The sequence below is a fragment of the Streptococcus sp. 1F3 genome, assembly GCF_054968985.1.
The window spans coordinates 1-50,781 of the sequence record NZ_JBUEQR010000060.1; the positions used below are offsets into that span (position 1 = coordinate 1).

Annotated in this window: 48 protein-coding genes and 2 pseudogenes; 39 read left to right on the top strand and 11 right to left on the bottom strand. The window is 42.1% G+C overall.

Annotated features, from left to right (window positions below; genetic code table 11):
• The first annotated feature begins 181 nt into the window (after positions 1-181).
• From ACVPON_RS05400 to ACVPON_RS05435, 8 genes are all read left to right on the top strand, one after another.
• The gene (locus ACVPON_RS05400) at positions 182-1,642 is read left to right on the top strand and encodes an NCS2 family permease (RefSeq protein ID WP_462876920.1); all 1,461 of its coding nucleotides are present in this window, start codon (positions 182-184) and stop codon (positions 1,640-1,642) included.
• A gap of 252 nt (positions 1,643-1,894) precedes the next feature.
• Positions 1,895-2,359, top strand: a complete 465-nt coding sequence (tsaE, locus tag ACVPON_RS05405; RefSeq protein WP_462876922.1) for a tRNA (adenosine(37)-N6)-threonylcarbamoyltransferase complex ATPase subunit type 1 TsaE — start codon at positions 1,895-1,897, stop codon at positions 2,357-2,359.
• Positions 2,337-2,861, top strand: a complete 525-nt coding sequence (locus tag ACVPON_RS05410; protein ID WP_462877014.1) for an N-acetyltransferase family protein — start codon at positions 2,337-2,339, stop codon at positions 2,859-2,861. Before tsaE ends, ACVPON_RS05410 begins: the two co-directional genes overlap by 23 nt.
• A complete protein-coding gene (gene lytR, locus ACVPON_RS05415) occupies positions 2,858-3,970 on the top strand; it encodes a glycopolymer--peptidoglycan transferase LytR (RefSeq protein ID WP_462876924.1) in 1,113 nt (370 codons plus the stop codon). Before ACVPON_RS05410 ends, lytR begins: the two co-directional genes overlap by 4 nt.
• A gap of 193 nt (positions 3,971-4,163) precedes the next feature.
• Entirely contained in the window at positions 4,164-5,021 is an 858-nt protein-coding gene (locus ACVPON_RS05420; RefSeq protein ID WP_462876926.1) for a helix-turn-helix domain-containing protein, read from the top strand.
• A gap of 250 nt (positions 5,022-5,271) precedes the next feature.
• Positions 5,272-5,340 carry a KxxxW-cyclized peptide pheromone gene (locus tag ACVPON_RS05425; protein ID WP_462877016.1) on the top strand — a complete coding sequence of 23 codons (69 nt, stop codon included), beginning with the start codon at positions 5,272-5,274 and terminating at the stop codon, positions 5,338-5,340.
• A 68-nt stretch (positions 5,341-5,408) separates the two neighbouring features.
• Positions 5,409-6,728 carry a KxxxW cyclic peptide radical SAM maturase gene (gene kwcM, locus ACVPON_RS05430; RefSeq protein ID WP_462876928.1) on the top strand — a complete coding sequence of 440 codons (1,320 nt, stop codon included), beginning with the start codon at positions 5,409-5,411 and terminating at the stop codon, positions 6,726-6,728.
• Complete coding sequence (locus tag ACVPON_RS05435; RefSeq protein ID WP_462876930.1) at positions 6,725-7,822, top strand: MFS transporter; 1,098 nt, start codon at positions 6,725-6,727, stop codon at positions 7,820-7,822. The genes kwcM and ACVPON_RS05435 overlap by 4 nt, the downstream gene beginning before the upstream one ends.
• Positions 7,823-7,919: 97 nt before the next feature.
• On the opposite strand, the gene ACVPON_RS05440 is transcribed toward ACVPON_RS05435, so the two are convergent.
• Positions 7,920-8,198: a chemotaxis protein gene (locus tag ACVPON_RS05440; protein WP_462876932.1), complete on the bottom strand. Its 279-nt coding sequence runs from the start codon at positions 8,196-8,198 to the stop codon at positions 7,920-7,922.
• A complete protein-coding gene (locus ACVPON_RS05445) occupies positions 8,195-8,611 on the bottom strand; it encodes an HIT family protein (RefSeq protein ID WP_462876934.1) in 417 nt (138 codons plus the stop codon). Before ACVPON_RS05445 ends, ACVPON_RS05440 begins: the two co-directional genes overlap by 4 nt.
• Before the next feature lie 62 nt (positions 8,612-8,673).
• On the opposite strand from ACVPON_RS05445, the gene ACVPON_RS05450 reads away from it, so the two are divergent.
• From ACVPON_RS05450 to ACVPON_RS05505, 12 genes and pseudogenes are all read left to right on the top strand, one after another.
• Positions 8,674-9,408 carry an ABC transporter ATP-binding protein gene (locus ACVPON_RS05450; RefSeq protein ID WP_462876936.1) on the top strand — a complete coding sequence of 245 codons (735 nt, stop codon included), beginning with the start codon at positions 8,674-8,676 and terminating at the stop codon, positions 9,406-9,408.
• On the top strand, positions 9,405-10,451 hold the full coding sequence (locus ACVPON_RS05455; protein WP_462876939.1) for an ABC transporter permease: 1,047 nt from the start codon (positions 9,405-9,407) through the stop codon (positions 10,449-10,451). Before ACVPON_RS05450 ends, ACVPON_RS05455 begins: the two co-directional genes overlap by 4 nt.
• Before the next feature lie 49 nt (positions 10,452-10,500).
• The gene (ccrZ, locus tag ACVPON_RS05460) at positions 10,501-11,295 is read left to right on the top strand and encodes a cell cycle regulator CcrZ (RefSeq protein WP_462876940.1); all 795 of its coding nucleotides are present in this window, start codon (positions 10,501-10,503) and stop codon (positions 11,293-11,295) included.
• Entirely contained in the window at positions 11,292-11,927 is a 636-nt protein-coding gene (gene trmB / locus ACVPON_RS05465) for a tRNA (guanosine(46)-N7)-methyltransferase TrmB (protein WP_462876942.1), read from the top strand. The genes ccrZ and trmB overlap by 4 nt, the downstream gene beginning before the upstream one ends.
• Positions 11,928-12,203: 276 nt before the next feature.
• Positions 12,204-12,674: a ribosome maturation factor RimP gene (rimP, locus tag ACVPON_RS05470; RefSeq protein WP_462876944.1), complete on the top strand. Its 471-nt coding sequence runs from the start codon at positions 12,204-12,206 to the stop codon at positions 12,672-12,674.
• A gap of 33 nt (positions 12,675-12,707) precedes the next feature.
• A complete protein-coding gene (gene nusA, locus ACVPON_RS05475) occupies positions 12,708-13,856 on the top strand; it encodes a transcription termination factor NusA (protein WP_462876946.1) in 1,149 nt (382 codons plus the stop codon).
• A gap of 18 nt (positions 13,857-13,874) precedes the next feature.
• Positions 13,875-14,171 carry an RNase P modulator RnpM gene (rnpM, locus tag ACVPON_RS05480; RefSeq protein ID WP_462876948.1) on the top strand — a complete coding sequence of 99 codons (297 nt, stop codon included), beginning with the start codon at positions 13,875-13,877 and terminating at the stop codon, positions 14,169-14,171.
• A complete protein-coding gene (locus tag ACVPON_RS05485; RefSeq protein ID WP_462876950.1) occupies positions 14,128-14,466 on the top strand; it encodes a YlxQ-related RNA-binding protein in 339 nt (112 codons plus the stop codon). The genes rnpM and ACVPON_RS05485 overlap by 44 nt, the downstream gene beginning before the upstream one ends.
• A 17-nt stretch (positions 14,467-14,483) precedes the next feature.
• Positions 14,484-14,841, top strand: a pseudogene (locus tag ACVPON_RS05490) (translation initiation factor IF-2 N-terminal domain-containing protein); the annotation flags it as partial.
• Positions 14,842-15,017: 176 nt separating this feature from the next.
• Positions 15,018-17,195, top strand: a pseudogene (gene infB, locus ACVPON_RS05495) (translation initiation factor IF-2); the annotation flags it as partial.
• A 195-nt stretch (positions 17,196-17,390) separates the two neighbouring features.
• The gene (rbfA, locus tag ACVPON_RS05500; RefSeq protein WP_462876952.1) at positions 17,391-17,744 is read left to right on the top strand and encodes a 30S ribosome-binding factor RbfA; all 354 of its coding nucleotides are present in this window, start codon (positions 17,391-17,393) and stop codon (positions 17,742-17,744) included.
• Between the two features lie 401 nt (positions 17,745-18,145).
• Positions 18,146-18,487, top strand: a complete 342-nt coding sequence (locus ACVPON_RS05505) for a metal-sulfur cluster assembly factor (RefSeq protein ID WP_462876954.1) — start codon at positions 18,146-18,148, stop codon at positions 18,485-18,487.
• Positions 18,488-18,671: 184 nt separating this feature from the next.
• Here the strand turns inward: ACVPON_RS05505 and ACVPON_RS05510 are convergent, their stop codons facing one another.
• From ACVPON_RS05510 to ACVPON_RS05535, 6 genes are all read right to left on the bottom strand, one after another.
• Entirely contained in the window at positions 18,672-19,367 is a 696-nt protein-coding gene (locus ACVPON_RS05510) for a CatB-related O-acetyltransferase (RefSeq protein ID WP_462876956.1), read from the bottom strand.
• Positions 19,360-19,731: a DUF6176 family protein gene (locus ACVPON_RS05515; RefSeq protein ID WP_462876958.1), complete on the bottom strand. Its 372-nt coding sequence runs from the start codon at positions 19,729-19,731 to the stop codon at positions 19,360-19,362. The genes ACVPON_RS05510 and ACVPON_RS05515 overlap by 8 nt, the downstream gene beginning before the upstream one ends.
• Before the next feature lie 193 nt (positions 19,732-19,924).
• Positions 19,925-21,637 carry a dihydroxy-acid dehydratase gene (gene ilvD, locus ACVPON_RS05520; protein ID WP_462876960.1) on the bottom strand — a complete coding sequence of 571 codons (1,713 nt, stop codon included), beginning with the start codon at positions 21,635-21,637 and terminating at the stop codon, positions 19,925-19,927.
• A gap of 167 nt (positions 21,638-21,804) precedes the next feature.
• A complete protein-coding gene (locus tag ACVPON_RS05525) occupies positions 21,805-22,200 on the bottom strand; it encodes a hypothetical protein (RefSeq protein ID WP_462876962.1) in 396 nt (131 codons plus the stop codon).
• Positions 22,181-23,086, bottom strand: coding sequence for a phosphodiester glycosidase family protein (locus ACVPON_RS05530; protein WP_462876964.1), 906 nt, complete (start codon positions 23,084-23,086; stop codon positions 22,181-22,183). The genes ACVPON_RS05525 and ACVPON_RS05530 overlap by 20 nt, the downstream gene beginning before the upstream one ends.
• Positions 23,073-24,125 carry a glycosyltransferase gene (locus ACVPON_RS05535; protein ID WP_462876966.1) on the bottom strand — a complete coding sequence of 351 codons (1,053 nt, stop codon included), beginning with the start codon at positions 24,123-24,125 and terminating at the stop codon, positions 23,073-23,075. Before ACVPON_RS05535 ends, ACVPON_RS05530 begins: the two co-directional genes overlap by 14 nt.
• 358 nt (positions 24,126-24,483) lie before the next feature.
• On the opposite strand from ACVPON_RS05535, the gene ACVPON_RS05540 reads away from it, so the two are divergent.
• From ACVPON_RS05540 to ACVPON_RS05565, 6 genes are all read left to right on the top strand, one after another.
• A complete protein-coding gene (locus ACVPON_RS05540) occupies positions 24,484-26,187 on the top strand; it encodes an acetolactate synthase large subunit (RefSeq protein ID WP_462876968.1) in 1,704 nt (567 codons plus the stop codon).
• Positions 26,180-26,656 (top strand): acetolactate synthase small subunit, encoded by a 477-nt coding sequence (ilvN, locus tag ACVPON_RS05545; RefSeq protein ID WP_462876970.1) that lies wholly within the window; start codon positions 26,180-26,182, stop codon positions 26,654-26,656. Before ACVPON_RS05540 ends, ilvN begins: the two co-directional genes overlap by 8 nt.
• A gap of 150 nt (positions 26,657-26,806) precedes the next feature.
• Positions 26,807-27,829 (top strand): ketol-acid reductoisomerase, encoded by a 1,023-nt coding sequence (ilvC, locus tag ACVPON_RS05550; protein WP_462876972.1) that lies wholly within the window; start codon positions 26,807-26,809, stop codon positions 27,827-27,829.
• A gap of 149 nt (positions 27,830-27,978) precedes the next feature.
• A complete protein-coding gene (gene ilvA, locus ACVPON_RS05555) occupies positions 27,979-29,229 on the top strand; it encodes a threonine ammonia-lyase IlvA (protein ID WP_462876974.1) in 1,251 nt (416 codons plus the stop codon).
• 92 nt (positions 29,230-29,321) lie between these two features.
• Positions 29,322-30,218 (top strand): SPFH domain-containing protein, encoded by an 897-nt coding sequence (locus ACVPON_RS05560; protein ID WP_462876976.1) that lies wholly within the window; start codon positions 29,322-29,324, stop codon positions 30,216-30,218.
• 96 nt (positions 30,219-30,314) lie between these two features.
• Complete coding sequence (locus ACVPON_RS05565; protein WP_075098784.1) at positions 30,315-30,524, top strand: capsule biosynthesis transcriptional regulator; 210 nt, start codon at positions 30,315-30,317, stop codon at positions 30,522-30,524.
• 251 nt (positions 30,525-30,775) lie between these two features.
• On the opposite strand, the gene ACVPON_RS05570 is transcribed toward ACVPON_RS05565, so the two are convergent.
• Both ACVPON_RS05570 and ACVPON_RS05575 read right to left on the bottom strand, forming a co-directional pair.
• A complete protein-coding gene (locus ACVPON_RS05570; protein ID WP_462876978.1) occupies positions 30,776-31,531 on the bottom strand; it encodes an amino acid ABC transporter ATP-binding protein in 756 nt (251 codons plus the stop codon).
• The gene (locus ACVPON_RS05575; protein ID WP_462876980.1) at positions 31,524-33,089 is read right to left on the bottom strand and encodes an ABC transporter substrate-binding protein/permease; all 1,566 of its coding nucleotides are present in this window, start codon (positions 33,087-33,089) and stop codon (positions 31,524-31,526) included. The genes ACVPON_RS05570 and ACVPON_RS05575 overlap by 8 nt, the downstream gene beginning before the upstream one ends.
• Positions 33,090-33,458: 369 nt before the next feature.
• Between ACVPON_RS05575 and ACVPON_RS05580 the strand changes: the two genes are divergently transcribed.
• The 8 genes from ACVPON_RS05580 (at position 33,459) to sufB (ending at position 43,001) form a co-directional block, all read left to right on the top strand.
• Entirely contained in the window at positions 33,459-34,298 is an 840-nt protein-coding gene (locus ACVPON_RS05580; protein ID WP_462876982.1) for an undecaprenyl-diphosphate phosphatase, read from the top strand.
• A gap of 1,504 nt (positions 34,299-35,802) precedes the next feature.
• The gene (gene mecA / locus ACVPON_RS05585) at positions 35,803-36,537 is read left to right on the top strand and encodes an adaptor protein MecA (RefSeq protein ID WP_462876984.1); all 735 of its coding nucleotides are present in this window, start codon (positions 35,803-35,805) and stop codon (positions 36,535-36,537) included.
• Complete coding sequence (locus ACVPON_RS05590; protein ID WP_462876986.1) at positions 36,534-37,712, top strand: glycosyltransferase family 4 protein; 1,179 nt, start codon at positions 36,534-36,536, stop codon at positions 37,710-37,712. Before mecA ends, ACVPON_RS05590 begins: the two co-directional genes overlap by 4 nt.
• 112 nt (positions 37,713-37,824) lie before the next feature.
• Entirely contained in the window at positions 37,825-38,595 is a 771-nt protein-coding gene (gene sufC / locus ACVPON_RS05595) for a Fe-S cluster assembly ATPase SufC (protein ID WP_462876988.1), read from the top strand.
• A gap of 29 nt (positions 38,596-38,624) precedes the next feature.
• Entirely contained in the window at positions 38,625-39,887 is a 1,263-nt protein-coding gene (sufD, locus tag ACVPON_RS05600; protein ID WP_462876990.1) for a Fe-S cluster assembly protein SufD, read from the top strand.
• 6 nt (positions 39,888-39,893) lie between these two features.
• Positions 39,894-41,123 (top strand): aminotransferase class V-fold PLP-dependent enzyme, encoded by a 1,230-nt coding sequence (locus ACVPON_RS05605; RefSeq protein WP_462876992.1) that lies wholly within the window; start codon positions 39,894-39,896, stop codon positions 41,121-41,123.
• The gene (sufU, locus tag ACVPON_RS05610; RefSeq protein ID WP_462876995.1) at positions 41,110-41,544 is read left to right on the top strand and encodes a Fe-S cluster assembly sulfur transfer protein SufU; all 435 of its coding nucleotides are present in this window, start codon (positions 41,110-41,112) and stop codon (positions 41,542-41,544) included. Before ACVPON_RS05605 ends, sufU begins: the two co-directional genes overlap by 14 nt.
• 44 nt (positions 41,545-41,588) lie before the next feature.
• Entirely contained in the window at positions 41,589-43,001 is a 1,413-nt protein-coding gene (gene sufB / locus ACVPON_RS05615; RefSeq protein ID WP_462876999.1) for a Fe-S cluster assembly protein SufB, read from the top strand.
• A 110-nt stretch (positions 43,002-43,111) separates the two neighbouring features.
• Here sufB and ACVPON_RS05620 read toward each other — a convergent pair whose 3' ends face one another.
• Positions 43,112-44,344, bottom strand: a complete 1,233-nt coding sequence (locus tag ACVPON_RS05620; RefSeq protein ID WP_462877001.1) for a serine hydrolase — start codon at positions 44,342-44,344, stop codon at positions 43,112-43,114.
• Between the two features lie 214 nt (positions 44,345-44,558).
• On the opposite strand from ACVPON_RS05620, the gene ACVPON_RS05625 reads away from it, so the two are divergent.
• From ACVPON_RS05625 to ACVPON_RS05645, 5 genes are all read left to right on the top strand, one after another.
• Positions 44,559-46,352 (top strand): oligopeptide ABC transporter substrate-binding protein, encoded by a 1,794-nt coding sequence (locus tag ACVPON_RS05625; RefSeq protein ID WP_462877004.1) that lies wholly within the window; start codon positions 44,559-44,561, stop codon positions 46,350-46,352.
• Positions 46,353-46,604: 252 nt separating this feature from the next.
• Positions 46,605-47,606 carry an ABC transporter ATP-binding protein gene (locus ACVPON_RS05630; protein WP_462877006.1) on the top strand — a complete coding sequence of 334 codons (1,002 nt, stop codon included), beginning with the start codon at positions 46,605-46,607 and terminating at the stop codon, positions 47,604-47,606.
• Positions 47,606-48,550, top strand: coding sequence for an ATP-binding cassette domain-containing protein (locus tag ACVPON_RS05635; RefSeq protein ID WP_462877008.1), 945 nt, complete (start codon positions 47,606-47,608; stop codon positions 48,548-48,550). Before ACVPON_RS05630 ends, ACVPON_RS05635 begins: the two co-directional genes overlap by 1 nt.
• A 2-nt stretch (positions 48,551-48,552) precedes the next feature.
• Positions 48,553-49,509 carry an oligopeptide ABC transporter permease gene (gene opp4B, locus ACVPON_RS05640; protein ID WP_462877010.1) on the top strand — a complete coding sequence of 319 codons (957 nt, stop codon included), beginning with the start codon at positions 48,553-48,555 and terminating at the stop codon, positions 49,507-49,509.
• A 12-nt stretch (positions 49,510-49,521) separates the two neighbouring features.
• On the top strand, positions 49,522-50,424 hold the full coding sequence (locus ACVPON_RS05645; protein ID WP_462877012.1) for an ABC transporter permease: 903 nt from the start codon (positions 49,522-49,524) through the stop codon (positions 50,422-50,424).
• Positions 50,425-50,781 lie beyond the last annotated feature (357 nt).

The window sequence follows — 50,781 nt, forward strand, 5'->3', positions numbered from 1 at the left end:
CCTCCTAGAAGCTGACGCTTCTTCGTCGTATTTCCTATTTTCACTTTGTGCTTTTAACGCTCTCACATCTTATTTGTATCTTAATTTAAAAGAAACCATTTTCATAGACATTAGGGTTGAAAAGTGAATGTTTTTGGTTTATAATGTGTATATCGTTCGTAAATAAAGGAGATTTTTGAAAATGGACAAGTTTTTTGGTCTAAAAGAACATGGAACGACTGTTTCAACGGAGATTATGGCAGGTTTGACAACCTTCTTTGCCATGTCTTATATTTTATTTGTTAACCCAAGCATATTGAGCGTTGCAGGTATGCCTTCGCAAGCGGTATTCTTGGCAACTATTATTGCAAGTACCGTCTCTACTCTCATCATGGGCTTGTTTGCCAATGTTCCTTATGCCTTGGCACCAGGAATGGGCTTAAATGCTTTCTTTACTTATACAGTAGTTATCGGGCTTGGCTTTAGTTGGCAGGAGGCATTAGCCATGGTTTTCCTCTGTGGCTTGTTTAATATTTTTATTACAGTGACCAAGGTTCGTAAGAGCATTATCAAGGCAATTCCGGTTAGTTTACAACATGCTATCGGAGGTGGTATCGGGGTCTTTGTTGCCTACCTTGGCTTCAAAAACGCGAATCTGATTACTTTTTTGACATCAGGTTCTGATATTATTACTGTTAATGGAGTGGCACCTGCAGAAGCAACAGCAGATACGTTCTCAAATGGTGTTTTTTCTGTCCTAGCAGGCGGAGGGGTCGTTCCAGCTATTTCAACTTTTACAGATCCAAGTGTTCTTTTGACGGTCTTTGGCTTAATTTTGACAGCTATCCTCGTCATTAAAAATGTCCGTGGTGGTATCTTGATTGGGATTTTGGTCACAACCCTTGCCGGTATTCCAGCAGGTGTAGTTGATCTGTCTTCTATTAATCTTGCAGAAAATCATATTGGAAGTGCCTTTGCAGAATTGGGGACAACCTTCCTTGCAGCCTTCGGGGGAATGGCATCACTCTTTAGTGATACGGAACGTTTGCCTTTGGTATTGATGACTATTTTTGCCTTCAGTTTATCGGATACCTTTGATACGCTCGGAACCTTTATTGGAACAGGGCGTAAGACAGGTATCTTCTCAGCAGAAGATGAAGCTGCGCTTGAAAATGGGAAAGGTTTCAACTCAAAGATGGACAAGGCTCTCTTTGCAGATGCTATTGGTACTTCGATCGGTGCGATTTTTGGGACATCAAATACAACGACTTATGTTGAATCTGCTGCTGGTATTTCAGCAGGCGGAAGAACTGGTTTGACTGCGGTGACGACGGCTGTTCTGTTCTTGCTCTCAATCCTTATCTTGCCATTTGTTGGTATTGTACCTGCAGCGGCAACTGCTCCAGCCCTCATCATTGTTGGGGTGATGATGGTATCTTCATTCCTTGATGTGGATTGGAGTAACTTTGAAGATGCGCTACCAGCTTTCTTTGCAGCCTTCTTCATGGCACTTTGCTTTTCTATCTCATACGGAATTGCAGCAGCCTTTATCTTCTATTGCTTGGTCAAGGTCTCAACGGGTAAGGCAAAAGACATTCACCCTATCCTCTGGGGGGCAACAGCCTTGTTCATTCTGAACTTTATTATCTTGGCTATTCTTTAATGAAGTCTTTCATTTATAGGCGGGTTGGGTCAAATAAGATCTACCCGTCTTTTTTCTGGAGATTGCTCTAAATATGAGGTGAGTCATAAAGAATGATAGGGAAAGGAAAGCTAATACTCTTTAACAATCAAAAGGATACTTGGTCAACTTGCCTTGGTGAAGGCTCGTTCTACTTCGGCTTCGTTTCCTAGTCTTTTATTGAGTATAAATTATAAAATGACAAAGTATAGCGACTGTGGTATAATAAGGGGCATGTATAGTCATAATGAGGAAGAATTGATAGCACTTGGGCAGGTGATTGGTCGTTCGTTACAGGCAGGCGATGTACTGGTTTTGACCGGAGACTTGGGTGCTGGGAAGACGACCTTGACGAAAGGAATTGCTCAAGGTCTTGAGATTAAGCAGATGATTAAAAGTCCGACCTATACCATTGTTCGCGAGTATGAGGGACGCTTGCCCCTCTACCACTTAGATGTTTATCGGATTGGAGATGACCCTGATTCGATTGATTTGGATGATTTTCTCTATGGAGATGGTGTGACTGTGATTGAATGGGGCGAGCTTTTGGATGCTTCGCTTTTAGATGATTTTTTGAGGATTATCATTGAAAAAGTGGGTGATGCCCGTAGGCTATCCCTTCTTCCTCAAGGACAACGAAGTCAGACCTTGGTAAGGGAGATTGAGCATGGTAGAGATGAAAAAAGAGATTTTCTTTGAGGAAGCGGAAAGGCGCCATGCAGGAGCCTTCATTGCTTTCATGAATCAAGTGGCAGGAGAAACAGACTTTCTCGTTATGGGTGAGACTGGTTTTCAGTTGACATCAGATGAGTTAGCGCCTATTTTTGAAAATAGCCTTGGTAGTCCAAGTCAGCTCCACCTTCTTGCCTTTTGTGGAGATGAGGTCATTGGGGCAATCACTGTTCGTGCTTCTAGTCAATACCGAATCAGCCACATTGGGAATGTCTTTATTGCTGTACGAAAAGATTATTGGGGTCATGGAATTGGGCGCATTCTTTTAGAAGAAGTTGTCGAATGGGCAAAAAGCTATGGCATTATTAAGCGGCTCGAATTGACCGTTCAAGTGCGAAATAATCGTGCGGTCTCCCTCTATCAAAAGATGGGGTTTGAAATAGAAGGTACTCAAAAATGGGGTGCAAGAACAGATGAAGGAGAATGGCTTGACCTGTATTACATGGGCAAGTTGATAGATGATAGATGAGTATTGGTAAGAAAATTTTTCTCATGTTCCTAGCGATTATTGCTCTAACAGTAGGAGCTGGAGCACTTTATGCAACGACGGTATTGAACTATTCGACAGATAGTTTTTCCAAGACCTTCAAATCGGTTGAGGGACAAGAGGAAGACCATGTTATTGAAGCGACAGAACCGCTCACAGTCCTTTTGATGGGGGTGGATATGGATAAGGCTAGTCGTGGTGGTAATTGGGAAGAAGGGCGGAGCGATTCCATGATCTTGGTGACGGTCAATCCCAAAACCCAAAAAACAACCATGGTTAGCTTAACGCGCGATATAATGGTAGAAATTGCCAATGCTGATGGTAGTTCAAATGGAACGGTTGAAAAACTCAACCATTCCTACAGTTATGGTCAAGCCCCGATGGCGATTGCAACGGTTGAGAAGATGCTAGATATAGACATCAACCGCTATGTTGAGATTAATATGGATGGTCTAATTGAGTTGGTAGATGCCATAGGTGGAATTACGGTGAATAATACCCTGGGCTTTCCGATTTCAATCAGCGAGTACGAACCAGCCTATACAGCAGTAGTTGAGCCTGGAGAGCAACATGTCAATGGGAATCAAGCCCTTGTCTACTCTCGGATGCGTTACGATGATCCAGAAGGGGATATTGGACGTCAAAAACGCCAACGTGAAGTGATTCAATCGATTGTGAAAAAACTGCTCAATCTGGACGGGATTACCCAATACAAGCCAATCTTAGATGCCATTTCAAACAATATGCGGACAAATGTGTCGATTACACCGACTTCTTTTCCTGCCCTTCTAGGGTATAAAGATTCCCTAAAGACGATTGAAACCTATCAGCTGGTCGGAGAGAGCCAGATGATTGACGGTCTTTCTTATCAAATTCCAACCAGTGAAGAACTCCTTGAGATTCAAAATATCATTAAGACTTCGCTTGATTTGCCAACCTCTACTGAATTAAAAACCAACGTTAGAGTGTCAGCGACGGCTACCCCGATTTCAGTGCTGAACGCCTATACCAATCTGTCAGGCGTCACCACCCCTGTCGGGGAGGGAGTGACTTCAACAGAAGCTAGTGGATTGGACGCTTCTCAACAATAAAAAACCAAGCTAAAACAGCTTGGTTTTTTAACCAACTCCGATAACAATAATCCCTTCTAATATGATAAGAAGAAATGCTAAAAGGTTTTGTTTTTTCATACGGAAATCCTCACTTTACTTTAATTTTTCTTTAGTATATGCTATTATGTAGGTGGATATAAAATATTCCCATATATGCGTAAAGGAGGAGAATATGAAAAATTTTGGAGAAATTTTCAAGAAGTTTCGTGAGTCAAGAGGTTTACGCTTGAAAGATGTTGCAAAGGCTGGGATCTCAATATCTCAGCTCTCGCGATTTGAGAAAGGAGAGACAGATTTGACGATTACCAAGTTTATGTCTATTTTAGATGAAATAAATATGCCGATTGATGAATTTATGTATGCAGTTCATGATTTTCACCGTGATGAGCTAAATGAGATATTGTTTAAGATGAGATACCTGATATCTATTCACGATGTAGAAGGAATGAAACAACTTCTTTATTCCCAAATAGAGTTAAAGAATGGTCGGGGAAAATTTCAACAAATTAATATTATTTTGTTAAAAATTCGACTACAAGATTTATCAGGAGAAAGATATTATACAAAAAATGATTTATCTTATTTGTCCGAATATCTTTTCAGTGTTGAGTATTGGGGTTGTTATGAACTATTGATATTTATGAATACTTTGGATGTATTAAAGCATGAGACTTTTATGGTGTTAGCAAAGGAAATGTCTAGACGTTCAGATTTTTACAAGGAAATACCAACCAATAGACGCCTTGTTTCAACGATGTTGCTAAATGCTTTTATAACATGTATTGAAAGGGGGAAATTGATCGATGCTTTATATTTTGAAACAAAGTTAAATCAATGTTTTTTCATTGAGACTGAAATGTATGAACGGTTGATTTTCCAATATGCTCAAAATCTTTACAAGTATAAAAAAGACGGTGATACTAAGGCTATTATTGAGATGAAAAAGTGTATTGCAGCTATGAAATTAGTAGGAAGCAGGCATGTGGCACAGACTTATGAAGCACATTTGAAAAAAACACTAGTTGAGTAGTATACTCATTTAGTTTACACCTAAGGGTAGTTGTAGAGTGAACAAAGTTCGAAAGGGCTAGGCTTTCCACTAAAGGGATTCTCAGCTGTAACTCGCTAAAGTGAGAGCGGCTAGCTACCTATCTTTACTTGTGGGAGGTTGGAAACAAAAGCAAACTAAACGTCTATAATATGCAGATAGGGGAATTTTTAATTGTATTTTTAGGAGTATAGTACGATTATATTATCAAAATTAGAAAGGAGTAGTAGGTATGTCTAAAGAACTTGAGAAAGTCCTTGAGTCCAGTGCTATGGCTAAAGGCGATGGTTGGAATACTTAAATGTTTCATTTGTTTAACGTATCAGGGCAGAGGGACAAACCTCTGCCTTTTGAGGAAGGTATCACTTTATGAAAACTATTTCAGATAATGTTCTATTCAGATTAGAAAAATTTGGTGGAATATTGATAGATAAAACAAATTTTAACCGTTTAGAATTAAATGAGTTAGAAGCCAGTTTTCTATATTTAGTAAGACATCAAGGATTTGATAGTGCAAAATCATTTTTCGAAAATGATATAAAAAAAGGACAACTAGAACAAGTAATGTCTCTAGATATTTACGCAGAAATTGCGGATATGACAATCTTAGAGGGTCCCAGAGAGACTTTCCAAAGAGCAAGAGAACAAATACTATCTTTGAAAAAACACAATCTGTTGAGTTTTCCATTAGAGTTGGTTATATACCCAAGCATGTATTGTGATTTGAAGTGTGGTTTCTGTTTTTTGGCGAGTCAAGAAGATAAAAATGCTAGACCAGCTGAAGATTGGGAACGAATTTTATTGCAAGCAAAGGCTAATGGGGTACTCAGTATTTCTATATTGGGAGGAGAACCGACTCGATACTTTGATATAGATAACTTATTATTGATATGTGATAAACTTAAGTTAAAAACAACAATAACAACCAATGCACAACTAATAAAAAAAAGCACCTTGGAAATTATTGTGAAGTCAGAATATATAGTGCCAGTACTTTCCCTACAGACACTAGATTCTAAATTAAATTTTGAATTAATGGGAGTAAGACCAGATAGACAAATAAAATTAGTAAAATACTTAAAGTTAGTGAATAAGAAATGTAGAATAAATACAGTTTATACAAAGCAAAGTGATCAACAAATGATAGAATTAGTTGATTTTTGTATAGAAAACAATATAGACAGATTTTCTGTTGCTAATTATTCAGAAGTTACTGGATATACTAAAATAAAGAAAAAATTTAGTTTAGCTGATTTAAGAAGATTAAATGAATATATTACAGAATATATAGCAAATAAGAATTCTAAGCTAAATTTTGCAACGGAAGGTTGTCATCTTTTTACTGCTTATCCTGAATTGATTAACAATTCTATTGAATTTACTGATTTTGATGAAATGTATTATGGTTGTCGTGCAAAATATACTAAGATGGAAATATTATCTAATGGTGATATAGTACCTTGTATAGCTTTTTTGGGAGTAAATCAAGTTAGACAGAATGCTTTTGAAAAAGATTTAGTAGATGTTTGGTATCATGATTCGCTTTATGAGGGAATTCGGAAATTTAGAACCAAAAATAGAGACTGTCTATCTTGTGGTTTGGTAAAAATTTGTGAAGGTGGCTGCTACGTGAATTTGATTAGGGAGAGGGATCCGGAACTTTTTAGGGATCCGGTTTGTGAACTATGAAAAAAAGTAACGATTACTTGTTTTGGATGAATATATTTCTTTCCAGTTTACCTTACTATTTTGTAGGGATTCTTTTATTGAAGCAGGTGGGATTTACTTTTACGGAGATTGCCACTTTATCAGTTATTACGGAGTTATTCGGCTCGGTTTTTGACATTCCTTTGAGCTATGTTTCAAATAAGATTGGTTACAAAAATGTTTTGATTCTTTCCATGATATTTTTAATCATAGCGTTAAGCTGTTTATTGTTTGGAAACTCAAAAATGGTGTATCTAGCTGCAGTATTTTTTGGATTATCGGAATCACTGTCCTCGGGAGTACTTAATTCGTATAACTTTGAGGTTATTGATAGTGATTCAGAGTATAAAAAGTTTCTAGGGAATCTTAATACCATGAAGTACATTTTTGTTGCGATGATTACCATAGTATCTCCCTACCTACTGCGTATACATTATACCTATCCGATCGTTATTTCTATTACATTGGTGTTTTGTAGTCTGTTAAGTTTAATGAGGTTGCCAGAAATAAGAAAAGAATGTAGTAGCGAGCATAATGTTTTTTCCTATAGGTATATCAAATCCATTTCATGGCACCTTGTTTTACTAGGTGTCGCCTTTTCAACTCTAATCATGATTAGTAATTCTTATGCGGCTGTGTTATTAAATGAACATGGAGTTCCGTTGGATATTATAGGGATCATATTATTTCTGTTCAATTTAGCAATGGCTCTTGGGAGTTACTTGAACATTCGGTTTGAGATAAGTTTATTACTTCCCTTTTTGGCTATTTTTATGTTTTTCCAAGTGAACGCGATAGTTCAAGTTGTTATTTTTCTGATGATGAGAGTTCTCAATTCCAGTTATAATAATCATTTTTATTCTAAATTTAATACTACGGTGGAAAACAATAGGGTCATATCATGGTCAATATATAATTTGTTTATTTCAATTAGCTTCATGTTATCGGATTTTTTGGCTGGAATTTTTGCAGATTATTTTGGGATAAAAAGTAATTATTTAATTTTTGGTACAGCAAGTGTCCTTTTTTTGGTCTACTACCTTATTTTAGATAGAAAACGAATTGTTTCTGAATAAATGGAGAATAAAAACAAGCTACTCGTATGATAATGTGAGTAGCTTGTTGTTTTTAAAATGACGCAGAGGCTTGAATTCGTCTTTCTGCTTGGTCTTACTATTTCGCTTGTATTTTTTGAATCTCATGCAAATTGCCAGCAATTGATTGTTGGTAGACGCGCAGCTTGTATTGGAGGTCGTCAGCCAGTTCTTGAAGTGGCTGTTGATAGCCTTGGATAAGGGTGAGCTGGTCTTGGATATTCTGATAGCTATCCTGCATACGATGGATGATATCCATGGTTTCTGTCGTTTCGCGTGCGATTTTCTCTCGATTTTTAATCGCTAGATAGGTGATGGTAGCAGCGGTTCCTGCTGCGATTAGGTGTGCTAGTTTCATTTTGCCTCCATGCGTAGTTGATCTGCTAATTGTGCTAGGGCTGAAAAGTCAGGCTCCTTGGTATCAAAGGAGATGTGTAATCCATCTTGGTCGTCAAAGCGAGGTAAGAGATGGATATGGGTGTGGAAAACGGTCTGTCCTGCAGCTGCTTCCATATTGCTCAGTAGATTGATACCAGCTGCTCCGAGCTTTTCTTGTAGGTGTTGTGCGATGGTCGGGATTTTAGCAAACAATGTTGCACTTGCTTCTTCCCCCATGTCTAATAGGTTGCGAAAGTGTTCTTTGGGAATGACTAAGGTATGGCCTTTTGTAACCTGGGTGATGTCTAAAAAAGCAAGAATATGCTCATCTTCGTATACAGTAGATGAGGGAATATCCCCAGCAACGATGCTACAAAAAATACAGTCTGACATAAAGCAAACTCCTTTTCCAAAATTCTGTTATAATAAGTATATCAAATTATAGGAAAAAATGTATGTTAGAAGTAAAAAATGTGACAGGTGGCTATGTGAATATTCCTGTTTTAAAGGACGTTTCTTTTCAAGTATCTGACGGAGAATTGGTCGGCTTAATCGGTCTAAATGGTGCAGGGAAATCAACGACGATTAAGGAGATTATCGGTCTTTTATCGCCCTATCAAGGGCAGATTCTGATTGATGGGGACAGCCTTCAGTCAAATCCCCAAGACTATCGGAAAAAAATTGGTTTTATTCCAGAAACGCCGAGCCTCTATGAAGAACTAACCCTAAAAGAGCATTTGGAAGTAGTGGCAATGGCATATGGCCTAGACTGGGAACAAGCCTTTATACAGGCGCAAGGACTGCTCAAACTCTTCCGTTTAGATGAAAAATTGGACTGGTTTCCAGTGCACTTTTCAAAAGGGATGAAGCAGAAAGTCATGATTATTTGTGCCTTTATGGTTAACCCAAGCCTGCTGATTGTTGATGAGCCGTTTTTAGGACTAGACCCTGTAGCGATTGATGATTTAATTCATTTACTAGAAGAAGAAAAAGCCAAAGGGACCTCTATTTTGATGTCGACCCATGTTTTGGATTCGGCTGAAAAAATGTGTGATCGGTTTGTCATTTTGCATCAAGGTGAGGTGCGGGCGCAGGGAAATTTGGCAGAACTACAAGCAGCATTTGGTCGGGAGCATGCCAGTTTAAATGACCTCTATCTTGCCCTTACCAAAGAAGGAGCAGGGGTATGAAAGAACTGTTTCATGAGCGCAGGTTAGCCTTTACCCAGCGCTGTCTCAAGTATCTTCGCTATGTTTTAAACGACCATTTTGTCTTGGTCTTAATGGTCTTACTTGGCTTTTTAGCCCTTCAATATCGCTCGCTTTTGGAATATTTTCCGGCAAATCCTTGGCCTGTCTATCTCCTAGTCGTCATGATGAGCCTATTGCTCTTTTTTACAGGGCGGGTAGCGACTTATCTAGAGTCAGCTGATCGGATATTTCTCTTGCCCAAGGAAGGAGAGGTTTTCCAGATGATTCAGTCCGCACGCCTGCGTGCTAGTCTGATCTGGGGAGTGGTGCAGGTTTTAGGGCAGGTTTTGCTCTTGCCCATCTATTTGAGATTGGGTTGGTCTTTGCCTTTCTTCTTGCTCTATCTCTTGATTCTAACTGCAGGAAAATACGCCTGGGTCGTCTTTCAGACAGGCTTTCTAGCTCAGTCGGGACACTTGGATTGGGATAGGGCAGTCCAGTATGAAATTAGGCGCAAACAGGGAATCTTACAGTTTTACTCTCTCTTTACACATGTCAAGGGGATCAGTAGTGATGTCAAAAGGCGCAAGTATCTAGACCCTCTGTTAGCTATTGTCCAGAAAAGGCAGGATAGGACTTGGGTTTACCTATTTGTTCGGAGTTTTTTACGGTCGGGGGACTTCTTTTGGCTCAGTCTTCGCCTAGGAACCTTGAGTATAGCTAGTCTTTTTCTCATTCAGGAATCTTGGCTAGCAACGGGCTTAGCGCTCCTATTTGACTATCTCTTGCTCTTTCAGTTGTTACCCCTTTACCATGCCTATGATTATCAGTACCTAATCCGCCTTTATCCTGTTAGTCAGCAGGAGAAAGTTTCGAGTTTTAAGGGGACGGTTCGATTCATCATGTATCTAGTTTTCATTCTACAGTTGCTTATGGGAATGCTAGTGTTAGCAGATAAAGTATATCTCTTTATACTAGCAGGAGTAGGACTGATTCTTACGCATCTATATCTGGGGGTTAAATCAAAGAAATTGATTGACTAATGAGATGAAAACTAGTAAAATAGTAAGGAATTTTTAAAGGAGGACTGGCATGCAATTTGATACAAGCGGACTTCGTCTGCAATCAATCGCCGGAAATAGTGGCAAAGCATTTAAGGGCATGCGAACAGATGGGACGCCCGTTTTTGTCAAGTATGAAATGCCGCCGATTGTTTCTGCTTTGGCGCATGAACAGATTACCCCTCCCGTTCTGTCAGCTAATCGGGAGCTAGGGGTAGGACAACGTGTTGAGCAGGAATGGTTGAATGGTCATATCCTCACTCGATCTGAAATGGGGGGCAAGCAGGTTCAGCAAATTTTGGTACGTATGCATTACTCTAAGATGCTACTCAATCAAGCCTTGCAACTCAATTACACCTATCAAGAGCCACAGGATTTGGTTCGTAAGTGGCAGCAAGAAGCACCAGCCAGATTATCAAAAAATACCTACCTACAGTCGGTTTGCAGTGATTTGTTACATCATTTACCAACCTTTCGTAGGGAAGTGGCAACCTTTGTCCATGGGGATTTACACCATACCAACTGGGTTGAGACAACGAGTGGCTTGATTTATCTGACAGACTGGGAGACAGCTTGTGTAACTGATCGAATGCTGGATGTTGCCTATGTCTTGACCCATTATATTCCAAGGCAATCGTGGGAAGAATGGCTGAGAGGCTATGGTTACAAGTACAATCAAACTGTTTTGAATAAGATTTACTGGTATGGTCAGCTAGGCTATCTCAATCAGATTGCAAAACATGTCGAAAGCTACGACATGGAAGCAGCAAATAAAGAAATTTACGCCTTGCGGTATTTCCGTAAGAGCTACTATAAGGAAGTATGAGAGTAAGAAATCGTAAAGGAGCTAGTGAGATGCTCCTAGCCTATCCTCAGTATGTCATCTTGACGCCTGAGGAGTGTAAAGGGAAATGGGCTAGTATTTTTGGCAATAGCAATCCTATTCACATTGAAGTTGGTTCTGGAAAGGGGCGTTTCATTACAGGAATGGCAGCGCAGAATCCAGACATTAACTATATCGGGATTGACATTCAGATGACGGTCTTAAGCTATGCTTTGGATCGTGTGGTGGAGGCAGGCTTGCCCAATATCAAGTTGTTACAGGTAGATGGCTCTAGCTTGACCAACTACTTTGCTGCAGCAGAGATTGCCCGCCTTTATCTAAATTTCTCAGATCCATGGCCGAAAAAGCGCCATGAAAAGCGTCGGTTGACTTATAAGAGTTTTTTAGATACCTATAAAGAAATTTTACCAGAAAAAGGTGAGATTCATTTTAAGACAGACAATCGTGGGCTTTTTGAATACAGCCTAGTCAGCTTTTCCCAATATGGCATGACCTTAAAAGGTGTTTGGCTCGATTTACATGCCAGTGATATTGAGGGCAATGTGATGACCGAGTATGAAGAAAAGTTCTCAAATAAGGGTCAAGTCATCTACCGGGTAGAAGCAGCATTTTAAAAATATGGTGAGCAACTAAGGGGTTAGGTTGGAGAAAAGATTTCTTTTGCTTGCTGTTCTTCGCCTTTTTTCTTTTCTCTTCTGATAAAAATGTTTGGAAAGAACCACAATTCAATTTGGTTAGGAGTTAAGCCAAGAAAGAATGGGGGCAGAAGAAACCAAGCACCTTATCGCTTTACAAGGTTTTGAAATTATGCTATACTACTAGAAAATAGAGAAGAGGAGGGTTGGTCTTGTACCAGCCCTTTCGATGTGTCTCTGAAAGGAGGTTTTTAAATGGCAAAGATTGTAGACATTGTGACACAGGCGATTACTCCTCACATCAAGGCACCCTTTGAGCTAGTGGATGTGGAGTATGGCAAAATGGGTGGTGAGGATGTCCTATCTATTTTTGTAGACAAGGAGGGGGGAATTTCCCTCAACGATACAGCTGAGTTATCAGAAGTGATTAGCCCGCTGTTGGATCAGATTCAGCCAGATCCGTTTCCCGAACAGTATATGCTGGAAGTGACGAGCCCTGGTCTTGAGCGGCCATTAAAAAATGCTGAGGCAGTGGAGAAAGCTGTTGGTCAGTACATTCATGTAAAACTCTACCAAGCAGTTGATAAACAGAAGGTCTTTGAAGGAACGCTTCTCTCCTTTGACCGTCAGGAATTAGTGATTGAGTACATGGATAAAACAAGGAAAAAACAAGTGACCATTCCCTATCAGACAGTTGCAAAAGCACGTCTGGCTGTAAAAATTTAACAGAAAGGACCTTTTGAGAAAAAGGAAAATAAGATGAGTAAAGAAATGCTAGAAGCCTTCCGTATTTTAGAGGAAGACAAGGGGATAAAAAAAGAAGACATCATTGAGGCGGTGATGGAGTCTCTCCGTTCCGCCTACAAGCGCCGCTATGGCCAATCAGAATCAGCTGCGATTGAGTTTGATGAGAAAAAAGGAGATTTTCGGGTCTACACCGTCCGTGAGGTCGTCGATGAGGTCTTTGATAGTCGTCTTGAGATTAGCTTGAAAGATGCCTTGGCTATTTCTTCAGCCTATGAATTAGGGGATAAGATTAAATTTGAAGAATCACCTGCGGAATTTGGTCGTGTTGCTGCCCAATCTGCCAAGCAAACGATTATGGAAAAAATGCGTAAGCAGACCCGTGCGATTACTTACAATACCTATAAGGCACATGAAAAAGAAATCATGTCTGGGACAGTGGAGCGATTTGACAATCGATTTATCTATGTCAATTTAGGAAACATTGAAGCACAATTATCCAAACAAGACCAGATTCCAGGGGAGGTCTTCCAATCGCATGATCGTATTGAAGTCTATGTATACAAGGTAGAAGACAATACGCGTGGGGTCAATGTATTTGTTAGCCGTAGCCATCCAGAAATGATCAAGCGCCTAATGGAACAAGAAATTCCAGAAGTCTATGATGGAACGGTGGAAATCATGAGTGTTGCTCGTGAAGCAGGTGATCGAACCAAGGTTGCGGTGCGGAGCCACAATCCCAATGTAGATGCTATCGGAACGATTGTTGGTCGCGGTGGTTCAAACATTAAGAAAATTACGAGTAAGTTCCATCCAGCGCGTTACGATGCCAAAAACGACCGCATGATTCCAATTGAAGAAAATATTGATGTTATTGAATGGGTGCCTGATGAAGCAGAGTTTATCTACAATGCTCTTGCTCCAGCAGAAGTGGATCAGGTCATCTTTGATACAGAAGATGGCAAGCACGCCACTGTTGTCGTGCCAGATGATAAACTGTCTCTTGCCATTGGCCGTCGGGGACAAAACGTACGTTTGGCAGCCCATTTGACTGGTTTCCGTATTGACATCAAGTCTGCTTCAGAGTACGAAGCAATGGAAGCAACGCTTGATGATGAGGCAGAGGTCGCAGAAACAGTCGCAACAGAAGAAGCAGAAAAATAAGCTCGTCGGGAGGTACTTATGGCAAAGGCTAGAAAAATCCCCTTACGAAAATCGGTTGTTTCGGGAGAAATTATTGATAAGCGTGATTTACTGCGCATTGTGAAAAATAAAGAAGGCCAGGTTTTTATTGACCCGACCGGAAAGGCAAATGGCCGTGGTGCCTATATCAAGTTGGATAATGCAGAGGCAGCTCAAGCCAAGAGGAAACGGGTATTCGACCGTGCCTTTAGCATGGAGATCGCTGTAGAGTTTTATGACGAGTTGATTGCTTATGTTGACCACAAGGTCAAAAGGAGAGAATTGGGTCTTGAATAATCAGCAGAGAATATTGCATTTACTCGGATTGGCGCAGCGGGCTAGTCGCCTGATTTCAGGTGAAGAATTAGTCGTTGAAAGCATTCAAAAACAGAAGGCAAAGCTAGTCTTTCTAGCCTACGATGCAGGATCTAATCTAAGTAAGAAAATTACAGATAAAAGTCATACCTATCAGGTAGAAGTCATTACCGCGTTTTCAACGCTGGAATTAAGCTCGGCAGTCGGTAAGCCACGTAAGGTGTTGGCTGTGACAGATGCTGGATTTACTAAGAAAATGAGGTCTATTATGGAATAGAACAGGAGGACAAGATATTGTCTAAGAAGAGATTGTACGAGATTGCCAAGGAATTGGGCAAAGAAAGCAAGGAAGTTGTCGCAAAAGCAAAAGAATTGGGGATTGAGGTGAAGAGTCACTCCTCAAGCGTAGAAGCGGAAGTTGCACAACGGATTGTCGCAGGATTTTCTGAAGTGAAACAAAGACTTGAGAAGGTGGTTGAAAAGGTCGAACAAGCGCCTAGCAAGAAAGAAGGGGAAATGTCTAAACCTTCCGAAACAAAGGTTGCGACTCCATCGTCTCAAGTTGCAGCGAATCGTCCAAAAAGTCGTAATTTTAAGGCAGAACGTGAAGCACGTGCAAAAGAGCAAGCGGCTAAACGCAATCAAAGAAAGGCTCAAGGACGTCCGCAAGAAAATCGGTCAAATGGACATCAAAAACCACGGCGCAACTCCAATGAACAGGAGCGTAAAGGTGGTAAAAACCAAGGGATTGATAAGCGTTCGTCTCAAGCTAACCAGAACTCAAACCGTACTCCAAAAACTCCAAGAGTAGAAGAGACACGTGCGAAAATTGATTTCAAGGCTCGGGCAGCGGCTCTGAAAGCAGAGCAATTACAGGAATATGCACGGACAAGTGAAGAACGTTTCCGCCAAGCACAAGAGGCAAAGAAGCAGCCACAAAAGCCAAAGGAAATCAAATTTGAAGAACCTGTAGTAGAAGCAACACCGAAAAAGGTTGCACCAACACCTGCAGCGGTTGAAGCTAGCTCTACTACGGATAAGCGTCGGAAAAAACAGGCTCGACCAGATAAACGCCGTGATGATTTTGATCACGAAGAAGATGGTCCAAGAAAACAACAAAAGAATCGAAATAGTCAAAATCAAGTGAGAAATCAAAGAAATAGTAACTGGAATCCAAACAAGAAAGCCAAAAAAGGCAAACAGCACCAAGCAGCCAAACCTATCACTGAACGGAAGTTCCACGAATTGCCAACTGAGTTTGAATACACAGCTGGTATGACCGTTGCAGAAATTGCAAAACGGATTAAGCGTGAACCAGCTGAAATTGTGAAGAAGCTCTTTATGATGGGAGTTATGGCGACCCAAAACCAATCCCTAGATGGAGATACCATTGAATTGTTAATGGTGGATTACGGAATCGAAGCCAAAGAAAAAGTAGAGGTCGATAGTGCAGATATCGAGCGCTTCTTTGTAGAAGAAGGCTATCTTAATCCAGAGGAAATGGCAGAACGCCCACCAGTTGTGACCATTATGGGACACGTCGACCACGGGAAGACCACTCTTTTAGATACCCTTCGAAATTCACGTGTTGCAACGGGAGAAGCAGGAGGGATTACGCAGCATATTGGTGCCTACCAAATCGAAGAAAATGGCAAGAAAATCACCTTCCTTGATACACCGGGGCACGCTGCCTTTACTAGCATGCGCGCGCGCGGGGCGTCTGTCACAGACTTGACTATCTTGGTCGTTGCAGCAGATGATGGTGTGATGCCCCAGACCATCGAAGCAATCAACCATTCAAAAGCTGCCAATGTTCCTATTATCGTTGCAATCAATAAGATTGATAAACCAGGAGCAAATCCTGAACGTGTCATCGGGGAGTTGGCAGAGCATGGGGTTATCTCAACCGCTTGGGGTGGAGACTGTGAATTTGTTGAAATTTCAGCCAAATTCAATCAAAATATTGATGAATTGCTAGAGACAGTTCTCTTAGTTGCTGAAATCCAAGAGTTGAAGGCAGACCCAACAGTTCGTGCGATTGGTACGGTCATTGAGGCACATTTGGATAAAGGAAAAGGTGCAGTTGCGACCCTTCTTGTCCAACAAGGGACCTTGAATGTACAAGACCCAATCGTTGTCGGAAATACCTTCGGACGTGTTCGTGCCATGACCAATGATCTCGGTCGCCGGGTTAAGGTGGCAGGACCTTCTACCCCCGTTTCGATTACTGGTTTGAATGAAGCACCGATGGCAGGTGATCATTTTGCAGTATATGAAGACGAAAAATCAGCGCGTGCAGCAGGTGAAGAGCGTGCGAAGCGTGCCCTCTTGAAACAACGTCAAGTCACCCAACGTGTTAGTCTTGAAAATCTCTTTGATACCCTTAAGGCTGGTGAAGTTAAGTCCGTTAATGTCATCATTAAGGCAGATGTACAAGGTTCAGTTGAGGCGCTTTCTTCCTCACTTCAAAAGATTGAGGTAGAAGGTGTCCGTGTCAATATCGTCCATTCAGCAGTCGGTGCTATCAATGAGTCTGATGTTACCCTAGCGGAAGCCTCTAATGCGTTTATCATTGGATTTAGCGTACGTCCAACACCGCAGGCTCGCCAGCAGGCAGAAACGGATGATGTAGAAATCCGTCTCCATAGTATTATCTATAAGGTCATAGAGGAAATGGAAGATGCGATGAAAGGAATGCTTGATCCTGAGTACCAAGAGAAGATCATCGGGGAAGCCCTTATTCGTGAGACCTTTAAAGTTTCAAAAGTGGGCACAATCGGTGGATTTATGGTGATCAACGGAAAAGTGACTCGTGACTCCAGTGTCCGTGTTATCCGTGACGGTGTCGTCATCTTCGATGGAAAACTGATCAGCTTGAAACACTTTAAAGATGATGTCAAGGAAGTGACCAATGGCCGTGAAGGTGGACTGATGATTGAAAACTACAATGACCTCAAAGTAGATGATGTCATCGAAGCCTACATCATGGAAGAAATTAAAAAATAAGATATAAGAGTGTTTAACACGGGTTTCACTCGCTTTATTTCCCATCTTTAGCAGTCTATCCTTAGACTGTTAGAGCATAAAGTGTACCAAGAGAAGAAACTCTTCACTGGATAGTTTCTTCCGTAGCCGTAGAGTGAACAAAGTTCAAGGGCTACAGCAAAATAGGAGTTTGACGCATAGACAGGAGGAAAGATTATGGCACATCATTTTCGTACAGATCGTGTGGGGATGGAAATCAAACGTGAAGTCAATGAGATTTTACAAAAGAAAGTTCGTGATCCACGCGTTCAAGGTGTCACGATAACCGATGTTCAAATGCTTGGTGATTTGTCGGTAGCCAAAGTCTATTACTCTATCATGAGTGATCTGGCTTCCGATAATCAAAAAGCACAGACAGGGCTTGAAAAGGCAAAAGGAACCATAAAACGGGAACTTGGTCGTAAGCTCACCTTGTATAAAATCCCGGATTTAGTCTTTGAAAAAGACCAATCCATTGAATATGGGAACAAGATTGATCAAATGTTACGTACATTAGAAAATAAAGGGTAAAAAAACGGTCCAGTGGACCGTTTTTTCCTGAGCTTAAAAAATGAAAAGCGAGGTAGAGTCCAGTGGACCGTTTTTTCCTGAGCTTAAAAAATGAAAAGCGAGGTAGAGTCCACTGGACCGTTTTTTCCTGAGCTTAAAAAATGAAAAGCGAGGTAGAGTCCAGTGGACTGTTTTTTCCCGAGCTTGAAAAAAGGAAGTGAGGAGAAACTCAGGGGCTGTTGTTTTGAAAAGTTTTCAATCATTCTTGAAAAACAGTAGAAAATATGAGAAAATAGTAGCCATACTTTAGAAATGAAGTAGGGCGAAGCAGGGCTTGCTTCTCCATTGCCTAAGAAACGCTCAAAAAGGAAATAGTTGATAGAGGTAAGTATCAATCAAAAAATCTTGTTGTGGGGTGGAATATGAGAGACGATATAAAAATCAATGACCGCGCCTTGGCGCTTGAGGATCAGCTAATTGAGACCTTAGAAAGTATTTATGACCCAGAAATAGAACTCGATATTTATAATCTTGGCTTGATTTATGAAATCAGTCTAGATGAAAAGGGATTTTGTAAGGTGGTCATGACCTTTACAGATGCAGGCTGTAGTTGCTCTGAAACCCTACCCGATGAACTAATTGATGCTTTAAAGAAAATTGATGGCATTGACAATGCAGGTATTGAAGTCGTCTGGTTCCCTGCTTGGAAGATGACTAGGATCAGTCGCATTGGCCGCATTACCTTGGGCATTAGTCCGAAATAAAGAACACCCAGTAAGTCAGACAGTACACAGCTTACTGGGTGCTTTTTTACGCCCTTTGTATTTTTTATTTGCCTTATACTCAATAAAAATCAACAGTAGACTAGCTTTCACAATTAAGAATTGTGAACGGTTGGAAATGAGAGTAGCACCGCTCATTTCCTTATAATCGAATCCGAAGGTAGAACTAGCCTTCCCCAAGGCAAGTTGATGAAGTATCCTTTTGATTTTTCAAGAGTATTAGGGCTTCTCGACAGTCTTTGATATGTACAGAGGTTAGGTAAGGGATAGCCTTATCTAGCTGTTCAGGGCTAAAATCCCACCATTTTAGGTCTTTCAAAAACGCAATCGTTTCTTCGTCAAAGCGATAACGAATAATATGGGCTGGGTTTCCAACTACGATGGCATAAGCTGGAACATCTTTAGCCACTACTGCTTGACTTCCAATGACTGCACCATCACCAATGGTAACACCAGGCATAATGGTCGCTTCACGCCCGATCCACACATCATTTCCAATCATAGTGCTATATTTATCTGGCATATCAGCTGCGGTCATTCCTAGTTTTTGGCTCCACTTGTCGCTGATGAGATTAAAGGGATAAGAGGAGATGCTTGCAATACTATGGTTGGCTGCTCCCATGATAATTTCAACGCCATTTGCAATGCTACAGAATTTTCCGATGCTTAGCTTGCCACGCTCTTCAAAGTGATAGAGAATATTATCGCGCTGAAAATCTTCATTCTCGCGCTCTAGCGCATAGTAGGTAAATTCACCTATGTGGATATTCTTTGCCTGGACGGCATTTTTTAAATAGAGCATCTGACGACGTTCCTCATTAGGGTATAGTGCTTCTTGGGCTATTTGGTATTCTTCAATCATTCTGTTCCTCCAGTCTTTCTATTGTTTCTACAATTGGTTTTTGAATCATTACAACCTGTGTATCTAGGTCTTTAAAGCCAAAGGTCTCATCAATACATTCTGCCCAATATTCAAGGTGCTTTTTATCAATTTCAGAATCGGATTCTTCAACCGTGATGCCACCTATGCCTTGGACAGAGTACCAGTAGAGATATTCTTGATCGTCTAGAATTTCTCTGAAGATCGTTTCGACATACATTTTTTCACCCTCAAGGGTTAGGAGGGTTTCTTCCATATGGCTATTTAAGAAATTCATCCATTCATCAACGACAGACGATTTTCCTTCCTTGACCTTGAAGCGGGTTAGTTCAACTGCATAGTTCATATTTTTACCTCTCTGAAAACCCAATCATTTGTTGATTGGGTTCTTCTTCATCTTACACTCTTTACAATGAAACTTGGACATAATTTGATGAGTGCACGTTCTTTTAGTCTGTTACCTGAAAATAAGAGGCTAGGAGAGTGTTCTCTATATCTATGTCACTTCATCTGAATTGGAGTTGTAGTGAGCTTTCCTTTTATTTCCCTGTTTCTTCTCTTTTCCAGAAGTCTGTTACAGCTCCTTTTGAAGCAGAAGATACGATGTGGGCGTATTTTCCAAGTACTCCACGTGCATAGAGTGGTGGCAAAGTAGTCTCGGTCTTCCGGCGCTCAATTTCTTCGTCCGACACAGCCATCGTGATTTCCTTTGTATCTTGGTCAACGGTTACCATATCACCGGTGCGGAGGTAGGCGATTGGTCCACCGACCTGTGCCTCAGGGGCAACGTGACCGACAACGAGACCGTAAGTACCGCCTGAGAAGCGACCGTCTGTGATGAGGGCAACCTTATCTCCTTGGCCTTTGCCGACAATCATGGACGACAAGGAGAGCATTTCTGGCATACCAGGCCCACCCTTTGGACCGACGAAGCGGACAACGACGACATCACCATCTACGATATCATCAGATAAAACTGCTTCGATCGCTTCTTCCTCGGAGTCAAAGACCTTGGCAGGCCCGACATGGCGGCGGACTTTCACACCTGAAACCTTGGCAACCGCTCCATCAGGTGCTAGGTTTCCTTTTAAGATGATGAGTGGCCCATCTGCCCGTTTTGGATTGTCGAGTGGCATGATGACTTTCTGACCTGGAGTCAAGTCATCAAAGGCTTCTAGGTTTTCAGCTACGGTCTTGCCGGTACAGGTGATGCGATCTCCGTGCAAGAAGCCGTTTTTGAGCAGGTATTTCATAACGGCAGGGACACCGCCAACTTCATAGAGATCTTGGAAAACGTATGTTCCAGATGGTTTCAAATCTGCTAAGTGCGGTACCCGTTCTTGGAAATCATTAAAATCTTCCAAGGTCAATTCAACATTGGCAGCGTGAGCAATGGCAAGGAGATGTAGCGTCGCATTAGTAGATCCCCCCAGTGCCATCGTGACGGTAATAGCATCTTCAAAGGCTTCTCGGGTCAAGATATCAGACGGTTTTAAGCCCATTTGTAGCATGCGGACTACTGCGCGACCAGCTTCTTCAATGTCTGCCTTCTTTTCTGGTGATTCAGCAGGGTGTGAGGAAGATCCAGGCAGGCTCATTCCCAGAACTTCAATAGCTGTTGCCATGGTATTGGCTGTATACATACCTCCACAACCACCAGGACCAGGGCAGGCATTGCATTCCAAGGCCTTGACTTCTTCTGCAGTCATATCACCATGGTTCCATTTTCCAATTCCCTCAAAGACAGATACCAGATCAATGTCTTTTCCGTTTAGGCTACCAGGAGCAATGGTTCCACCATAGGCAAAAATGGCTGGAATGTCCATGTTGGCAATAGCGATCATGGATCCAGGCATGTTCTTATCACAGCCTCCAATCGCTACGAAAGCATCTACATTATGACCGCCCATAGCTGCTTCGATTGAGTCTGCGATAATATCACGTGAGGTCAACGAAAAGCGCATTCCAGGTGTTCCCATGGCAATCCCGTCTGCAACGGTAATGGTTCCATACTGTACAGGCCAGGCGCCCGCATCTTTGACTCCTGCCTTGGCTAATTTTCCAAAGTCGTGCAAGTGCATATTACAGGGTGTGTTTTCAGCCCAGGTCGATATAACGCCCACAATCGGACTGTCGAAGCTCTCATCGGTCATTCCTGTCGCACGTAGCATAGCACGGTTGGGAGATTTGACCATGGAGTCATAGACAGAGCTGCGGTGTTTGAATGGATTACGAGTATCGTTTTCTGGCATAGGAAGTCCTTCTTTCGTCTAGTCTTCTCTATATTATAGCATAAATTTTTTGTTAGCAACGTATTTGGTAAAAAAACATCTCTTATAAGAAAGCACTTTGCCTGTGAATGCAGGTTCTCAGTCCCTCTTATGTCTCCACAGGCAAGTAGAGGCAAGCTATCATCACGCTAGGTAGTTGAAGAGGTTGGAAGGAGCATGGCGAGTATGGATAGGATCAACAAGCCCCCTCCAATAGACCAGTAGGGAAGGTCAAGGGTAGTAGAGCGTCCGGATAGATTGATGATTCCCCTGAGGAGAAAGCCGGTCGTTAGGGTAGCTACTCCAGAATTCCAAAGGTTAAAGCTTAAGCGTGAGAGCTGTGGATAGAGGCTTAAGATAATGAGGAGTAGACTACTGCCGATGAGGGGAACGAGGAAGAGATAGTGCATGAAGAAAGAGACTTCTCCATAACTTAGCTGTTCATAGATTCGGCTAAAGAGAAAGAGAAAGCCAGTCAAACTGAGATAGGTTAGGCTGGTTGATTTGGTGCGTGCTGTAAATAATTTAGTAACCGATGTAGACAATATCGCTCACCGCCCTTTCTGAAATAGTTCCCCGAGTAGTGGGGTTATTGATTACTTGACCATTGAAATAGAGAGTGGATGATCCGCCACCGTCTAAGTTATAAGCAGTCCTGGCTCCGTAGGATTGGAGGACTTGGGCTAGCTGGTAAAGGGTTAGCCCTTGACTTTCGGAAGTTCGTCCATCAGAGACCACAATGATGTAGTGTTGGTTGTCAATGATACCGATAGCACTTCTGGGATTAGAAGCCATGGCTTGTCCGACTTCAGTGTGTTGCCCGACAGTAATCTGTCCATTTTCAACTAGGCTAGGTCCAAAGGCAAGGAGATTGACAACTCCGTCATTCAGCAATTCTTGAGCATTAACCTCATTTTCGTAGATGATGTGAAAAGAGCCATCTGCGTAGATTGCCAAATCGCCATTTTCTGCATCATCGCGTACGGTATCTCGATAGAGGACCCCATTTTTGATGACATAACCAGTGGAATTGGCTCCATAGTAGTCGCCATTGACCGCAAGAATAGCATTGTTTTCTCTTGCAATAGTAGAGGTTTTGGCGGTGACATTCCTACCAAAGGTATTTTGAGCTAAAGCTGTTTTGAGATAGTTTGGTGAGCTGAGCTGAATATCGGCGACATAGACGGTTGTATCATTCGTTCGAATCGTCTCGACTTGAGCCTGAATATGGTCGTCACTGTAACTAGTTTCGGTAGTAGTTGCTTGAGTAGCAGCTTTCGCTTCAGTCTGATTAATGCTCGAAGTAGTGGACGGAACAGTCGAAATAACTTCGGATAAGACGAATGTTTTGAGCATAGAATAGATAAATCCACCTGTAAGGATCATGCCTACTAGACTTGCGTAGACAAATGGTTTTTTAAAAAAGTTCATGGGTAATGGTTTTCCTTTCACGAAAGATAAACTGCTGTTGAATGATCCAAGAGATTACAAAGAGTAGGACTCCCACAAGAATCTTGACCAGGTAGAGATTGACTCCGAGAATCTGATAGAAAAGATAGAGCAGGGCTGTATCAGCTAGAAAAAGACAGAGGGCAAGGAGGAAGTAGCCTGTTCCAGTCTTTCGTAAGCTATCTGTATTTTGAAAGACAAGGTATTTATTGAGGGAAAAGTTACAGAGGGTACTAGTTACGCGTGCGAGGGTATTGGCTATAAATACGCGTGAAGCGATAGGAAGAAAAGTGAGCAGGTGGAGCATCAGAATATAGACGAGATAGTCTACCAAAAAGCCACTAAAAGAGGTAAGGGCAAAGGCAAAGAGGTTGCGGTAAATCAAGAGGCTATCCCGAATGGGACGAAAATGGGAGCTGGCATTGTCGTCAATGTAAATCGTTTGAATCGGAATTTCGATAATTGGAACCTGCTGGCTCAACTCGGTCAGCATATTCATTTCATATTCGTAGCGGTTTCCAGAAATAGAAAGCAGGTTGGACAATAAAGAGCTAGAAAAGGCACGCAGTCCTGTCTGGGTATCGCTAAGCTTGACACCTGTCTGCAGTTGAAAGAGAAAACGAGTCAAGCGATTGCCCAATCGGCTTCGAAAGGGAATGTCTCGGGTAAACTCACGACTGCCTAAAATCAAGTGTCCAGGTAGACGGAGGCTTGCATGAGCCACGCGGTCTATATCGGCAATCGCATGCTGTCCATCAGCGTCAGCCGTGACAATAGTGGTCTCCTCCTTGAGGGTGAGGAGGTGGGCAAAGCCGGTTCTTAATGCCTGTCCTTTTCCTTTGTTGCGAGAATGGTGGAGGACAGTAGCATAGTTTTTTGCAGTCTCGATAATGGCTCTTGCAGCTCCGGTGCAGCCGTCATCTACGACGATTACCTTGCAGGCTAAGCGCTCCTTGATTTCCTTGAGTAGGGTGAGGAGCTTATCATCTGGTTGATAGGCTGGTATTAGAATCGTATACATAGAATCACCTCGTTCGTTTTTATGCCGATTACTATACTGAAAAAATCTAAAAGGAGGCTAAAATACGGACTGATTCATCAATCTTTTTAGGAAACTTTAAGAAATCAAACAAAGTTAGGAATTTTCAGAAAATTCTATTGACTTTAGCTATCATTGTGATATGATAGTACATAACTCATTAAAAACGAAACCTTAATGTCTGGAACTCACCTGTTGATTTGTTGTTCGGCTCGTGATTGTCTTGCCTTGTTAGTGTTTGGTTTTTATAGAGTATGAGCTATTTTTATCTAGTATTTTGAGCAAGAACATGGTACTATATTAACTAACTAGTTGATGATAGATGAGAGGAGGAAGAGCGTTGAATCAAATTCAATTAGAGGAAGCCCGCTCGGGCTCCTATCTAATACTAGACACCTTGAAAAAATTAGGCGTCGATGTTATTTTTGGTTATCCAGGTGGGGCTGTCTTGCCTCTCTACGATGAAATTTATCGTTTTCAAGGGATTCAGCATATACTAGCCCGTCACGAACAAGGGGCGACCCATGCAGCAGAAGGATATGCCAAATCTACAGGGAAGATAGGTGTTGCACTTGTGACAAGTGGCCCTGGTGCTACCAATGCGATCACAGGGATTGCCGATGCGATGGGCGACAGCGTGCCGCTACTGGTCTTTACAGGGCAGGTCGCAACAGGTGGAATCGGAAAAGATGCCTTTCAAGAGGCAGATATTATCGGAATGACCATGCCGATTACCAAGTATAATTATCAGATACGGGATGTGGCAGATATTCCCCGAGTGATTACAGAGGCTGTTCATATTGCAACAACAGGCCGTCCTGGTCCAGTTGTCATCGATGTTCCAAAGGATATTCAGGAAACCGTTGTCGATTTTTACTATGATGATACGGTCTCCTTACCAAGCTATCAGCCAACGGTTATCCCCAATGGTCTGCAGGTTAAGAAGATTTTGCAGCAACTCTCACTTTCCAAAAAGCCCGTTATTCTGGCAGGAGGAGGGGTCAATTATGCAGATGCTAGTAAAGAGTTGATCGCCTTTGCAGAGCGCTATAGGATTCCAGTTGTCTCAACCCTCCTAGGGCTAGGAACGATGCCAGTTCAGCACGAATTATCGCTCGGTATGGGAGGAATGCATGGTTCATATGCGTCAAATATGGCATTGACAGAGGCAGATTACATGATTAATATTGGTGCCCGATTTGATGACCGCCTAACGGGGAAACCAAGCACCTTTGCCGTCCATGCGACCGTTGCACATATTGATATAGACCCAGCTGAGATTGGGAAGGTTGTCAAGACACAGATTCCAGTGGTCGGAGATGCCAAGGCAACTCTTGAAGCCCTACTGGCTTTAGAAAAAATAGAGACGAATTACGAAGAATGGACAAGTCATGTCCTTGACAATAAACGTCGAGCTCCATTCGGCTACGATGAAGATAAGGCATCTATCAAGCCCCAAAAAGTCATTGAAGTGATTGGGGAGATGACAAAGGGCGATGCTATCGTAGTGACCGATGTAGGGCAGCATCAAATGTGGGCAGCCCAGTTCTACCCTTACAAACATGCTCGCCAGCTCATTACTTCCGGTGGGATGGGGACGATGGGCTTTGGGATTCCAGCAGCTATCGGTGCCAAATTGGCTAATCCAAACCGAGAAGTCGTCCTTTTTGTAGGCGATGGTGGGTTCCAGATGACCAATCAGGAACTTGCGATTTTGAATGGCTACGGCGTGCCAATCAAGGTGATCCTATTGAACAATCACTCGCTGGGCATGGTCCGTCAGTGGCAGGAATCGTTCTATGACAAACGCCGCAGTCAGTCGGTCTTTGATGCGGAGCCGAATTTCAGACTTTTAGCAGAAGCCTATGGAATCGGTTATGCCCGCTGTAGCAATCCAGATACATTGGTTGAAGATTTAGAGGTTGTGAAAGAAGATAGACCGATGTTGATTGAGGTTCATATTTCCAATAAAGAGCATGTGCAGCCAATGGTTCCAGCAGGCAAGAGTAATGCAGAAATGTTGGGGGTGAAGTTCAATGCGTAGGATGTTAACAGCCAAATTGAGAAATTCATCTGGGGTCTTGAATCGCTTTACAGGAGTCTTGTCCCGTAGACAGATTAACATTGAATCGATTTCAGTAGGTCCTACTGAAATTACTGAAATTTCAAGGGTTACCGTCATCATTGATGTCAAAACGATGGATGAGGTAGAGCAAATCATCAAACAGCTCAATCGCTTGATCGATGTTGTTCGCGTGCGAGATATCACTGATATTCCGCATTTGGAGCGCGAGGTACTCTTGGTTAAGATTGTAGCGCCTCCATCGAAACGGGCTGAAATTTTAGCCATTATTCAACCGTTTCGAGCGAGTGTTGTTGATGTAGCACCCCATTCCATTACTATTCAGATGACGGGGGATGCAGATAAGATTGAAGCCTTGCTTCGGGTTATTCAACCCTATGGCATCAAAAACATTGCTCGTACAGGAGCAACAGGCTTTAGCAGAGATTAAGAAGTGGTATTCACTGGTGTAGTTCTTTGATATAGGAGAGAGGAAAGCAGGCTAAAGCGAATCCTAGTCGTCTCTAAGGCGGTTCTCTTGTGGGTATGTGAACTGTGTGAATAGGGCTTCTACTAATAAAATAGAAAAGAGAGAAAAACGATGGCAGTAGAAATGCAATACGAAAAAGATGTAACAGTAGCAGCACTAGATGGTAAAAAAATTGCTGTGATTGGGTATGGTTCACAGGGACACGCACATGCGCAAAACCTGCGTGATACAGGTCACGATGTCATCATCGGTGTACGTGCTGGTAAGTCCTTTGATAAGGCAAAAGAAGATGGATTTGCGACGTTTGAAGTAGCAGAAGCAGCTAAGCAGGCAGATGTTATCATGATTCTTGCGCCAGATGAAATCCAGGCGGATCTTTACACAACCGACATCGCTCCACACTTGGAAGCAGGTAATGCACTTGGATTTGCTCATGGCTTTAATATTCATTTTGGCTTTATCAAGGTTCCTAAAGAGGTAGATGTTTTCATGTGTGCGCCAAAAGGTCCGGGTCATCTGGTTCGTCGTACCTTTGAAGAGGGATTTGGTGTGCCAGCTCTTTATGCGGTCTATCAAGATGCGACTGGCAATGCCAAACATATCGCGATGGACTGGGCAAAAGGTGTTGGCTCAGCCCGTGTGGGACTTCTTGAAACAAGTTTCAAAGAAGAAACAGAGGAAGATTTGTTCGGTGAACAAGCGGTTCTTTGCGGTGGTTTGACAGCTCTTATGGAAGCAGGATTTGAAGTTTTGACAGAGGCAGGCTATGCGCCAGAACTTGCCTACTTTGAAGTGCTTCATGAAATGAAATTGATTGTCGATTTGATTTATGAGGGTGGCTTTAAGAAGATGCGCCAGTCTATCTCAAATACTGCTGAATTTGGGGATTATGTATCAGGGCCTCGTGTCATTACCGATCAAGTCAAGGAGAACATGAAAGGTGTTCTTGCAGACATTCAATCTGGTAAATTTGCCAATGACTTTGTTGAAGATTATAAAGCAGGCCGTCCACGTATGGAAGAATATCGTAAAGTAGCTGCTGGACTTGAAATTGAAAAAGTGGGAGCAGAGCTTCGCAAAGCGATGCCATTCGTCGGTAAAAATGATGACGATGCTTTTAAAATCTACAATTAAGAGTAAGGCAAGGATATAGAGGAAGTGAGAGAAATTGGTGCTAGAAAGGCAATTTTTCTCACTTTATTTTCATATATAATGCTTTTGTCTTACAAAAGAATGAGCTGTGAATACAGTTTTTGAGACCAATGATATAAAAAGGAGACGTTATGTTAACAGCTAAGGACATTGTACGCGCTCATAAGGTATTGAAAGATGTAGTGGTCTATACTCCATTAGATTATGATCGCTATTTATCAGAAAAATATGGGGCAAAGATTTATCTCAAACGTGAAAATGCCCAGCGTGTACGTTCGTTTAAGATTCGTGGTGCCTACTATGCTATTTCCCAGTTGAATGAAGAGGAGCGAAAACGTGGTGTAGTGTGTGCAAGTGCAGGGAACCATGCCCAAGGGGTGGCCTTTACTTGTAATGAGTTGAAAATTCCTGCAACAATTTTCATGCCGATTACCACACCGCAGCAAAAAATTGGACAAGTCCGTTTCTTTGGTGGTGATATGGTGGACATCAAGCTGGTGGGAGATACCTTTGATGCCTCTGCCAAAGCAGCTCAGGACTTTACTGAGCGTGAAAATCGGACCTTTATCGCTCCTTTTGATGATGTCAATGTGCAAGCTGGTCAGGGAACAGTAGCCTATGAAATCATGGAAGAGGCAGAGCGTGAATCTATCAACTTTGATACCATACTAGTCCCAGTTGGGGGTGGTGGGCTGATTGCAGGGGTTGCCACCTACATGAAGGAAAAAGATCCTGCTATTGAAGTCATTGGTGTGGAAGCTGAAGGGGCACGCAGCATGAAAGCTGCCTTTGAAGCAGGTGGTCCCGTTAAGTTAAAGGAAATCGATAAGTTTGCGGACGGAATTGCAGTACAAAAAGTAGGGCAGTTGACGTATGAAGTCACCCGTCAACATGTAGAAAATCTGATTGGGGTTGATGAGGGCTTGATTTCTGAAACCTTGATTGATCTGTATTCTAAGCAAGGAATAGTAGCAGAACCGGCAGGTGCAGCCAGTATTGCAGCTCTGGAAGTTTTGAGTGAGTATATCAAGGGAAAGACGATCTGTTGCATCATTTCAGGGGGGAATAACGATATCAACCGCATGCCAGAAATGGAGGAGCGGGCGCTCATCTATGACGGTATCAAGCATTACTTTGTTGTAAATTTCCCACAACGTCCAGGAGCTCTTCGAGAATTTGTAACAGACATCTTGGGACCAAATGATGATATTACGCGTTTTGAGTATATTAAACGAGCGAGTAAAGGCACGGGTCCTGTTCTCATCGGAGTGGCTCTGGCTGATAAGCATGGCTACGCAGGCTTGATTGAGCGCATGGAAAGATTCGACCCATCCTTTATCAATCTGAGAGGAAATGAGACACTTTATAGTTTACTTGTGTAAGCGTTTAACATTTTTGTAAAAATGCCCTACTTTTACTTGTCAACTCTTGGATAAAATAGTATAATACTATCCAAAGAAAAGGAGGGATACATATGGTTATCAATATTCTTGGTATTCTGTTGATTATCATCATCTTGTTGGCAGCAGTGCTTGCCCTAAGTTCGCTCTATGTCGTTCGTCAACAATCAGTTGTCATCATTGAACGGTTTGGTAAATACCAGAAGTTAAGCACGAGTGGGATTCATCTGCGCTTACCGTTTGGAATTGACCATATTGCTGCTCGTATTCAACTGCGCCTGCTCCAAAGTGAGATTGTAGTTGAAACCAAGACTCAGGACAATGTCTTTGTGACCATGAATGTGGCTACTCAATACCGGGTCAATGAGAACAATGTTACAGATGCCTACTACAAACTCATGCGTCCAGAAGCACAGATTAAGTCCTATATCGAAGACGCCCTTCGTTCATCTGTTCCGAAATTAACCTTGGACGAATTGTTTGAGAAAAAAGATGAGATTGCCCTTGAAGTCCAAAAACAAGTGGCAGAAGAAATGTCTACCTACGGTTATATTATCGTAAAAACCTTGATTACCAAGGTAGAGCCAGATGCAGAAGTCAAGCAGTCGATGAATGAAATCAATGCTGCCCAACGGAAGCGTGCAGCAGCTCAAGAACTAGCAGAAGCCGATAAAATTAAGATCGTGACAGCCGCAGAAGCAGAGGCTGAAAAAGATCGTCTGCACGGTGTAGGGATTGCCCAACAGCGAAAAGCGATTGTGGATGGTCTGGCTGATTCGATTAAAGAATTAAAGGAATCTGATGTTGGTTTATCAGAGGAGCAAATTATGGCTATTCTCTTGACCAACCAATATCTGGATACCTTGAATAATTTCTCTTATACAGGAAATAGTACGATCTTCCTACCTGCCAGTCCTGAGGGAATGGAAGACATTCGCACTCAGATATTATCTGCTTTAAAAGCAAAATAATAGCAAAATAATACTTATTTATTGTACATTTTACTTGACAAGTTCCGCAGGATATAATAAACTGAAACTGTACGAATAAAAAGAAAGGGGTTTCTCATGACTAGTTATGAAAAAGTGGCCGCAGTTGTCGGTTGGGTACGCGATAAAAAAATCACTGGATATCGCATCAGTAAAGAGACAAACGCACGTGAGATGTCAGTTATTGCCCTTGCACAAGGTCGCGCAAAGATTGACAACATTTCATTTGCTACCGCTTTGGGGCTTATTGATTTTTATGACAAAAATCATAAAAAATTTGAGAACTAATTTTAAGAGCGAGAAAGAGGAGTGTATCTCCTCTTTTACTCTTAAATATAGTAAAATACCGGCTATATTTTTAGCCGGTATTTTTAGTGTTGCGCAAGAAGTCGGATGTCTATAGAATGCTTTTTGAACCTTTCTGGGAGCTGATATACTCATTCCGTTTCCCTTTTATTACTTCAAGGATTGTGGAAACTCCGTTTCCTTATCTCCAACTTTCAATTATCTTCTAGATGATTGAAGAGTAGGGGATATTTTTAGACTGAAAGAGTATGACCTAGGAAGCGTTGTAGAAATTCTTTCGTTCTTGCTTCTTGTGGATGTTCAAAAATTTGTTGCGGGCTTCCTTCTTCGGTAATGAGCCCCTTATCCATAAAGATGACACGGTCTGAAACATCGCGGGCAAACTCCATTTCATGGGTTACAATAATCATGGTCAAACCTGACTTGGCAAGGTCCTGCATGGTTTTTAAGACCTCGCTTACCATTTCGGGATCGAGGGCGGAAGTTGGCTCATCAAAGAGAATGACTTCTGGATTAACAGAGAGGGCACGGGCAATCGCTACTCGTTGTTTTTGTCCACCTGATAACTGGCTTGGCTTGGCAGTCCAATAGTGTTCTCCCATGCCGACTTTGTTGAGATTTTCTTTGGCGATTTGTTCGGCATCAGTACGGCTACGTTTTAAGACAGTCGTTTGGGCAACGATGGCATTTTCTAAGACATTCAAGTTATTAAACAGATTGAACGACTGGAAGACCATTCCTAATTTTTCACGATAGGTGGTCAAATCGTAGCCTTTTGTCAATACATTTTCACCATGATAGAGGATTTCTCCCTCACTTGGCATTTCTAAGAGATTGATGGAACGCAAGAAGGTGGACTTCCCAGAACCAGAAGAGCCGATAATGGAGATAACTTCTCCTTTTTTGACGGTCATAGAGATATCTTTTAGAACTAGATTCTTGCCAAAAGCTTTTTTTAGATGTCTGATTTCTAAGATTGTATTAGTCATGAAGAACCTCCGTTTGCATTTGGTTTGCACCAGTCGTATAAGTGTCAGTATCAAGGCGTTTTTCAATCATGCGTAAGATGCGAGTGACTGTAAAGGTCAAGATAAAGTAGATGATAGCAATGACGGTAAAGGTTTGAAAATATTGGTAGGTTTGAGTTGCTACGGTATTTCCAGAGAAGTAAAGCTCTACTACGGAAATAACATTCAATACAGAGGTATCTTTTATGTTGATGACAAATTCATTGCCCGTAGCAGGTAAGATGTTGCGGACAACCTGTGGTAAGACAATCTTTCGCATGGTCTGGCTATGGGTGAAGCCAAGAGCAGTTGCTGCTTCAAATTGACCTTTATCTACTGCGAAGATTCCACCGCGGACAATCTCGCTCATATAAGCACCGGTGTTGATGGATACGATAAAAATCGCAGCCAAGGTTCGATCGAGATTCAATCCAAAGGCTTGGGCTGTTCCATAGTAGATCACCATAGATTGGACAATCATCGGTGTGCCCCGGAAGATTTCGATATAGACATTGATAAGGATAGCAAGGGCTTTTTGGAGGAAGGCAAGCGCTTTGTTCCCTGCTTTAGGAGCAGTACGAAAGACCCCGATCAACAAACCGATAGCCGTTCCAATAATCGTTCCCAGGATTGAAATGAGCAGGGTCATACCTGTGCCACGTAGAAGCGGTTGCCAGTTGGTGACCAAGATATTCCAGACTTGGACTGGGAAAGATGGTTTTACTTCTTCTATTGTCGTTTCAATTGGCTGTTGGGCAATCATTTTGTCCATGAGAGCCAGTCGATCTGTTTCACTGATGGCTTCTAAAATCTGGTTGACCTCTGCAATGCGACCATCATTTTTACGCATACCAACAGCGATCGTCACATCTTCTGCCTGGGTTTCAAAGCCGTCTACCAACTCTACCATGTGAAAGGCAGGGTTGGCTTCTTGAGCTGTGCGAGCTTCAGGACGCTCGGATACATAGGCGTCAATGATACCTGCTTCAAGAGCCTGACGAATCTGGGAAAAGTCTCCCATAGCTGTCTGTTTGTCAACACCGTCAATCTGATCGATCAATTCATAGAGGTAGACCCCTTGTTGGGCAGTAATCTTAGCTCCTGTGAAGTCTTGAATGCTGCTGGCATCAGCCCACTTGCTATCTGAGCGCATGACAAGGGTTGGAATAGAAGTGTAATAGCTAGAAGAAAAGGCGATTTCTTTCTTGCGTTCTTCTGTTGGGCTCATTCCTGCGAGAATCATATCGATTTTTCCAGAGGTTAAGGCAGGAACGAGTCCCTCCCATTTTGTCTTTACAACAAGGACTTTTTTGCCCATTTTGTCCGCAACCTTCTTGGCGATTTGGACATCGTACCCATTCGCAAATTGCCTGGTTCCTTCAATCGGTACAGCCCCATTTTCATCTGTTTCTTGTGTCCAGTTAAAAGGTGCATAGGCAGCTTCCATTCCGACACGTAGGTAGTCATCTGCTTGGGCATTTGTACGGATACAAAAAACAGCCATGAATGCTGTAAGTAGTACTAACAATCGTTTTTTCATAGTCTCTCCTTTTTCAAAAGTAGTTATATTGTATAAAAAATTCTGACAGATTGCAAACTAATCGAAAAAAGATACGCTTTCATTCTGGTTTGTGGTATAATGAAAGGCGTAATGTTTGGTATCTTTTATGGGAATGAGATAGTATGAACTCACTATTTTAAAGTAGTGGAAACGTTTGTATCTGGTCTGAAAACACCGTCATTTTCGGATTTTGTGATAAAGTGGGAAAATTCCTCAAAATGGTTAGTAGCAAGCTGTATGGATACTGGATGAGTAAGAAATGAGTAGGTCACGGGATTCAGTTGATAAGGGCTTCTCTTGATTGTTGAGGAGTATCAATAGAACACAGGCAATAAAAAGGAGTAAACAATGTTGGTTGAGATTATAAAAGCGATTTTCTTTGGAATTGTAGAGGGAATAACGGAGTGGTTGCCTATATCCAGCACGGGGCACCTGATTTTGGTACAGGAATTTGTCTCCTTTAAAGATGTAAGTACTGACTTTACTTCGATGTTCAATGTCGTCATTCAGTTAGGGGCAATCTTAGCTGTTATGGTGATTTACTTCGACAGGCTCAATCCTTTTCAGCCGGGGAAATCAAGTCGTGATGTTCGACTGACTTGGCAATTATGGGCAAAAGTAGTGATTGCGGCCTTGCCAGCAGCTATTTTGGGGCTTTTATTTGATGATTGGTTAGATCAGCATCTGTATCATTTTATTGTTGTTGCCTTGATGTTGATTGTTTACGGTTTAGCCTTTATTTATGTTGAAAAATGGCAGAAAAATCGTGAGCCACAGGTGACCTCCCTGCGTAAGATGCCTTATCAGACAGCCCTCTATATCGGTTTATTTCAGGTTCTAGCCTTGATTCCTGGGACCAGTCGGTCCGGGGCAACGATTCTAGGAGGTATTCTTCTTGGAACCAGCCGTGAGGTAGCGACGGAATTTACATTCTTCCTAGGTATTCCGATTATGTTTGGAGCCAGCCTGTTGAAAGTGATGAAACTCTTTATAAAAGGCTTGAATGTGACGGCAAGTCAGTGGTTGCTGTTGTTGCTTGCGATGGTGACTGCCTTTGGAGTTTCACTGGTTGTGATTCGCTTTTTGACCGATTATGTGAAGAAACATGATTTTACCTTCTTTGGGAAGTACCGAATTGCCCTAGGAACACTCTTAGTCCTTTATTATTTAGGAACCCTGTTCTTTTAGAAATAAGATACGAGGGCGTTAAAAAAGCGAATGAAAAATAGGAAGTTCTTCGCAGAAGCTGGAGCTTCTAGAAGAAGTTATCTTTTTTCCGAGCTTTTAGCCCGAGTTCAATTACAATAAGATACGAGCCCGTTAAAAACTCAAAGTAAAAATAGGAAACTTTTCGAAGACGCTTGGGTCTAGCAAAAGTTTATCTTTTTTACACAGAGCTTAGGGCGAGTTCAATTAAGATACGAGAGCGTAAAACAACTCCTAGAAAAAATAGACAATCGAAGCAGGGTGGCTTGCAACCAATGAGATTGGTCTTTTTTTCAGTGAGTTGTAGCTCGAGTTCAGTTTAACCAAGATACAAAGCCCGTTAAGAACTCAAAGCGTACCAAAGGCATCTATATCCGTAAGCGAACAAAGTTCGCAACGGCTATAGCAAAATAGAAAATTTGACGAGTGAAAAGCTCCAGTGGAGGTTTTCAGCCCCTAAAGGGATTCCATCTGTAATCGGCTAAAGCCGAAACAGCTGCCTATCTTTTTTCTAGCATTTTTAGTCCGAGTTCAATTAACCCAAGATACGAGGGCGTTAAAAAAGCGAATGAAAAATAGGGACCGAACAGAAGTTGCTTGCAACTTCGTCGTGAGACCCCGGCGAAGCTAGCTAGGCTAGTCACAAATGAAATAGAGGGAATAGTCAGCTAGCTACCGCCAATAAAACAAGTTCTGTCTCTTATTCATTGTTGGTCTTTTTTCCGAACTCAATTAAGATACGAGAGCGTTAAAAGCACAAAGTGAAAATAGGAAATCTGCCGAAGAGTTGGTAAACTCTAGGAAGATTTATCTTTTTCACACAGTGCTTAGCTCGAGTTCAATTCAATCAAGATATGAGGACGTCAAGAGCTAAGAAAAAGAGGAGAGTGCCGATGTGTTCGATAAACATCCGATACTCTCTTTTTTTCGAACATTTTTAGTCCACATTCATTATAAAGAGAAACCAATACTCCATAAAAATCAAAAGTAGACTAGCTTTCACCATTAAGAATTGTGAAAGGTTGGAAATGAGAGTAGTACCGCTCATTTCCTTCTAATCGAAGCCCAAGGTAGAACGAGCGTTCACCAAGGCAAGTGGACGAAGGATCCTTTTGATTTTTAAAGAGCATAAAAGACGATAAGAGCTAGGCGACAAGTGCTTGGAGCAGTAAAGGTGCAGTCGGGTGAAGTATACCTCACCCCTCGTCAATAATCATTCTGACCTTATCGACCTAGCTTGATGAACAGTATGTTCTATCTATGTGTTCGTTGTCTAGTTAGATGTTGATTTTTATAGAGGATCGCTTTTCTTATGGCTTGGGAAGCAGAAAAGACAGGCTGATGAAGTCAAGAATTTGTCCAGTGCTTTCTGTTCTGTCCTCTCTCTTTTCTTTTGTAAAAGAGGCTGTTTTTTTGTATAATGAATGACATACAGGTTCTCAAATAGTGGTTTGAGCAACAAGGAAGAGTATGAGGTAGCGAAGAAATGAAGATGAAACAAATTAGTGATTCAACGTTGAAAATCACCATTAAAATGGAAGACTTAGAAGATCGCGGAATGGAGATCGCAGATTTTCTAATGCCACAGGAAAAGACAGAAGAGTTTTTCTATGCGGTTTTGGATGAATTGGACTTACCGGCAACCTTCCGGGAAAGTGGGATGTTGAGCTTTCGCGTGACACCAAAACCAGACAAGATAGATATATTTGTTACCAAGTCAGACATTGAGCAACAGTTAAATTTCGATGATTTTACGGATATGGCAGACTTGGATGAACTCTCGCAAATGACGCCAGATGAATTTCTAAAGACACTTGAAAAGACGATTCGAGAAAAGAGCCTAGGAGACGACAGGGCAGTTCAGCATTTGGAGCAAGTAGAAGCTGATGATGAAGTAGCAGTAAAAGAGGTTGATAGGGAGGAACGCCAGTATATTTACTATATTCTGGATTTTGCAAGTTTGCAAGAGGCAGTTCAATTTGTCTCCTTAGTTGATTTTACGATTGAGGAGTCTGAACTCTACAAGATGAATGGACGTTATTATATGACGGTCTTAATCAATATTGAAAATCGTTCGACCTTCTATCCAGATTATATCTTATCGCGGATGTTAGAGCATGCAGATGATGCTTCTATCACGCGTGCAGTCCTCCAAGAACACGGGGTTCTTTTGCTTCCAGTTGGAGCCATTGATGAGCTTGGGAAGGTGAGCTTGGTATGATTCCCTTTGCTTTACAGTACATTATTGTCGTTGTGCTGACAATGATGGTTTCCGTTATTGCAACTCCCTTGATTCGTTTCTTGGCACTTAGAATCGGGGCAGTAGACAATCCAAATGCACGGCGTGTTAATAAGGTACCCATGCCCACTGCCGGTGGTTTAGCCATTTTCCTAGCTTTCTTTTTGGCGACCATGTGCTTTTTGCCCTTGATGGTGACACGCATCGGTCCACGAGGAACCTATATCGACTACATTTTACCTCTAGTTATTGCTAGCAGTATCATCATTGTGACCGGCTTGCTTGATGATATCAAGGAGCTACGTCCCCTGCCTAAGATGGTAGGGATGCTTCTTGCAGCTACGATTATTTGGATTTTTACTGAATTTCGCTTCGATAATTTTAAGATTCCTTTTGGTGGGCCAATGCTTCACTTTCCATCTTGGCTTTCTTTTTGTCTAACCATTCTTTGGATTGTAGCGATTACGAACGCGGTTAATCTCATCGATGGTCTCGATGGTCTTGTATCGGGTGTATCCATTATTTCCCTTACTACCATGGGAATTGTATCTTATTTTTTCCTCCATGACAGTAATCTCTACTTGACCTTGACAGTCTTTGTTTTAGTCGCCGCCATTGTTGGATTTCTGCCTTATAACTATCATCCAGCGATTATCTATCTGGGAGATACGGGAGCCTTGTTTATTGGTTTTATGATTGGGGTCCTATCGCTTCAGGGGCTGAAAAATTCTACAGCTGTTGCTGTGGTGACACCGATGATTATTCTAGGAGTACCGATTACCGATACGCTGGTAGCAATTATTCGCAGAACCTTATCCGGACAAAAAATTTACGAAGCAGACCGTATGCATCTGCATCATCGCCTCTTGTCACTCGGCTTAACCCATCGAGGAACGGTACTCGTTATCTATGCGATTTCCTTTATCTTTTCTCTCATCTCCTTGCTTTTAAATGTATCGAGTCGCTTGGGAGGGCTTCTCTTGATGGTAGCTCTGCTACTTGGAGTAGAAATCCTCAGTGAATTGATTGGGATTTTTGGAGAAAATAGGACACCGATTCTCAATCTATTACGCTTCATTGGAAATAGTGATGCGCGTCAGGAATATTTGGCAAAAAGACGAGCAAAAAAGGCAGAAAAGCAGAAAGAAAGAAGATAAGAATGTTTCAAAACAAAGAAAGAGCCTAAATGGCTCTTTTTTGGTATAATATATCAGATAATACTCTTTGGTCTTTAAAGAGTGTGGGTATCAAAACTGAATGGAGGTAGGTATGTCAGTACTAGAAATCAAAAATCTTCACGTGGAGATTGAGGGGAAAAAAATCTTAAAGGGAGTGAACTTGACCCTAAAAACAGGGGAAGTAGCAGCCATCATGGGACCGAACGGGACAGGAAAGTCAACCCTTTCAGCGGCTATTATGGGAAATCCCAACTACGAAGTGACCCAAGGAGAAGTCTTGTTTGATGGTGTCAATGTTTTGGAGTTGGAAGTTGATGAACGTGCTCGCATGGGGCTTTTTTTGGCGATGCAGTATCCAAGTGAAATCCCTGGAATCACCAATGCAGAATTTCTACGCGCAGCAATGAATGCTGGAAAAGAAGAGGAGGAAAAAATTTCTGTCCGTGACTTCATTACCAAACTGGATGAAAAAATGGAATTGCTCAATATGAAAGAGGAAATGGCAGAGCGTTACCTCAATGAGGGATTCTCAGGTGGTGAGAAAAAACGCAATGAAATTTTGCAACTATTGATGTTGGAACCTACCTTTGCTCTTTTGGATGAGATTGATTCTGGTCTTGATATCGATGCCCTTAAAGTGGTTTCCAAGGGAGTGAACGCGATGCGAGGTGAAGGTTTTGGAGCGATGATTATCACCCATTATCAACGTCTCTTGAACTACATTACTCCGGATGTGGTTCATATCATGATGGAGGGGCGTGTGGTTCTATCAGGTGGACCTGAACTTGCCATTCGCCTTGAAAAAGAAGGATATGCGAAAATCGCAGAAGAGTTAGGCTTGACTTACGAAGAGGAAGTTTAAGGCGAAACTTGTTCAGAAAGGAGAAAACGATGACCAAAGAAGCCATTAAACTTTTTTCACAAGCCCATGCAGAACCTGCTTGGTTGAGCGAGCTTCGTCAAACAGCTTTTGAAAAGATTGAAACACTAGCCTTGCCCATTATTGAACGGGTAAAATTTCACCGTTGGAATCTTGGGGACGGTACGATTGCAGCATCAGAAGCCATCAATAAAGTTCCTGATTTTACAGCTTTAGGTGCAAATCCCAAATTGGTCCAAGTAGGTACACAGACTGTCTTTGAGCAATTACCACCAGAATTAGCAGAAGCAGGTGTGGTTTTCACAGATTTTTATACAGCCTTAGAAGAAATCCCAGAGATCGTGGAGCAGTATTTTACTCAGGCAGTTGCTTATGATACGGATAAATTAGCAGCTTATCATACAGCCTATTTTAATAGTGGAGCTGTCTTATATGTTCCTGATTATGTTGAAATTGACCTACCTGTTGAGGGAATTTTCTACCAAGATAGTGATAGTGCTGTGCCCTTTAATAAACACATTCTTGTGATTACAGGTAAACATGCCAAGTTGAACTACCTCGAACGTTTTGAAAGCATTGGATCAGGGCATGAAAAGGCAACGGCGAATATTACGGTAGAAGTGATTGCAGGACCGGGTAGTCAGATTAAATTTGCAGCGATTGATCGTCTGGGTCAGCAGGTGACAACCTATATGAGTCGCCGTGGAAAAGTGAGCCATCATGCTAGCATTGATTGGGCGATTGGTGTGATGAACGAAGGGGATGTTGTAGCAGACTTTGACAGTGACTTGTACGGTGACGGTAGCCATGCAGATATGAAGGTTGTCGCCTTATCAAGTGGCAAGCAAGTTCAGGGAATTGATACACGGGTTACGAACTACGGTCGTCATTCGATTGGAAATATCCTCCAACATGGGGTTATCCTTGAAAAAGGGACACTTACCTTTAATGGAATCGGCCACATCATCAAAGGGGCTAAGGGGGCGGATGCCCAACAGGAAAGCCGTGTGTTGATGTTGTCTGATAAGGCACGAAGTGATGCCAACCCCATCCTTTTGATCGATGAAAATGATGTCACAGCAGGTCATGCAGCCTCTATCGGTCAGGTAGATCCAGAAGATATGTACTACCTCATGAGTCGTGGCTTGGACAAGGCGACAGCGGAACGCTTGGTCGTACGTGGTTTCTTGGGAGCAGTGATTACGGAAATCCCTGTTAAGGAAGCCCGCAATGAGATGATTGACGGAATTGAAGAAAAGTTAGATAAGAGGTAAGCAGTGATGCCAGTAGATAGCCATGCCATCAAAAAAGAATATCCAATCTTAGACCAGCAGGTCCATGATGAGCCTCTGGTTTATCTCGATAATGCAGCAACCACCCAGAAACCACAAGTTGTCTTGGAGGAAATATTAGATTACTACCAGACGGACAATGCCAATGTTCACCGAGGTGTTCATACCTTGGCGGAACGAGCGACTAGTCGCTATGAAGCGGCGCGTGAGCGTGTGAGACAGTTTATCCATGCGGGGTCAAGAAGGGAAGTGCTCTTTACCAAAGGAACCACAACTAGCCTCAACTGGGTGGCTCGTTTTGCAAGCCAAATGCTACAGCCAGGTGATGAAGTCTTGATTTCCATTATGGAACATCATGCCAACATTATTCCGTGGCAACAAGCATGTCAACAGTCGGGAGCCAAGTTGGTCTATGTCTACCTCAAGGAGGGTGGCTTGGATATGGAAGATTTACGATCCAAGCTATCGACCAAGACGAAATTTGTCTCTCTTGCCCACGTGTCCAATGTCCTTGGGGTGGTCAATCCGATCAAGGAAATCACCCAGCTGGCACATGAGGTGGGTGCTATTATGGTGGTGGATGGCGCCCAATCGACGCCCCATATGGCGATTGATGTGGTGGATCTAGAGGTGGATTTCTTTGCTTTTTCCGGTCATAAGATGTTGGGGCCAACCGGGATAGGTGTTCTTTATGGCAAGGAGAAGTGGTTGTCACAGATGGAGCCAGTGGAGTTTGGCGGTGAGATGATTGACTTTGTCTATGAGCAGTCTGCGACATGGAAAGAACTACCTTGGAAGTTTGAAGCAGGAACGCCCAATATAGCAGGTGCGATTGGACTTGCAAAAGCAATTGATGTATTGGTAGACATCGGCATGGATCATGTTGCCCACCACCAAGAAGAATTACTGACGTACCTCTTTCCTAAATTGCAGGCTATGGAAGGGCTTGAGATCTATGGTCCCCAAGATGTCTCTCAACGTTCAGGAGTGATTTCCTTTAACATAAAAGGGCTCCATCCTCATGATGTAGCAACGGCACTGGACTATGAGGGAGTCGCTGTTCGGGCAGGGCACCACTGTGCTCAGCCGCTCTTAGCTTATTTGGGAGTGCAGTCAGCTGTTCGAGCTAGCTTTTACCTCTACAATACCAAGGAAGACTGCGACAAATTGCTCGATGCACTAGAGAAAACAAAGGAGTTTTTCAATGGCACTTTCTAAACTAGAGAGCCTTTATATGGCAGTTGTGGCAGAGCATTCCAAGCATCCCCATCATCAGGGAACCCTTGACGGGGCAGAGCAAGTACACTTAAACAATCCAACTTGTGGCGATGTAATCAAGTTGTCTTTAAAGCTAGATGAAGCAGGAGAGAGGATTGAAGATATTGCCTTTGTGAATGCGGGCTGTACCATTTCGACAGCTTCAGCCAGTATGATGACGGATCTAGTTCTTGGTAAAGATAAGGCAGAGGTATCTGAGTTAGCGAGGCTATTTTCGGAAATGATCCAAGGACAGACAGATGAAGGTCAAAAGGAATTAGGAGATGCTGCTTTTCTAGCAGGTGTTGCCAAATTCCCTCAGCGAATCAAATGCGCTATGCTGGCCTGGAATGCACTAAACAAGGCTTTAGAGAAAGAGTAAATCCTAGGGCGAAAGATGAATACACTAGTATAGAGGAGAAAAGAATGACAGAAGAAAGGGTAGAACCAAAACCGATTGATCTCGGTGAATACAAATTCGGTTTTCATGATGATGTAGAGCCGATCATGTCGACAGGAAAGGGACTGAATGAGGAGGTTATCCGTTCCCTATCGGCAGCTAAAAATGAGCCAGAATGGATGTTGGAGTTTCGTCTCAAATCCTATGAGGTTTTCAAAAAAATGCCACTTGAGACATGGGGAGCAGACTTGTCTGAGATTGATTTCGATGATTTGATTTACTATCAAAAAGCGTCTGACAAACCCGCCCGTTCTTGGGATGATGTTCCTGAGAAAATCAAGGAAACCTTTGAGCGAATCGGGATTCCAGAGGCAGAACGTGCCTATCTTGCAGGAGCTGCAGCCCAGTACGAGTCTGAAGTGGTCTATCATAATATGAAAGAAGAATTTGAAAAGTTGGGGATTGTGTTCACCGATACAGACTCCGCCTTGAAAGAATATCCAGAACTTTTCAAACAGTATTTTGCAAAACTGGTTCCGCCTACAGACAATAAATTGGCGGCCTTGAACAGCGCAGTATGGTCTGGTGGTACCTTTATTTATGTCCCTAAAGGGGTCAAATGTGATATTCCTTTGCAGACCTACTTCCGTATCAACAATGAAAGTACAGGACAGTTTGAGCGAACCTTGATTATCGTAGACGAGGGGGCAAGTGTGCATTATGTTGAAGGATGTACAGCTCCGACCTATTCGAGCGATAGCTTACATGCGGCAATTGTAGAAATTTTTGCCCTTGAGGGGGCGTATATGCGCTATACAACTATTCAGAACTGGTCCGATAATGTCTATAATCTTGTGACCAAGCGTGCCCGTGCTTTGAAAGATGCGACAGTAGAGTGGATTGATGGAAACTTAGGAGCAAAGACGACGATGAAATATCCGTCTGTTTACCTTGACGGTACAGGAGCTCGCGGGACGATGCTCTCGATTGCCTTTGCAAATACAGGTCAACACCAAGATACTGGTGCTAAGATGATTCATAATGCACCGCACACTAGCTCGTCGATTGTCTCCAAATCCATCGCTAAGGGAGGCGGGGCGGTAAACTACCGTGGTCAAGTAACCTTTGCCCGCAATTCAAAAAAATCGGTCAGCCATATTGAGTGCGATACCATCATCATGGATGACCTGTCTAAGTCAGATACTATTCCCTTTAATGAGATTCATAACTCACAGGTTGCCTTGGAACATGAGGCGAAGGTCTCTAAGATTTCAGAAGAACAGCTTTATTATCTTATGAGCCGTGGTTTGTCAGAAGGCGAAGCGACTGAGATGATTGTAATGGGCTTTGTGGAACCATTTACCAAAGAACTACCAATGGAATATGCCGTTGAACTCAACCGCTTGATTTCCTACGAAATGGAAGGATCTGTCGGTTAGATTCTACCTCTCCGGCAGAAGCGAGCGATAGAGACCTACGGAAGTATTTCTCTGTATGAGGCTTCTAGTTATAACAAAAAAGGAAAACCTACAAAGTTTCCTTTTTTATTTTATAGTTTTTCATTGACATATCGGACAAAATGATTCCACCAAGAAAAGGGCCAGTTTGCAGGAGGAATGTCCTTGCCTACGACTAGTTCAACGCTTGGTTGCTTGTCTACATAGCCATGACCGATTAAGTCCGTGTCTTTTAAGGTTAAGGTACCGACAGGAGTTCCCTTGGCAAGCGGAGCATCAAATATAGTATCAAGTCCCTTTGTTTTTGCTAAGGTTTCTTCTTTGTATCGTTCCCTTTTTGCAAACATGAGATCTTCTTTGGCGACAGCTGGAATGCTTGCTTCCTTACCATTAAAGACGGTTACCTTACTATCGTGATAGGGCTGACCAGCTTCTACGATGGGGGTCCAGCTGAAATAAGTATAGGAATACTTCATCAAGTTTATCGTTTCGATAAAGCGTTTTTCGGGATAGAGATCTCCCTCTTTAGTATGGAGAATCACTGTGATGACCCGCATGTTATTTTCGACACCAGTTGCAACGATAGATGTTCCAGAAGCTGTTTTGAGACCATCTACTCCCTCTTTCTCATAAGCACCTCCTCTTAGCATAGGATTGGTTCCATAGTAGGTTGTCCCATCTAGTTTAAAGTGGGAGCGGGAAGTAACTTCCAGTACTTGCGGATAATCGAGAATAAGCCTGCGGGCGACGATGGCAACATCAAGGGCGGAGAGGCGATTTTCCTCGGTCTTTTTCTCATCTGAGGCCGCCTCGTCTTCGGAAGGGTCCTTGCTTAAGCCAGTTGAATTGATGATGGTTGCATCTGAAATTCCCCAAGATGTCAACTTTTCGTTCATTAAGGTTACAAAGGCAGCTTCACTACCTGCTACCTGCTCAGCTAGGGCAATGGTTGCACTATTGGCTGAAGCAATCAAGGAAGCATTGATTAGTTCCTGAACAGAATAAGAAGGCTTATCCAAAGGAATATTGGTCACTGGAGATGAGATGCTCAACTGATAGGCATAGTCTGAGATGGGTACTTGGGTGTCCAAGGTCAATTTTTTCTGTTCAATGGCTTCATAAACCAAATAGACTGTCAGTAGATTTGAAATAGAGGCGATACTGGTTGGAGTGGTCGCGTGTTGTTCATAGAGAATTTTGCCAGTCTGTGCCTCAATGGCAATTGAATGCTCGGCATCTGTGCTATATTGTTCAACAGCATGGATGGATAAGGGGAATAATACTGCACACAAACAAGTGAGTAAGAATTTATACAATCGTTTCATATCAATGGCTACCTCGTTCTATATTCGTTCCTATTATATCACAAAAGTAAGGAGTACTTTAGTTGAAATTTTTATAGAAAATAGTCTGAAAATAATGAAAATTGTTTCTTTTACAAAATTTTCAAATGAAAAGTCTTTTTTTAAGGAAAATTTATGGTATAATATCTTTCATAGACATAAAGTCTTTACTATATAAGATATAAAGAGGTGTTTTATGAATAAGTCTACAAAAATGTTCACTCTTATGGGAGTGACATTGTTGTCAGTTGCGGCGCTTGCGGCGTGTGGTTCGAAAAGTTCATCTAGCAAGGGTGCTGGAGCGGAATTGAGCTTCCCAGCTGAGGTGACCCACGATGGGACAGCGATTAAAGGTGGGCAGTTTAAGTATGCGATTGTGGCAGCATCTGCTACATCTGGGCTCATGATTGATGAATTGACACATCAAGTTATTGACTCTACTTTTGGTGCGATGGTTGATACGTCTATGTTTGGTTACGATGGGAACCGTAAGCTAGATGATTCAGGACTTGCTAAAGTAGAGTTTGATACCAAGGCAAAGACTGTTACGGTTAGCTTGACTGGTAAAGACTACAAGTGGTCAGATGGGGAGCCATTTACGATTGATGACTACCTCTTTACGATTGAAAAAATGGCGGATAAGGGCTATACGGGTGTCCGTTTTGATGAAAAATTCACCAATATCGTCGGTATGGACGAATTTGTCGCAGGGACAGCAGATACGATTTCAGGGATTGAAAAAGTGGATGACTATACAGCTGTACTGACTGTAAAAGAGATGAAGCCATCAATGATGTATGCAGGTGGAGCTGTGCCAGCCTATGTCACTCCAAAACATATCTTTAAAGATATTCCAGTGGCTGATTGGGAAAAGAGTGACTATGCTCGTGCGACAACGAAAATCGTTGGAATGGGACCATTTAAGGTCAAAGAAGTAGTTAGTGGAGAGTCTGTTACGTTTGAACCAAATGAATACTACTTCAAGGGCAAGGTAAAAGTAGAGAGCCTGAAGATGGACATCGTCTCACCTGATACCATTGTCTCAGAGATGAAGGCAGGTCACTATGATGTTGCAGATATGCCTGTAGATCAGTTAGACTCTTATAAGAGCTTATCGAATGTGACCCTTCTTGGTAATCTAGAGTCATCTTACGAATACCTATCCTTTAACTTCGGTAAGTACGATGAGGCAGCTAAGAAAAACATTGTCAATCCTGATGCGAAAATGAACGATGTCAAATTGCGCCAGGCGATGGGTTATGCCCTTGATACGAAGACTGCGGGTGAAAAACTCTATAATGGCTTGTATCACCCAGCAAACTCTTTGATTATCTCATTCTTTGGCGAGCTTCATGATTCAGAGTTGGAAGGCTTTGCCTATAACCCAGAAAAAGCAAAAGAATTGCTAGATGAAGCAGGTTACAAAGATGTGGACGGAGATGGTATCCGTGAAGATAAGAACGGCAAACCATTCAAAATCAGTCTTGCTGCGCGTAAGCGTACAGAAGCCAATGAAGCCCTTGTCCAACAGTACCTTGCTTGGTGGAAGGAAGTTGGCTTGAATGTTGAGCTTTATACAGGTCGCACGATTGAGTTGAATTCATTCTATGAGATGGTGCAAGCCAACGATGCCAATATCGATGCTTACCTTGCTGGATGGTCTACTGGTTATGATCCAATGCCAAATATGTGGGGACCTACTAACAAGTTTAATATGTCTCGCTTTGTCTCAGAAGAAAATACGAAATTACTCGAAGCGATTGGATCTGTTGAATCATTTGATGAAGAAAAAAATCTTGAAAACTACAAGAAATGGCAAGAAAATGCTGAAAAAGAAGCATTTGCAATCCCATTGTTTGAATCAGAAGCAGTCACAGCTATTAACAAGCGTGTTAAAGGTTGGGATACTTACTATGGTTCAGCTTCTAAATCTTCAGCTGCAAATTGGGTAAATGTCGAACTGACTGCTGAAAAGGGTCTTGCGGAATAAGCTGTCTACTGAAAAATCTCTCATAACGGAATGTTAGAGAAAGATTTTGAAAAAGCCAACTTTGTTGGCTTTTTCAAATTATCGTGTAAAAAATACTGACAAGGAACGAGATTTTTTCTGAGATTTAGAAAGAAATTTTACTCCTTTCCCTGCTGAAATAGTTGGCAGAGGAGGGGGATTTATGATAAAATAGGATAAATATTTTATTTTTTTATTGACAGGCAGCTTAGCTGTTGACGAAGGAGGAAAAGCGTGACAAATGAAAAACCGCTTTTAGAGATTAGGGATCTACACGTCGGTTTCCGTATTGGCGATGAATTTTATGATGCTGTTGACGGTGTATCCATTGATCTGCAAAAAAATGAAATTTTGGCGATTGTAGGAGAATCAGGGTGTGGAAAATCAACCTTAGCCACCACCATCATGGGGCTGCACAATCCATTAAATACAAAGATTGAAGGCAACATCCAATACAAAGACAAAGAGTTAGTCGGAATGAGTGAAGCGGCTTACAATAAGATTCGTGGAAATGATATTGGAATGATTTTCCAAGATCCATTGGCTTCTTTGAACCCTTTGATGACCATTGGTGCGCAAATTGATGAAGCGCTTTATTATCATACAGATATGAATGCAGAAGAGCGTACAGCTCGTGTCTTGGAATTGCTAGAGCAAGTTGGTATTCCAAATCCAAAACGGACTTTCAAACAGTATCCACATGAACTATCAGGAGGTATGCGCCAACGGATTGTCATTGCGATTGCTTTGTCATGTAAACCACCGATTATTATTGCTGATGAACCGACAACTGCCCTAGATGTGACGATTCAGGCTCAAATTTTGGACTTGTTAAATGAAATCCAAGCAGAGACTGGTTCAGGAATCATCTTAATCACGCATGACCTAGGTGTGGTAGCAGAGACAGCAGATCGAGTAGCTGTGATGTATGGTGGTCAATTTGTGGAACTAGCGCCTGTCGAAGAGTTATTTACCAATCCAAGACATCCCTACACTCGTTCTTTATTGAAATCAAATCCTCAATCAAGTGATGAGGGTGGCGACTTGCACGTAATTGATGGGACTGTGCCACCATTGACGAAAATGCCTCGTACAGGTTGCCGTTTTGCCTCTCGGATTCCTTGGATTGAGCCAGGTGCCCATGAAGCAAATCCTGTTATGCATGAAGTGTCAGCAGGTCATTTTGTACGCTGTACTTGTCACGAAACATTCTACTTTGAAGGAGAGACGAACTAATGGGATTTATTGAAGTAAAAGATTTAAAAGTTCATTACCCAATTCGTAGTGGTTTCTTCAATCGTATTACAGATTATGTCTATGCCGTTGATGGTGTTAATCTTCATTTTGAAGAAGGAAAAACGTATGGTCTTGTAGGAGAATCAGGTTCGGGTAAATCAACGATTGGAAAAACGATTATCGGTTTGGAGCGTGCAACGTCTGGAGAGATTATCTATGAAGGACACAATGTGACCAATAAACCCCGTCGCAAAAAAGGCAACTTTAACCGCGATGTTCAAATGATTTTCCAAGACTCTCTCTCAAGTTTTAATCCGAAAAAGCGGATTTTAGATATTATTGCAGAGCCTATTCGGAATTTTGACCGTGTATCGCCGGAGGAAGAAAAGAAACGTGTTCTTCGCCTATTAGATACGATCGGCTTGACAGAAGAGGCACTTGTCAAATACCCGCACGAGTTTTCAGGGGGACAACGCCAGCGTATCGGTGTTGCCCGTGCCTTGGCAAGTAATCCACGCTTAATTATTGCTGATGAGCCAGTATCTGCCTTGGATTTGTCTGTACAAGCACAGGTCTTGAATTATATGAAACGTATCCAAGATGAGTATAAATTGAGTTATCTCTTTATTTCTCACGATCTTGGTGTTGTTCAACATATGTGTGATGAGTTGTATATTATGTATCGCGGTCGTTTTGTTGAAACTGGAACCAAAGAAGATATCTATAATCACCCACAGCACATTTATACGAAACGCCTATTATCAGCAATTCCAAGTATTGACCCAGCCAATCGTGTGCAAAATAAAGAACGTCGTTTGGCAGCTGAGCAGGAGTATCTTGAAAAACAAAGTATCTTCTATGACGAAAATGGACGTGTATTTGACTTGAAAAAATTTGCGGATACTCATCAGGTTGCTTTACCAGAGACGAAAGGAGGTATCTAAGTATGTGGAAGACGATATTACGCCGGTTTTTAATGATGATACCTCAGCTCATTCTTCTTAGTATCATCGCGTTCGCATTTGCAAAGTTGATGCCGGGTGATCCGTTTACAGGACAGGTTGATCCAAATATCGACCCTGAGGCAATTGAACGTTTGCGTATTCAATACGGTTACTATGATCCGATTCATATCCAATATTTCCGCTGGATTGGCAATATCCTACACGGAGATTTCGGGCAGAGTGTTTTCTTTAAACAGCCTGTTAGCGCCATTATTATGCAACGCTTGAACAATACCATCTGGCTCTCTCTCTTGACGATGGTAATTACCTATGTGATTGCCTTGCCATTGGGAATGATTGCAGGACGGTATCAAAATTCTGTAGCAGATAAAATCATCAATGTTTATAACTTTTTGACCTATTCAACCCCTGTCTTTATCTTTGCGATTTTGCTTTTGTGGTTGTTTGGTTTCTCTCTTGGCTGGTTCCCAACACGTGGTTCCATCGCTTCAGGAATTACTGGTTTAGAGGCTATTTTCAGCCGTTTGCACCACATGATTTTGCCAGCTTTGACGCTCGCTATCTTATCAACGACGAGTACGATTCAGTATTTGCGAACGGGTGTAATTGATGCGAAAGCTCAAGATTATGTTCGGACAGCTCGTGCCAAAGGGGTTCCAGAAAAAGTAGTTTACAACCGTCACATTTTCCGGAATTCTATTTTGCCAATCGCGGCTTTCTTGGGATATGAATTGACAGGCTTGATTACCGGTTCTGTTTTTGTGGAAAATATCTTTACCTATCCCGGAATTGGACAGCTATTTATCACCTCCCTTTCAGGTCGTGACTATAGTGTTATTTTAGCTCTCTTATTGATGTTCGGATTTGGAACCTTGCTTGGAACCCTCTTATCTGATATTATCATGAGTATTGTTGACCCGCGGATTCGAGTTAAGTAAAGGAGGAGAAACGTGAGTAAAAATCAAAAATTAGATAAAAACACGGCATCTACTCCTCCAGGAGGGTTACGTGTCATTGCTCGAGAGTTTACGAAAGATAAGGTGGCTCTAGTATCCCTATTTCTGTTGGCTACTATTTTAATTGGTGTCTTTGTTGGGGCTATCGTTATGAACCAAGAAGAAGTGATGAAAGTGAACTTGCTTGGTCGTTACCTTGAGCCAGGTGTAGATGGACATCTCTTGGGGACAGATGAAGGTGGACGAGATATCTTTGGTCAGTTGATTATTGGAGCTCGTAACTCGATTATCATTGGTTTTTCAATTACTATTCTGACCAGTATAATGGGTGTGTCGTTAGGAATCGTTGCAGGATACTACGGTGGTAAATTTGATGGATTCTTGATGCGAATCGTAGATTTCATCTTGATTTTGCCAACCTTGATGATGATTATCGTCTTTGTTACAGTTGTTAAAAATTACACTATTTATCATTTTATCTTCATCATGAGTATGTTTGGGTGGACTTATAAGGCTCGCCTGTTTCGAACGCGCACATTGTCTGAAGCTAGCTTGGACTATGTAAATGCTTCTAAAACACTCGGAACGAGTGATTTTATCATCATGTTCCGTGAGATTCTGCCTAATTTGAGTTCCCTAGTAATCGTTAACTTGACCCTGAATTTTGCTGGAAACATAGGGATTGAAACCTCCCTTACTTACCTTGGCTTTGGTCTTCCAGCGACAGTCCCAAGTTTGGGAACCTTGATTGCTAACGCAAGAAATGCAGAAGTCTTGGAAAATAAAACCTGGATTTGGTTGCCAGCAGCAGTATTTATCCTGGTGATGATGCTATGTATCAATTATATTGGACAAGCCTTCCAACGCGCAGCTGATGCAAAACAACGTTTAGGTTAATTTTTCGTTTATTCATATAGAAAACAAAAGTAGTAAGTCGTTGGACTTGCTACTATTTTTAAATGTTTAGAAGATGTAGCTGAAAAAGGGAAGTTGCAGACGTCTACTCGAAAGTTTTGAGGCTATGCTTGAAATAGTATCTGATAGAGGAATATAGGAGGTGTAGCTAGGGAAATGGTATAGCATCATCAAGCAAGCCCTCTACACGACTAGAGCTAGCTTCTGTCTAGATATTCCCTCCTTTCCTACGAATAAGGCATTTGTAAGGGGGGTGAGAGCTTCAAGGATAAAAAAAGTAAAAAAAAATTAAAAAATCTATTGACAAAGAAAAGTTGAGGTGATATACTGATATAGTTG

What these genes read in the sequence shown, in the direction of transcription:
- ACVPON_RS05400 (WP_462876920.1), top strand. Translation starts at nt 182, where the DNA reads ATGGACAAGTTTTTTGGTCTAAAAGAACATGGAACGACTGTTTCAACG.
- tsaE (WP_462876922.1), top strand. Translation starts at nt 1,895, where the DNA reads ATGTATAGTCATAATGAGGAAGAATTGATAGCACTTGGGCAGGTGATT.
- ACVPON_RS05410 (WP_462877014.1), top strand. Translation starts at nt 2,337, where the DNA reads ATGAAAAAAGAGATTTTCTTTGAGGAAGCGGAAAGGCGCCATGCAGGA.
- lytR (WP_462876924.1), top strand. Translation starts at nt 2,858, where the DNA reads ATGAGTATTGGTAAGAAAATTTTTCTCATGTTCCTAGCGATTATTGCT.
- ACVPON_RS05420 (WP_462876926.1), top strand. Translation starts at nt 4,164, where the DNA reads ATGAAAAATTTTGGAGAAATTTTCAAGAAGTTTCGTGAGTCAAGAGGT.
- kwcM (WP_462876928.1), top strand. Translation starts at nt 5,409, where the DNA reads ATGAAAACTATTTCAGATAATGTTCTATTCAGATTAGAAAAATTTGGT.
- ACVPON_RS05435 (WP_462876930.1), top strand. Translation starts at nt 6,725, where the DNA reads ATGAAAAAAAGTAACGATTACTTGTTTTGGATGAATATATTTCTTTCC.
- ACVPON_RS05440 (WP_462876932.1), bottom strand. Translation starts at nt 8,198, where the DNA reads ATGAAACTAGCACACCTAATCGCAGCAGGAACCGCTGCTACCATCACC.
- ACVPON_RS05445 (WP_462876934.1), bottom strand. Translation starts at nt 8,611, where the DNA reads ATGTCAGACTGTATTTTTTGTAGCATCGTTGCTGGGGATATTCCCTCA.
- ACVPON_RS05450 (WP_462876936.1), top strand. Translation starts at nt 8,674, where the DNA reads ATGTTAGAAGTAAAAAATGTGACAGGTGGCTATGTGAATATTCCTGTT.
- ACVPON_RS05455 (WP_462876939.1), top strand. Translation starts at nt 9,405, where the DNA reads ATGAAAGAACTGTTTCATGAGCGCAGGTTAGCCTTTACCCAGCGCTGT.
- ccrZ (WP_462876940.1), top strand. Translation starts at nt 10,501, where the DNA reads ATGCAATTTGATACAAGCGGACTTCGTCTGCAATCAATCGCCGGAAAT.
- trmB (WP_462876942.1), top strand. Translation starts at nt 11,292, where the DNA reads ATGAGAGTAAGAAATCGTAAAGGAGCTAGTGAGATGCTCCTAGCCTAT.
- rimP (WP_462876944.1), top strand. Translation starts at nt 12,204, where the DNA reads ATGGCAAAGATTGTAGACATTGTGACACAGGCGATTACTCCTCACATC.
- nusA (WP_462876946.1), top strand. Translation starts at nt 12,708, where the DNA reads ATGAGTAAAGAAATGCTAGAAGCCTTCCGTATTTTAGAGGAAGACAAG.
- rnpM (WP_462876948.1), top strand. Translation starts at nt 13,875, where the DNA reads ATGGCAAAGGCTAGAAAAATCCCCTTACGAAAATCGGTTGTTTCGGGA.
- ACVPON_RS05485 (WP_462876950.1), top strand. Translation starts at nt 14,128, where the DNA reads ATGTTGACCACAAGGTCAAAAGGAGAGAATTGGGTCTTGAATAATCAG.
- rbfA (WP_462876952.1), top strand. Translation starts at nt 17,391, where the DNA reads ATGGCACATCATTTTCGTACAGATCGTGTGGGGATGGAAATCAAACGT.
- ACVPON_RS05505 (WP_462876954.1), top strand. Translation starts at nt 18,146, where the DNA reads ATGAGAGACGATATAAAAATCAATGACCGCGCCTTGGCGCTTGAGGAT.
- ACVPON_RS05510 (WP_462876956.1), bottom strand. Translation starts at nt 19,367, where the DNA reads ATGATTGAAGAATACCAAATAGCCCAAGAAGCACTATACCCTAATGAG.
- ACVPON_RS05515 (WP_462876958.1), bottom strand. Translation starts at nt 19,731, where the DNA reads ATGAACTATGCAGTTGAACTAACCCGCTTCAAGGTCAAGGAAGGAAAA.
- ilvD (WP_462876960.1), bottom strand. Translation starts at nt 21,637, where the DNA reads ATGCCAGAAAACGATACTCGTAATCCATTCAAACACCGCAGCTCTGTC.
- ACVPON_RS05530 (WP_462876964.1), bottom strand. Translation starts at nt 23,086, where the DNA reads ATGAACTTTTTTAAAAAACCATTTGTCTACGCAAGTCTAGTAGGCATG.
- ACVPON_RS05535 (WP_462876966.1), bottom strand. Translation starts at nt 24,125, where the DNA reads ATGTATACGATTCTAATACCAGCCTATCAACCAGATGATAAGCTCCTC.
- ilvN (WP_462876970.1), top strand. Translation starts at nt 26,180, where the DNA reads ATGCGTAGGATGTTAACAGCCAAATTGAGAAATTCATCTGGGGTCTTG.
- ilvC (WP_462876972.1), top strand. Translation starts at nt 26,807, where the DNA reads ATGGCAGTAGAAATGCAATACGAAAAAGATGTAACAGTAGCAGCACTA.
- ilvA (WP_462876974.1), top strand. Translation starts at nt 27,979, where the DNA reads ATGTTAACAGCTAAGGACATTGTACGCGCTCATAAGGTATTGAAAGAT.
- ACVPON_RS05560 (WP_462876976.1), top strand. Translation starts at nt 29,322, where the DNA reads ATGGTTATCAATATTCTTGGTATTCTGTTGATTATCATCATCTTGTTG.
- ACVPON_RS05565 (WP_075098784.1), top strand. Translation starts at nt 30,315, where the DNA reads ATGACTAGTTATGAAAAAGTGGCCGCAGTTGTCGGTTGGGTACGCGAT.
- ACVPON_RS05570 (WP_462876978.1), bottom strand. Translation starts at nt 31,531, where the DNA reads ATGACTAATACAATCTTAGAAATCAGACATCTAAAAAAAGCTTTTGGC.
- ACVPON_RS05575 (WP_462876980.1), bottom strand. Translation starts at nt 33,089, where the DNA reads ATGAAAAAACGATTGTTAGTACTACTTACAGCATTCATGGCTGTTTTT.
- ACVPON_RS05580 (WP_462876982.1), top strand. Translation starts at nt 33,459, where the DNA reads ATGTTGGTTGAGATTATAAAAGCGATTTTCTTTGGAATTGTAGAGGGA.
- mecA (WP_462876984.1), top strand. Translation starts at nt 35,803, where the DNA reads ATGAAGATGAAACAAATTAGTGATTCAACGTTGAAAATCACCATTAAA.
- ACVPON_RS05590 (WP_462876986.1), top strand. Translation starts at nt 36,534, where the DNA reads ATGATTCCCTTTGCTTTACAGTACATTATTGTCGTTGTGCTGACAATG.
- sufC (WP_462876988.1), top strand. Translation starts at nt 37,825, where the DNA reads ATGTCAGTACTAGAAATCAAAAATCTTCACGTGGAGATTGAGGGGAAA.
- sufD (WP_462876990.1), top strand. Translation starts at nt 38,625, where the DNA reads ATGACCAAAGAAGCCATTAAACTTTTTTCACAAGCCCATGCAGAACCT.
- ACVPON_RS05605 (WP_462876992.1), top strand. Translation starts at nt 39,894, where the DNA reads ATGCCAGTAGATAGCCATGCCATCAAAAAAGAATATCCAATCTTAGAC.
- sufU (WP_462876995.1), top strand. Translation starts at nt 41,110, where the DNA reads ATGGCACTTTCTAAACTAGAGAGCCTTTATATGGCAGTTGTGGCAGAG.
- sufB (WP_462876999.1), top strand. Translation starts at nt 41,589, where the DNA reads ATGACAGAAGAAAGGGTAGAACCAAAACCGATTGATCTCGGTGAATAC.
- ACVPON_RS05620 (WP_462877001.1), bottom strand. Translation starts at nt 44,344, where the DNA reads ATGAAACGATTGTATAAATTCTTACTCACTTGTTTGTGTGCAGTATTA.
- ACVPON_RS05625 (WP_462877004.1), top strand. Translation starts at nt 44,559, where the DNA reads ATGAATAAGTCTACAAAAATGTTCACTCTTATGGGAGTGACATTGTTG.
- ACVPON_RS05635 (WP_462877008.1), top strand. Translation starts at nt 47,606, where the DNA reads ATGGGATTTATTGAAGTAAAAGATTTAAAAGTTCATTACCCAATTCGT.
- opp4B (WP_462877010.1), top strand. Translation starts at nt 48,553, where the DNA reads ATGTGGAAGACGATATTACGCCGGTTTTTAATGATGATACCTCAGCTC.